Here is a 57,671-nt window from a genome sequence, read left to right as displayed (position 1 = left end):
TGGTGGTGATGCCCATTTCCCAGCGCTCTTGAGGATACATTTTCAACTGATCGGAAGGACGCACAACATCCGAGAATTTCTGACTCGGAGAGTTGAGCGAATCAATCACTAAGTCAGCTAAATCATTAATAAATCCGGCATGGGTATCGAGAGCAGGAACGCGGCGGAAATTGGTAATTCCGGCTTCTTCAGCGACTTCTCGATATTCAATATCGATTTCTTGTAAGGTTTCAATATGTTCGCTCACAAAGCTAATGGGAATCACCAGCACATCTTTAACTTGTTTTTCTCCCAACTCTTCTAGAGCATCTTCTGTATAAGGTTGTAACCATTCCACCGGGCCGACGCGGCTTTGATAGGCTAGGGTATGGGGATTGGGACGGTTAAGAGTTTTGACAATTAGGGATGTACAGGCTTCAATTTCTCTTTGATAGGGATCGCCTGCTTCTTCAACATAACTGACGGGAACGCCATGGGCGCTAAAAAACAGATGTACTCGATCGGGGTGTTCAAATTGGTCTAATTGTTGGGCAATTAAGTCTGCCATTGCTTGGAGATAGCCGGGGCGATCGTACCAGGAGGAAATGAGGCTATATTTAATGTTATCTCCTAGTACCCGGTCTTCTTGCCACAGTTTTTCTAGGACTCGGAAGCTTGAACCACTGGTGCTAATGGAAAACTGGGGATAGAGGGGCAGAATGACTAGATGATCGATTTTATCTTGTTTGATTTCGGCGATCGCATCTTCCGTAAACGGATACCAATAGCGCATTCCTACATATATTTTCGCTTCTTGTCCCTTTTGAGCTAAACTTGCTTCTAAGGCTTGTGCTTGTTCTTCCGTAATTCTACGTAATGGAGACCCGCCACCAATTTGCTTATAATTCTCTTGAGATTTCTTGTAGCGACTACTGGAAATAAACCAGGCTAGGGGTTTCTGTAACCAGGTCACCGGCAATCGGATAATTTCTGGATCGGAAAATAGATTAAATAAGAACGGGCGAACATCCTCTAGTTTTTCCGGCCCACCTAAGTTTAAGAGTAAAACCCCAACACGACCCATAATTTCTTTGGTTTCCTTGTAAGTAACGATCTTATCTTTGTTACTGATTTTAACATTAATAGTTCTCTCTTAACATACCTCTAGGAGAGAAACTTTAGCGATAGAGAGTTATTCAACCCGGTGGTGGGCAAAGACAGGACACAAGCCATCGGGACTAACGCGAAATTCAAACAGGGCCGAGGCTGGGTTCCAACAGCGATGTCCCCGATAATGGGCACAGTTGCCACAACAATCGAGATTGGCTGGCATTTTGGGCATCCCTTGGTCTAGCAATTCCCGTTGAGACAGGCCCCGAATCACTAACTCTTCTCCTTGCCAACGGGCTTCCAGAATGCCGGTGTCGCTGAAGTGTTGCCAACGGCGATCGCGGGTAATGGGTTCGGGTAACTCAATCTGAACCGTGGTCTCTAATTCCGTTAATTCTCCTTCATAATGGGTTTCGGGAGCGGCTGGTTGAATGAAGGTCTCACCGATAGGTAATTCTACTCGTTTATTCGCTTGAGGACAATGGAGATGATAGCGATTTTGCAGTTCTTCTAAACCGGCTAAATCTTCTAGATAAGAAGAACTGCCATGGAAAAAAATAATGTGTTGGGGACGAATATTATGAATGAGTTGGGTGGTTCCTAAACCATCACAATGTTGGGAAAACAGATAGGTTTCAAGTTTTACACCTTCAATCTTGTCTAAGCTTTCGATCAATTGGGCTGTATCTTCAGCATGTTCAGAGAGTAAGACTAACCAGCAATCGGGGTTAGGTTCAAGCCACTGCTGGAGATTCGATTGGCGATGGGAAACAACGATAGAGGGATATCGGGGCAGTTGACCTGAGTCGCGATCGGATGGAAGGCGACGCAATTGGGGGCGGACGCGCTCATCCCAAAATAAGGATTGATGTTGGGCAAAATTTTGCACATTGCTGGGCAGATGGGGCAAAATCTCTAGGTAGGCATCGCAGCCTCTAGCAATGGTTTCATCCACCCAAATATCGATATCTTGCCCCGTAAACTGATGGTGAGAGCGCAGCAGCATCAGCAATTCTTGACCAAGACCGAGAACGGGAACTGGTAGCAATACTGATTTTTTCTGCTTCAGGATAGTGTAAATTCGCGAAGCCAGATGGTTTTCTTGATGACGGCGGTTGGGATGACGAGCGGTTCCATAACTGGCTTCGATAATCAGCACATCCGGTTGCAGTCCCCGGACTTCTTCAATCCTCATTCGTTCCACAAGCCGGGAGTTGGAGGAAAAGTAATCTCCGGTGTAGAAGAGGGTGTAGCGGCGTTCTGGAGCGGTGTAGGTGAGGAGCAAGGAGGCGGCTCCAGGCAGATGACCGCAGGGATAGAGTTCGGCGCTTAGATGGGGTTTGAGCAGTTGGGGCGATCGCCACTCTAAAGCCTGACCAGTTTCCGCTTCTAGTCCATGTAGAGAGAGGAGTTGCCGGGTGACTTCACTGCCATAAATCGGCACATCGGGAAACTGAAGCGATAAACTGGGAAGCCCGCGACAATGGTCAGGATGGGCATGGGAACAGAATACGATATCCGGTGGCTCAATGGAACGAAGGGGGTCTATCTGATGTAAACCGCAGTCAAGCAGGATACGATAGGGGCCCATCCGCACCAGTAGACAGACTCCATCCCCAGATTGACCGGTACCGTAGGGAATGCATTCAAGGGTAACCAAGAGTTGACACGCCAGTAAGGTGGGCAAGAGAATGAGCGATAGTATTCAAATTATACAACTGTTGCCCGGCCCACCCTGCGGATAATTTAATGGGCAGAACCGTTACCGTGGTAGTTGTCGGAATCGTAGAACCCGTTCTTGGTGCCAAAAAATAAGGTGGTTACGGTAAAGATGACAGTAAGAATGACTAAAACCAATTTAATATCCATCGTCTTGTGATTATGATTTAAGGTTTTCAGTTGTGAATGATAGCGTATTAGGCCGAGGGGCGATCGCTAGGGTTGAGATGCGTTCTGCGTTAATCAGAGTTTGATTCCGGGTGTGGCTGGATTTGTTCCGCTTCTGGGCACTCTTCCGAGACCAGGAATTCACTATTGCCCTTGGGGAAATTAGAGAGCTTTTGGGTGACTGCACCAATGCTTTCTAGGCGAACCATTTCTTCCCAAGCACAGATCTCATCCTCTTCTTCTGTTTCATACCGAATCGTGACTAAATCTCCTTCGATTTCTAGAACGCGGGCGCGTTCTATCCAGCGTTGCTGGTCTCGCAAGAAAATCCAGATTTCACGACCCTCGGAGCAGAGTTGATAGATCTTGCGATGTAGCATAATTGGCTAGTGATATGTGGCTTTATAATTGGGCTTCTCAAATGTTATCGCTTATTCTAGCCATAGAACCATACAATTTGGGCAAATTTGCTAAATTGAGCAAATTTTTTTGGGTCTGAGCCAATCTTCTTCCCGGAATCTGGAGAGTTTGCTACCCTAGAGGATGCCCTATCTGCCCTTTAGTCTCATGTTGCTCCATCTCTCCACCTGGCCAGAAGTTGAAGAGTACCTTAAAACCTCTACAGGCTTAATTTTGCCCATTGGCTCGACGGAACAACACGGGCCAACGGGATTAATTGGTACAGATGCGATTTGTGCAGAGGCGATCGCCAAAGGAGTCGGTGAAAAAACTCATGCCCTAGTTGGCCCTACCATTAATGTTGGCATGGCTCTCCATCACACAGCTTTTCCCGGAACCATGAGCCTCCAACCCTCTACATTGATTTTGGTGATTAAGGACTATATCACCTATTTAGCCCAAGCGGGGTTTACGAAATTCTTCTTTATCAATGGTCATGGGGGCAATATGGCTCCCATGAAAGCGGCCTTTTCTGAGGTTTATACCCATCTAGCCCAATTAAATATCGACCCGGAAGGAAAAGTTACCTGCCATTTAGCCAACTGGTTTATGTGTCGCAGTGTCTATAAACGGGCCCAAGAGTTGTATGGCGATCAAGAAGGGTCTCACGCGACACCGAGCGAAGTAGCACTGACTCAATATGTTTATCCCGACTCTATTAAAACTGCGCCCCTGTCTCCAGAAGTCGGCAAAGGTCACCCCATCACTACCCCAGCAGAATTCCGTCGCCACTATCCTGATGGTCGCATGGGGTCAAATCCTGCGTTAGCGACTCCAGAACATGGCAAAGAGTTTTATGAGTTAGCGGTGGAAGAGCTGAGTGCAAGCTATGAGAAATTTGTCGGGAAGACAGCTCTTTCTCGGTAGATTTGTGGGTTCGTGCGGGTTTACTTGCAATAGTTGTCAGTCTACAAGATTTGGGTATAACCCGCCCCTACAGATCTCTGTCGCGTAAATAAATAGATTTGATATTAGGACATGATTTAATACTGAAACCTATCAACTATAACCTATTCCCTATTCCCTAGCGCGCAGCGCTATACCTCATTACCCATTACCGCGCGGACCGCTGTAGCGATCGAGTAGCTCTTGCCGAGACAACTTCATAATGGCTTCTGTTCTCTCTAAAGGCGATCGCTCCATCAAAGGATCGATAATTTGGGCTAGGCGATCGTCAATTTCCCCAAACTTCACTTGCAACATGCTCTCTACCATCATCCGCTCTACTCGTTGAGTAGTCGGTTCAGTAGCCTGTTGAGTAGCCTGTTCAACAGCTTGTTCAACAGCCTGTTGAGTAGCCGCTTCTACGTCCCTTTCTAATCGTTGTAAAAAAACGGTTGTTAGATCCATTATTAACTCCCGATCGCTGCGATCTAAATCTTGACGTTTTTCTAATAGTGTACTCCTGTCCATCAGGATCTTGAAGTTCCCTACCGATTGGGTTAAATCGGGTTATATCAAATCTATTTATTTACGCTACAGAGATCTGTAGAGGCGGGTTATACCCAAATCTTGTAGACTGACAACTATTGCAAGTAAACCCGCCCTCCTCCACGATGTCTCTGCTTATAGCTTATTTACTTCGAGAGATGGGTTCAATAGGATCAGTTTCGTTACCTTTCAATTACCCATAACCCATTACCCACCAACCTAAACTTGGTGAGTCAGTTGTGGTTTCGGCCCGGGAATAAAAATCGATAAAGCTTTAGGAATGACGCGGAAGTGAGCGGGGGTAGTAGTCGTAATTTCGCCATCCGTATTGATGGGGAGAGGATGGCGGGTGTAAACCTGCATTTCTGTACCATTGAGGGATAATATCCCCGGCAAAGTATGATAGCGACCTTGGCGAAGAGCAGGAAAAATAGCTAGAATTTGCCACCAATGTTCTAATCCTAAACTGTAGAGATCGAGGCGTTGATCGTCGATCGCCGCATCATGAGCGATCGCCATTCCTCCTCCATAATAGCGACCATTACCAATCGCAATTTGAATCGTTTTCACCTTATGGGACTCTTCCCCCGCTCGAATTTCAGCATCAAATAAACGAGATTGAGTCAACACCTTCAGAGCCGACATCGCATAGGCTAAAATTCCCCAACGTCCCTTAGATTGTTTACTGAGACCATCCGTAATCTTCACGCTTAATCCCAAACTAGCCACATTAAAAAAATACTTGCCATTTACCCAGCCTAAATCAATTTGATGCAGTTTTCCCGTAGCGATCGCCCGACAAGCCGCCGGAATTGACAATGGGATCTGTAACGTTCGCGCCAGATCGTTAGCCGTTCCCATCGGTAAAATACCTAAAGGTCGTTGGATCTCCACCAGAGCATCCACTGCCCCATTTAGGGTACCATCGCCTCCGCCAATAATCACCAAATCCATCTGGGGGCCATACTTGCGAATCACCTGAGGTAATTCTTGATAATTTGAAGGAGAAACTGCGAATAACTCAAATCCATGATGTTCCAAATAGGTCATTGCCTCCTCGCGAGAATGCCTCCCCCGTCGTGAATGAGTATTGACCAAAAACAGCGCTTGCCTAGTCATAAATTTCCCTTACAACCAGAATATAGTATTTTTAATTGATTCCTGTTCAAGTCCACCTCTGCCTAAATCTCTCTCCCACGGAAGAGGGACTTCTACTCCCTTTCTCCCACCGGAGAAGCGCCGCCCTGCTTGTCCTGAGCGTAGCCGAAGGGGGGCTAGTGGATGAAGACAACCCTTGATGACTCATGTAAAACTCGATTACCGCAGCATAATCACTATGATTCACCGCACGATTCGACCCATAGGAGTTTACGATCTCCGAGGATTAACCTCTTATCAGTCTAAGTTACTTTCCCTAGACTCCATACGCGGTTATCTTCTCCACATTGATGCCAAAAATGATAATACAACGATCCTCAACCCCAATGAACTCCCTGAAATCAAATATGCTAATGGTTTAGCCATTTGGGAGAACACCCTCTGGTTTACCCGCGATCATAGTGTCTATGCGTGTTCCCTAGACGATTTTCGTCCCCGCTTATTTGCCACTTTGCCCTTCCGCGCTGAAGGAATTGCCATTTGGGGAACAACCATTTATGTTTCCTGTAAGGAAGGCTGTTATATCCAAGTGTTTAACGATAAAGGGCGGATGATTACCCAGTTGCGTCCCCCAGGCGTTGGAGTAGAAAGTCTAACAATCCGCCATGAGGAGCTTTGGGTGGCAGACAAGGAAGAACAGACCGTTTATTGTATGGATCGGGCAACTGGCGAGATTCAATTTAGCTTCTTAACGCCCTTTGATAGTCCCACGGGACTGGTGTTTTATCAAGATCCAGCCACCTCAGAAGAATTACTCTATGTTTCCTATGCCAGTGAAAAACCCTTTATCCGCGATGACCCCAATTCCGATCCGCCCCTAGAATTAGCTTGGCGCGATCGCACCTTTATTCATCCCCTCTACTATTCCTATAATCCCGACGGCTATTATAGTCTCTCCAATGGTTATCTGATCGAGATGTCCTATGTCGAAGAACTCTCTCCCCTCGATGCCATTGAATTGAAGAATTTACAATGGCGAATTGCTCTGCCTTCAGAAACAGCGCGGCAAAAAGTACGCTCTATAGAAGCGATCGGTTTAGAGTTTACCGAAGAAATTCAAGAAGGGCAAAACGTTGCTGTTTTTAACTTTGACCACCTGAAACCTTACGAAAAACGAATTTTTGGTTGGAAAGCCTTAATCGAAGTTTACAGCATCAAATATAGCCTTGTACCTTTGGATGTAGAAAAAATCCCCACCTTAGAGCCAGACTTACAACAGCGCTACCTGATTGATGATGATAATCTAGCCATGGATACGGCGATCGTCCGGGAAGCCGCTCAACAAGCAGTCAGTGGAGAAACTAACTTTTTACGGCGCATGATTTCGTTGCGCAATTATGCTTACGATCGCCTCTCCTATCGACTAACCACCAAAATAGAAACCCCCGACATTGTTCTCTCCAGAGGGGCAGGATCTTGTGGTGAATATGTCGGCGTTTTACTCGCTCTCGCACGCTTAAATGGCATTGCCTGCCGTACCATTGGTCGCTATAAATGCCCCGCTAGTCCTGAATACAAAAACGTTCCCCTAGAGCCAGATTATAACCATGTTTGGTTAGAGTTTTATATTCCCAGTATCGGCTGGGTTCCCATGGAATCCAATCCCGATGATATGGAAGATGGTAATCACTTGTCCCGTTTTTTTATGGGGTTAGCCTGGTATCATATTGAAATCGGCAAAGGAATTCCCTTTGAGCGCATCCGCTTAGATGGAAAACCTGTAGACCGAGAACAGCTCTCTGTGGGAGATTTAGCGTTAAATCATGTCCGGTTTACGATTCTGGAAGAAATAGCGCCTCCTGAGTTTAGTAACCGGTAGTAGAACCCTTCAGTTATGAATCCTCTGGAACGGTTAGCACGAAAAAAACGGGGAGCGATCGCTCTATGGTATGAACGAATCATGGTCGCGATCGCCACCGTTAATTTAGCCTTGGTTGCCTTCGACCTCAGTTATATCCAACTGCGAAACTTTTGGTTGCAAGGAACCATTCAAGTTCCCTTCGTCGGATTTATCATTAAAGTCCCCATTCTCTCCGATTCAATCGATTCTTCTCCCGTTACGGCTTGGTACGATCCCATCAAAGGTATTCAAGGCAACCGCGATACCGAGAACTACTTGCGAGTGGTTCATGAGCTAGAAAAACAGGCTCAGAAAACCGGTTATAGCTCTCCCCTCTCTAAACAACTTTTAGCTCAATTGCGAGAATTGAGTGAAGAAATGATTAATCAAAATCCGTTCCAGGGAGCTGAGAAAAGCGGAACCTTGGAAAAAATCAAAAACCGAATGCGAGATCATATGGAGGAAGACTCTGCTAAGGATGCATTTAATCAGTTTTGGACAGCAGAAAATCTATTAGTTAGCTCAGAAGATCAAGTTGAGCTATTTAATGCTACAATCGCTCCATTAATGGCTAGCAACTATTATCGCTCCATTGATGAAACTGGAGGATATACGAATTTATTTGCTGCCCTCGATTTCCCCTTTGCTCTTCTATTCTTAGTCGAATTTTTGGCTCGCAGCCTATACATCAGTCAGAAACACGATACCATTACCTTGACCGATGCCATGCTCTGGAGATGGTATGATATCTTCCTGTTTGTACCCCTCTTTCGGTGGTTGCGCATTATTCCCGTTACCATCCGTCTCCATCAAGCTAAACTAATTAATTTAGAACCCATTCGTATCCAACTGAGTCGAGGATTTGTTGCCACCATTGCAGGTGAGCTGACTGAAGTCATTATTATTCGAGTGATTAATCAGTTGGAAAATGAAATTCGGAGTGGTTCCCTAGCGCGACAACTCTTTGAAGGAGCCAACCGTGAATATATCGATCTGAATGATATTAATGAAATTGAAGCCATTACCCATCGATTAACCGAAGTGGTAATCTGCCAAGTCTTACCCACACTGCAACCGCAAATCCAAGACATTATCAACCACAATATTGAGCAAGTGGCTGAAGCGACTCCCTTCTATCAAAACATCAAAAATATTCCCCCACTCGCCCAATTGCCTAGCCAATTTAGTCAACAGGTCTCCGAGCAACTTTCCCGCTTGATTGCTGAAGGCTCCCAAAATCTGTATCAAGCCATTAGAAATGATACGGTAGGCGCAGAATTAATGAGTCAATTGGCAGAAAGTTTTGGTAAATCTCTCAGTGCCGAATTGCAACAAAAACATACCACCCAAGAACTGGAGTCTCTAGTAACAGCCTTCTTGGAAGAATTTAAGATTAACTATGTGCAACGCCTAGCTGAAGAAGACATTGAGAAAATTTTAGAGGAAACCAAACGTCTGGAAAAAAGCAAGAAACGTTAAGCCGCTCTCCAAAATTTGCACAATCTTGAGCGAATCGATTGCCTATTCCCTATTCCCTAGCGTATAGCGCTATAATAGAGTTTGACCGTGCTTGATGGGGAAAGTACACTCTTTTCTCTGCAATCTAGAGTCAAGTGATTTCTTTGAACGTTCAGCTTGGTATTGAAGAAAGTCTATCTTTTCTCCTCAACCCCTGAACCCTAATCCCAGGGAGAGAAAAGAGATCCCTCACCATTAGGTGAGGCAACCTCCAGTCTATGGCTAAGGGCGATCGCCACAACGATCCCTCCCTAAACCAATCTCAGACGCTTGAGTGGGAACTAACCCGCTTTTTTTTATGGCAGTACATGGTGTATTATGGTTCATCCTTTAATCCCACAACTCCTAGAGTTAGCCGCCCCAGTCGCTCAAAAACTGGGGTTGGAAGTCGTTGGTGCTACCTTCCAAACCAACCAAAATCCACCGGTATTACGGGTTGATATTCGGAACCCGGATCAAGATACGGGTTTAGATGAGTGTGAACAAATGAGTCACTTCCTAGAAGCCGCTCTAGAGGACAGTCAACTGATTACCCAATCCTATGTCTTGGAAATCTCCAGTCCGGGTATTTCCAAACGCCTCATCACGGACCGCGACTTTATTGCCTTTAAGGGATTTCCGGCGATCGTTATGACCGATCCCCCCTATAAGGACAAATCTAAATGGGAAGGTACACTCAATAGTCGCGATGAAACCACAGTGTATCTGAACCAAAAAGGCCGCAATATTGCTATCCCTCGTGATGTCATTCGTTGGGTAGAGTTTTGCTGACGATGAACTCGCTCCCTAGAGGGTAATCTCAAATTTACACTTAGAACAAAGGAAAATAATTAACAATGTCAATGGTTGAATTGGCTAGACTCAAAGATTTAATCGAGAGTATCAGCAAAGAACGAAACTTACCCAAAAGTGCTGTTCAAGCAGCCCTGAGAGAAGCTCTGATGAAGGGGTATGAACGCTATCGTAGAGCCGCTCACCTGAAAAGCTTTGAAGAAGATTATTTTGATAATTTTGAGGTGGAACTCGATCTCGATGAAGAAGGGTTTCGGATTCTCTGCACTAAGGTGATCGTGGAAGAAGTAAGTAATTTCGACCATCAGATTTCCCTCAAAGAAGTGCAAGAAGTAGTGGATGAAGCCCAAATCGGTGAAACAGTTGTTTTGGATGTTACTCCCGATCAGGGTGACTTTGGTCGCATGGCCGCCATTCAAACCAAGCAGGTCTTGGCGCAAAAATTACGAGATCAGCAGCGTAAACTGATTCAAGAGGAATTTCAAGACCTTGAAGGAGAAGTATTACAGGCGCGGGTACTACGCTTTGAGCGCCAATCGGTGGTTCTAGCCGTTAGCAGTGGCTATGGACAGCCAGAAGTGGAGGCTGAGTTACCCAAACGGGAACAGTTGCCTAATGATAATTACCGAGCGAATGCCACATTTAAGGTTTATCTGAAAAAGGTGGGATCGGGTTCCCATCGCGGCCCCCAGTTGATGGTCTCCCGTGCCGATGCCGGGTTGGTCGTCTATTTGTTTGAAAATGAAGTGCCGGAAATTGAGGATGAGGTGGTACGGATTGTGGCCGTCGCGCGGGAAGCCAATCCCCCCTCTCGTTATGTGGGGCCGCGAACCAAGATTGCGGTGGATACTTTAGAACGGGATGTAGACCCAGTAGGCGCTTGTATTGGGGCGCGAGGATCGCGTATCCAGGTGGTGGTTAATGAACTGCGGGGCGAAAAAATTGATGTGATCCGTTGGTCTCCCGATCCAGCAACCTATATTGCTAATGCTCTAAGTCCAGCCCAGGTGGATGCGGTCTATTTAATTGACCCTGAAGTGCGACAAGCCCATGTATTAGTAGCCGAAGATCAGTTAAGTTTAGCGATTGGTAAGGAGGGACAAAATGTACGTTTAGCGGCTCGATTAACGGGCTGGAAAATTGATATTAAAGATGGAGCGCTCTATGATGCCACGGCTGAACATCAGAAGATAGCCGCGATTATTGAGGCTCGCCATGGAGCAGAGGAGATGGATGAGCCATTAGAGGCATCCTCAGAGGAAGAAGAGACAGTAGTCGCCCCAGAAGACTCGACTTTAGACTTCCAGGAAGAGCGCTCAGAAGACTCAGAATTAGTAGAATTAGAGGAGGACGATCCAATGACACAAGAATAGAGGAGAATAAGAAACCCTAGGGGTCAATAAGATGAGATGAGGGAGAGGGAATGGAGCCGAATCAACGGCGTTGTGTGAGTTGCCGAAAAGTCGATCGAAAAGAAGCCTTTTGGCGAATTGTCCGGGTTTATCCAGATAGTAAAATCCAATTGGATCGGGGAATGGGGCGATCGGCTTATTTATGTCCACAAGCGGACTGTTTAAAAGCAGCTCAAAAAAAGAATCGATTAGGGCGATCTCTCAGAGCTTCTGTTGCGCCATCGGTTTATGAAGCTCTATGGTCTCGCTTACAGGCAGTGGATAACCCCCCGTCATCTCTCCCCAAATCTGAGCCATAAAACCCGGTTTTTGAACTCATTGGGTAGCGAGATTTCTAAAAATCCTAACAATCCCTCCAGTTGGTTAACAATTTGTGCAAGATTAAATAAAGAAGTATTGATCGACCGAGTGGCGATCGATCCCTTCTGTCCCTGTAGTTGTCGTCGAAAGGCAGGCCACTATGTAAAAACCAGTAGATATCACAGACGAGGCAAGTGTGGATGAACAACGGCAAAGTCAGAATATACGAGCTATCCAAGGAATTGAATTTGGACAATCATTACGTTTTAAATCTTTGCGATCAATTGAATATCACCTACAAAAGTCATAGCAGCACCATATCCGAATCGGAAGCCGAGCGGATTCGCGCTTGGGCTGAAAAACATCCCCCCAGCGAAACACCAGCGGGAAAACCGACTCATCATCGCTCCAAATCCCAGGGGAGTGAAAAACCGATTAAGAAAAAACAGCAAATTTTAGAAATTCGGAGACATCCTTCTGAGGGAGACAAACCTAGTGGCTCGACACCAGAGGCACCCCGCAGTTCCTCAGAAGATGCTGTATCCCTGCAATCTCCTCCATCGCGACCTTCACCTTCACCTGTATCTGAAGTGTCTAAACCGACGACTCTACCCGTTGCCCCTGAGCAGAACGCTGAGGAACAGCCCGTTGCCTCCCGTCCCCCTGAACAACCCGCAGCCGAAAAGAGTGCTGAACCCTCTCCCCATTCACCCTCTAAGGACGTGACCCCGCCCCCATCCATGCCTGATGCAGATCAAAAAACTCAATTGATGGGCCCTCCGGTTCGCCCGTCCCAACCCACTAAGCCCTCAAAAGTTGAGGCAAAAACAGTTCCAGTAACGACGGAGGGAACGGTGAGCGCTCCCTCTGCGCCAGCCAAGCCAGCTAAACCGAATCGATCGCCGAAACCGCCTCGACTCAAACGCTCTGGAAATGAGGCGAAACCAGAGACTGGAGAGGTGAAAAAACCTCAAGGAACCAAACCGATTATCCTCAAAGACAGAGAGGCTGGGAAATCGGAAAAACCCAATGGTGGTAAAAAACGCCCCTCAGGATCGGGAGAAGCTACTGCCGTTAGTTCTAAACCGAGGAAGCCGGCGAAACCTGAGGCGATCGCCAATAGAGATAAGGACAAATTATCCGATCCTCTGCGTCCGCGTCCAGTACGACCGGGAGCATCTACGAAAGGCAAGACTGAGGAGATGGATGATGAGGATCTGGTAACTACTCCTCTAGATAACGCAGAACCAGAGGAAACACTGGAATTAGAATTAAGACGGCCCATGCCTCGACCCACCAAAAAGGTGAAAAAACGGTCAGAGGAAGAGGATGAGGATGACCGCCAAAAGGCCAATGCTAAAGCCGGTAAAGGGGTAACCAAAAAACGCCGTCCTCAGATTATTGAGGATGATTTGGATGACGATCTCGATGACGATCTCGATGATGATAACGCCACCGAAGTGAGTCTCTCTCTCGTGCGTCCAGCTAAACCGAAAGGATTATCGGCTCCTGCGGCTAAACCCACAGGAGTACCCGCCGCCAAGAAGCGATCGTCTAATCGGGATCACAGAGGACGACGGATGGCCAATAAAGGGCCAGAGAAAGTTGAGAAACCGGAAAAAATTACCCTCAAGGGTGAATTAATGGTGCGCGATTTGGCGGCCTTGCTGGTGGTTCCCGAAACTGAGGTGGTTAAACGCTTATTTACTAAGGGAATTGCGGCCACGGTGACTCAAACCTTAGATCTGGAAACGGCGATCTGGGTGACTGAAGATTTGGGCGTAGAAGTGGAAACGGTGGCTGCCCAATCAGAAGCGACAAAAACCCAGATGCTGGAAGAAGAGGACTTAGAACACCTCCATCGCCGTCCTCCAGTGGTGACGATTATGGGCCATGTGGATCATGGAAAAACGACGCTTCTGGATGCCATTCGCCAAACTAAGGTCGTTGATTCAGAAGCCGGTGGGATTACCCAACATATCGGGGCTTACCATGTGGATGTGGAGCACGATGACAATAGTCAGCAAATCGTATTTTTAGATACTCCTGGACATGAGGCGTTTACTGCCATGCGGGCTAGAGGAGCAAAAGTTACCGATATTGCCATTCTCGTGGTGGCGGCGGATGACGGGGTTCGTCCTCAAACCATTGAAGCCATTAGCCACGCCAAAGCCGCTCAGGTTCCGATTGTGGTTGCCATTAACAAGATTGATAAGGAAGGAGCTTCTCCCGATCGCGTCAAACAAGAGTTGATGGAACATGGCTTAGTTCCGGAAGAGTGGGGCGGAGATACGATTATGGTTCCCGTGAGCGCCATTCAGGGAGAAAACTTAGATGGCCTGTTGGAAATGTTGATCTTGGTCTCCGAGGTGGAAGAACTGTCCGCTAATCCCGATCGCCTAGCGAAAGGAACCATTATTGAAGCCCATTTGGATAAGGCCAGAGGCCCGGTAGCCACCTTGCTGGTCCAGAATGGAACCCTGCGAGTCGGCGATGCGGTAGTGGCTGGAGCAACCATGGGTAAAGTTCGAGCGATGATCGATGACCGAGGCGATCGGGTGGAAGAAGCACTTCCATCCTTTGCCGTCGAGGTCTTGGGTCTCAATGAACTGCCCTCAGCCGGAGATGAGTTTGAATGTATGGCGGATGAAAAAGAAGCGCGGGCGATCGCCAATTCCCGTGCAGATGCCCAACGGGAAACCCGCCTTCAACAAGCCCTCGCCTCCCGTCGAGTTACCCTCAGTTCTCTGAGCGCCCAAGTCAAAGAAGGCGAACTTAAGGAACTCAACCTACTCTTGAAAGCCGATGTTCAAGGGTCTGTAGAAGCCATTCTCGGCTCCTTGCAACAATTGCCTCAAAATGAAGTGCAACTGCGGATTCTCCTAGCTGCGGCAGGTGAAGTCACCGAAACTGACGTAGATCTCGCTGCTGCCTCCAATGCTGTGATTATTTCCTTCAATACTACCTTTGCCAGTGGCGCTCGTGCAGCCGCCGATCAAACCGGTGTCGATGTGCGCGAATACGACATTATCTATAAACTCCTAGATGATATTCAAGGGGCAATGGAAGGTCTGCTCGACCCGGAACTGGTGGAAGAAGATCTTGGCCAGGTCGAAGTCCGGGCTGTATTTACTATTGGTAAAGGAGCAGTGGCTGGATGTTATGTACTCTCGGGTAAAGCCATTCGTAACTGTAACTTGCGGGTGATGCGCGGCCAAAACCTAATTTATGAAGGCTTCCTAGATTCCCTGCGTCGGGAACGGGATGATGTCAAAGAGGTCAATTCTGGTTTTGAATGCGGAATTGGGGTTGATAAGTTCACCACTTGGGAAGTCGGTGATGTGATTGAAACCTATCGCATGGTGACCAAACGGCGGACGTTATCAAGTTAATGGAGGATAGGTAGGGGCGAAAAGTTTTTCGCCCCTACCTATACCGTTACCGTTATTGTAGACAGATTAGAGTGTCTCAGTGTTAATTGAATCAACTATAGTTACCCGTCTGTTTCTCATCAACAATCTGCATCGATTCAAGGATGCTCACTGTAATTACGAGCCAGCTCCATAAATGCATTGAGATAATCAACTTCGAGATCGGTGCGACGGACACCCAAGAAGATTTGCTTTTGGATACCCCTGGAACCTAGTCGCACTGCACGCACAGGATATTTTTCAGAGAATTCCTCGACCAGCCAGCGGGGTAAAGCTGCCACTCCGCGTCCGCAGGCAACCATTTGCAGCATTATGTCCGTACTCTCGACTACTTTCTGTTTTCTGACCGTCCTGCCCGCCGGAGCGAGGAAGCAGGTATAGATATCTAGGCGATCGCGAGAAACCGGATAGGTGAAAAGCACTTCCTCACCGAGCTGCCGGGGGATGACGTGATCCTTCTCGACCAGTGGATGATCCGAAGAGACCACCAGAACCTGCTCGTAGTCAAAGACTGGCTCAAAATGCAGTGACTTTTTTTGCAGTGGATCGGGTGTCACCAGCAAGTCGATCTCACGATCGAAGAGTGCCCCAATTCCCCCGAATTGAAACTTCTGTTTGACCTCAAAATCCACCAACGGCCAAGCACGCAAGTAGGGGGCGACGATCTTCTGTAGCCACTGATAGCAGGGGTAGCACTCCATACCAATTCGTAAGGTTCCCCGCTCGCCACGGGCGAACTGTCCTAATCGTTCTTCTGTTTGGACAAACTGGGGAATCAGGCGGTTAGCCGTGGCCAGCAAGTGGGTTCCCGCCGGAGTGAGGCGAAGGCTGCGTCCTTCCCGATACCAAAGCTTCACCCCTATCCGATCTTCCAGCTTACGCATACTGTGGCTCAGAGCCGATTGTGTCAGGTGTAGCGCATTGGCGGCGGCGGTCATCGTCCCATGCAGTTCAACCGCGCGGACGATCTCAAGGTGGCTGCGTTCGAGAAATGTCATCAGCTTTCCATGAATTTCACTCATTATTCCATGAGTAAATACCATTTTTATTCATCGGTCAAGGCTGATACCATAATTTTCATGCCCATGAGCAACCAGGAAAACAGCAAAAGAAATTTGCTCGAATACCCTCACATCGGAGACAAGTTCTATGAGTAACAGCCATAAGACCCCTATCAAAACACATTCGCTGGGATACCCTCGCATTGGAGCCAAGCGTGAATTGAAAAAGGCTACAGAAGCCTACTGGAAAGGCAACCTGCCTCTTTCTGAGCTGCTCGCTACGGGCAAGACCTTGCGCGAAACCAACTGGAAGAAGCAACAGGCTGCCGGAATCGATCTGATCCCGGTCAATGACTTCTCCTTTTATGACCAAGTGCTAGACATGAGTTGCCTGCTTGGTAATGTGCCGTCGCGCTTCCAATGGCAAGGTGGGCAGACGGATATCAACACCGTTTTCACCATCGCTCGTGGTACGGAAGGCGGCGCTTCTTTGGTTGAAGACGAGAAGGACTGCCAAATCAACAAAATTTCCACTTTCGCCAGCGAGATGACCAAGTGGTTCGATACGAATTACCACTTCATCGTGCCTGAGTTTCGGGCGGACACGAAGTTTTCCCTGAGCAGCACCAAAGTCTTCGATGAGTTCGCGGAAGCTAAGGAGCTGGGGATGAATGGGAAGCCGGTACTCATTGGCCCCGTAACTTACCTCTCCCTAGGCAAGGTACTCGATTCTAGCAACCCAGATTTCGATCCGTTGACTCTCCTCGATCGCCTTCTCTCCCTCTATGAAGAGATTATCAACAAGCTGGCGATCGCCGGAGCGCAATGGATACAGCTCGATGAGCCGATTGTTTCCACCGATCTTAGCGACGCACAGCGCCATGCTTTGAAAGCAGCATACGATCGCCTCTGCAAGGCCAAAGGTTCCGCTAAGTTACTCGTAACCACCTATTTCGGTGGTGTGAGAGATAATCTTGATGACTACCTCGCGTTGCCGGTTGATGCATTGCACTTTGATTTCGTTCGGGGTTCAGAGGACATCGACAGTGTTCTAGCCTCCTTCCCACAGAACAAAATTCTCTCCGCCGGAATCGTCGAAGGCCGTAATATCTGGAAGAACAATTACGATGCTTCACTAGAAGTTTTGAAGAAGGCCAAGGCCGCTGTTGGTGCGGATCGGCTTTGGGTCGCCCCTAGCTGCTCGCTTCTGCATTCGCCCGTTACCTTGCAAAACGAACGGAAGCTTGATGACGAGCTAAAAAGCTGGCTAGCCTTTGCCGACGAGAAACTCACGGAAGTCACCGAACTCCGGCAGCTTCTCGGTGAAGTCGGAAGTCAAGAAACGCTTGAAGCCAACCGTGCCGCCGCTGCTTCCCGGAAGTCCAGCAAGCGCATCCACAATGATGCCGTGCAAAAGCGCCTTGCTGCGGTTAAACCCAGCGATTTCGATCGCGCCTCGACCTTCGTCGAACGCCAACCCAAGCAACATGCCAAGCTGAATCTGCCGGAATTCCCGACCACAACCATCGGCTCATTCCCTCAAACAAAAGAAGTGCGTTATGCACGCGCTCAGTGGAAAAAAGGGAAGCTCAGTGATGCCGACTACGACCAGTTCCTGAAGGACGAAATCGCTAAATGCGTTGCTTTCCAGGATGAGATCGGAGTCGATATGCCTGTTCACGGCGAGTTCGAGCGCAATGACATGGTGGAATACTTTGGTGAAAATCTCGAAGGCTTTGCCTTTACCAGCATGGGCTGGGTACAAAGCTTTGGTACTCGCTACGTGAAGCCACCGATTATTTTTGGTGATGTCAACCGTCCCAACCCGATGACGGTCTACTGGTCTGAGTATGCTCAGTCGCTCACCGATCGCCCAATGAAGGGGATGCTCACCGGCCCAGTTACAATCCTTCAGTGGAGCTTCGTGCGCGACGACCAGCCCCGCTCTGTCACCACGCATCAGATCGCCCTAGCCATTCGCGATGAAGTGGTAGACCTCGAAGCCGCCGGAATTGCTGCCATCCAGATCGATGAACCGGCTTTTCGCGAAGGCTTGCCGTTACGCCACAGCGAGTGGGATAACTATCTCGACTGGGCGGTTAAGGCTTTTCACCTCAGTGCCTGTGGCGTGAAGGATGATACCCAGATCCACACTCACATGTGCTACTCCGAGTTCAACGACATCATCGAATCCATCGCCGCTATGGATGCCGATGTGATCACGATTGAGACCTCGCGCTCAAATATGGAGCTGCTCGATGCCTTCGTGGACTTCAAGTATCCTAATGAGATCGGTCCAGGTGTCTATGACATCCACTCGCCACGAGTACCCCCCACCAATGAGATGAGCAACCTCATGTCAAAAGCGGAAGCTGTGATCCCGCGTAAAAACCTCTGGGTCAACCCAGATTGTGGCCTCAAGACCCGTCAATGGTCAGAAGTGAAGCCTTCGCTCATCAACATGGTCGAGACTGCAGTAAAACTTCGCGCTACAGCCTCCAACTAGCTAGTTGAACTTAACCAGGGCGATGGGTTTAAACTTATCGCCCTGGTTTATGTTGAGACTTGAGCCTAAGCTTCAAAAGCCCAAGCCTCAAACAGACTGACTTTCAAAATAAAGATCTCTAATGAGTGAAACCAATGATAGACCGAATTGGCATGATTTTCTTTTCCTGCTGCGAGTAAGCGATCGGCTAAACTAGAGCTTGATGTGAAGGCAGAGAAGGAAGCGATCGTGAAGCAAATCATCTATTCTGGGGTCTTGATTTTGGGAACGATCGCCAGTATTGACAGTGCGATCGCACAAGTTCAAAATCCTTCAGAACCCTTTAAGACGTTTGCGGATTGGTGTCTGAATCAAGACGATTTAACCCCAGAAGCTCGTCATACCGTTCAAGTGTTATTAGAGCAAGCAGAAACCGAAGAGTGCGATCGGGCTACAGAAATCCTCGCTCAGAAAAACGAGATTAGCCTTAGTTTGAATGAGATTGAAGATATAACCCCCTTAGCTACCCTCCATAATCTGACAACCCTTAATCTTGGTTTGAATGAGATAGTAGATGTAACCCCCTTAGCCAATCTCCATAATCTGGAAGAGCTTAGGCTTAGTTTGAATGAGATTGTAGATGTAAGGCCCTTAGCCAATCTCCACAATCTGAGCTTGCTTTGGCTTAGTGAAAATGAGATTGAAGATGTAAGGCCCTTAACCAGTCTCCAGAATCTGACATGGCTTGAGCTTAATGGAAATGAGATTGAAGATATAACCCCCTTAGCCAATCTCCAAAATCTGACATCGCTTGGGCTTCGTGAAAATGAGATTGCAGATGTAACCCCCTTAGCCAATCTCCAGAATCTGACATCGCTTGGGCTTCGTGACAATGAGATTGAAGATATAACCCCCTTAGCTAACCTCCAGAATCTGAGATCGCTTGGGCTTAGTGGAAATGAGATTGCAGATGTAACCCCCTTAGCCAATCTCCAGAATCTGACATGGCTTAGGCTTAATGACAATGAGATTGAAGATGTAACCCCCTTAGCCAATCTCCAAAATCTGACATCGCTTGGGCTTAGTGGAAATGAGATTGAAGATGTAACCCCCTTAGCCAATCTCCAGAATCTGACATGGCTTAGGCTTAATGACAATGAGATAGTAGATGTAAACCCCTTAGCTAATCTCCAAAATCTCGAAGAGCTTTATCTGGGTGGAAACAATCTCAAAAGTCCCACTTGTCCAATTCAACCAGACACCGTTTGCATCTTCGAGTAGAACACCAATATCGCTGTAGTAATAAACGCAAAAGATAACTTTTCGGGTGTAGGGTTTGACAAGATGAATAATCTCCGGATCTCTTTACGATCGCTCACATCTTGGAAGTTGTCGATAATTATTCTCCAATCACAGAGTTTTTATTGTTGCTGGAGTCTTGCGATCAAGCAATATTCTTTTACTTGAAAAACCTACCCATTACACCCCCTCAATGCTACGAGCAAGTCCGTAAGACTTGGTAGGCATTCCAGCCAAGATTTTGCCCTTATCGAAGATTGCCGATGAACATCAACAGATCTGCATCGCTTACCCCAAATGACTCATAGGCCCAAGGTTCATCTCCCTTGGGTTTAACGATAGTTTAACCCGTTCCGCGTGCAGCCGCTTATTAGGCAAGCTACGAAGACCTAAATGCTAAACTAAAACCAAGCTCAATACATACTGCTTTCTCAATCTCTTCCCAGTAAGTCTCCTCTAGATCACCCTGTTTATTTTTAATTCTCTGGGCATCCACAGCTCTCATTTGACTTAAGTTGATGTGTCGATCCTTATCTAATCTATTCTTGGCAGTCGGTGTAATATTAACAACAAACGGATAAGTCCTTGCCCCAGGCAACAATGGAGCAACTATTGTCGTTGACCCATTTTGGTTGCCAATATCATTTTGCAAAATCAGACAAGGTCGCTTTTTATCCGTCTCATGACCAACAACAGGCTGTAGATCGACCCACCATATCTCCCCTCGCTTGTAGGTTAAGTGTCCGTTAGGCATTTAAACCATCGCCCACTGTAACATCCCATACGGAAATTTCTTGTTGCAACTCTGGGTCATTAGCCTGATCTTTGTAAGCATCTTCTAGCTCCTTCATAAAAATCCTCCTCTTTTCTTGCCAGAGAATATCATTTATAAAACTGCTACGATTGCTTGCTAAACGATCTACAAACTCTAGAATTTCGTCATCCAAGGTTATGCTGACTTTCTTACTCATGGCTGCAAATCGTATACGACGAATTGGTATGACTACACCATCATACTGGCTAATCCTACGCTAAATTGTCAAGATGATACTGTTTCGCCTACCACCTGAAGCTGCTGCCCAACAACTTCAAGAACAAAGCTTTCGGGCAGAGGTTGACGCGAGAGGCGATCGCATCCGTAATGAATTGCAGGCAGTGGGTGTTACCTTTAACCTAGATCTCAACTGGATTTACTTTCATACATAGAGATCTTTAAAACGAAGTCGGGTTTGCTGAATTCATAGATGAGAGTGAATTGTTAATTCATTCCAGAGGATAAGGGCGCGATCGCACTCAATCTCAGATCTTGATGATCGCCCTGCACTTGCTGAAAATTCCACTCATTCTTAAACAGCAACACCGGTCGATCCCAATTATCCTTGACTATCATCGTATTAAATAAGCGGCCAATCTTGTCCAAAATTTCCCAGCCATTGAGTACCCATCTAGCGACAGAATAAGGTAATAACTCCGTCCGAGTTTCCACCCCATATTCATTCAGCAGTCGAAATTGCACCACCTCAAATTGCAACTGTCCCACAGCAGCTAAAATCGGGTCGCGCTTAGATTCATCACTTGAATACATAATCTGTACAGCTCCCTCTTCCCGCAATTGGGTTACCCCTTTATGGAATTGCTTAAACTTGGAGGGATTGGGATTTCTTAAATAGGCAAATAATTCTGGCGAAAAACAGGGAATGCCTTCATATTCCAACTTTTTACCCGTATAAATCGTATCTCCGATCGCAAACACGCCAGGATTATTTAACCCAATTACATCCCCCGGATATGCTACCTCCACCGATCCTCGGTCTTGAGCAAACAGCTTTTGCGGGCGCGAGAGGCGCACCGTTTTCCCAGTACGAGCGTGACTAACAGTCATATCCTTTTCAAACTTACCCGTACAAACGCGCACAAATGCCACGCGATCGCGATGTTTCGGGTCCATATTCGCCTGTAACTTAAACACAAACCCCGTAAACTCTGGATACTCTGGGGACATCAAACCCTGAGTACTCTTGCGATCGCCCGGTTTGAGCGCATAATCTAAAAATGCATCTAAAAACAACTGAACGCCAAAATTAGTCATAGCGCTGCCAAAAAACACAGGGGTTAGCTCTCCCGCATGGATTTCGTCTAAGTCAAACTCTGACCCCAATCCATCCAACAATTCCAAATCTTCCTTAAGCTGATAATACAAATCCTGGTCTAACAACTCCTCAATGCGCGGATCGCCCAAGCGAATCATGGTATCCTTTGCCGCTTGTTTACCATGGGCATTGCGTTCAAACAAATGGATTTCCTGAGTACGACGATCGTACACCCCTTGGAAGCGATCGCCCGTACCAATCGGCCAATTAACCGGATACGTTTTTAACCCCAACTCCTGCTCAATTTCGTCCAACAATTCTAGAGGTTCGCGGGTGGGACGATCCATCTTATTAAAAAACGTAAAAATTGGAATTTTTCGCATTCGACAGACTTCAAACAACTTGCGGGTTTGTGGCTCCAAGCCTTTCGCCGCATCCTCCAGCATCACCGCATTATCCGCAGCCGCCAACGTGCGATAAGTATCCTCACTAAAATCCTGGTGTCCCGGAGTATCCAACAAATTAATCTGACAGTCCTGATACTCAAACTGCAACACCGTTGAGGTAATCGAAATTCCCCGTTGTTGCTCCATTGCCATCCAATCTGAAGTTGCTCGGCGCTGACTTGCCCTTGCCTTTACCGCCCCCGCTTCATGAATTGCCCCTCCATAGAGGAGTAATTTTTCCGTTAACGTGGTTTTACCCGCATCAGGGTGAGAAATAATTGCAAAATTACGCCGGCCATCAACCGCATTTTGTATTTCTGTAGATAGATCAGTAGACATTAGGGATATAGCGCTTCGCGCTGGTAATGGGTAAAATAATGGAGTCAAGGGGTAAGCACTGCCACCCTACTGGCTTGGCAACTTGATTAGTGGAACTAAGTGCATCATGTAATTCTGCTTGCCAATGGGTACACCAGCCATGCGAAGAATATCGTAAGCTGTCACCAGATGAAAGTAAAAGTTTGGCATGAGAAAGTCGTTCACATAGGCATCACCCGACAGCTCGATGTAACGACCCTCATTGAGATCGATGCGCGCCAACTCACTTAGCTTTTGATCTTCAACGTTAATGCCAGAAACAAGTCTCTGGGTATTTGCTATATGTTCGTATGCCTGTGCCAGAGAGATAACGTCTGGATCGAGATTATCCATCGGTTTGCCCTCACACCATAAGGCAAAGTTCCGGGGTTGATTGCAGGTGAAAGCAACTTGTGTGCTGAAGGGAAGCATATCCGTTGCAATCCGCTTGTGAAGAAACGACTCACTGCCACTAAAATGATCCGATGCTGACTTTAGGAGGTGTTCGAGAGTGGTTAGGCGACTTTGGAAGATCGTTTTGATCGAATCTATATTCTGACTAGGCATTTGGCGCTCCTTTAAGGCTGAATGAGTTGCGTTTCGTTGCTCAACCCAACTAAGAGATCCATCATAAGCCATCATCTAGAAGTTTTGAGGAATAAACCTTCTACCCTTCAAGGATAAATGATCGTCATATTGATGGCTCAGATCTCGCTTGCCCAGTTTCACCGGTTTAATCGGCAACTCTTCATAGGGAATCAAACTGAGGAAATGGGAAATACAATTGAGGCGGGCCCGTTTCTTGTCATCAGCCGGCACAATATACCAAGGAGCAAAATCGGTATCTGTTGCCCTTAACATTTTATCCCTAGCCTGGGAATAATCATACCAGCGTCGATAGGATTCTACATCCATGGTGCTTAATTTCCAGATTTTACGCGGATCGTCAATTCGGTCTTGAAATCGACGCTCTTGTTCTGCCCTGCTTGTATCCAACCAATACTTGATCAGTTGAATTCCGGCATCGACAATCATCTGTTCAAACGTTGGGGTATAGTGCAAGAAACGCTGATATTCCTTATCGGTGCAAAACCCCATCACTCGTTCAACTCCAGCGCGATTGTACCAACTGCGATCAAAAATGACGACTTCTCCGGCTGCGGGAAAATGTTGAATATAACGCTGTAGATATAATTGGGTTTTTTCCCGTTCTGAAGGAGTGGGTAAGGCAACGATGCGAAATACCCTAGGACTGACGCGATCGACTATGCGCTTAATAATACCGCCTTTTCCGGCTGCATCTCGACCTTCAAAGACAACAATAATCCTTAGCCCTTTGGCTTGTACCCAATATTGCAACTTGACCAATTCAGCATGAAGCTGAGTTAATTCAGATTCATATTTTTTCTTGGAGAGTTTACACGGTTTTTGTCCACTCGATTTCTTCTTTTTTCCCATGCATTTACTCATGGCAATCTACTTCCCTAGCCTATCATCCTGAACGAATTAATCAGTATCAGCAATGAGTCATACCTCATGAGTTGAGGCGAGTCTATCTCTGAGTCTGGAGTGTCTTCGTTTCCCGACATCTTCCTGTCTTCACCATATTCTCAACTCCCCATCATGCCAACTTCACAAAGTTTTGTAACAATAGAAGCAGTCCCTTATGTCAGAATTGATCTATGTTTCTATTTGGATTAGGCAAGAAAACCACCCTCCCCACTCCTGAAGAAGCCTTACCAGGGCGTAAAACCCCCATGCCTGTACCTGACACACACTTTGTTAACGGTAACCCCCTTCAACCTCCCTACCCAGAGGGATTAGAAATGGCGGTGTTTGGCCTAGGCTGTTTTTGGGGAGCAGAACGCTGTTTCTGGAAACAACCAGGAGTCTTTAGCACTGCTGTGGGTTATGCAGGTGGATATACCCCCAATCCCAACTACCATGAAGTGTGTACGGGTAAAACGGGTCATAACGAAGTCGTGCTAGTGGTTTTTGACCCTCAGCAAATTAGTTATGAAAGTCTCCTCAAAGTCTTCTGGGAAAGCCATGATCCTACCCAAGGAATGCGCCAAGGGAATGACGTGGGAACCCAATACCGTTCTGGGATTTATGTCTATTCTGAAGCTCAGAAAGAACGGGCTGAAAAATCCCGCCAAGTCTACCAAGAGGCGCTTAAGAAAGCTGGATATGACGAAATTACGACGGAAATTCTTGACGCGCCTGAGTTTTATTATGCTGAAGACTATCACCAACAGTATCTAGCCAAAAATCCTGGTGGCTATTGTGGGTTAGGAGGAACGAAGGTTTCTTGTCCAGGGGTAACGATGGGTGAGGGAATAGGGAATTAGGGAATAGGGCATGGGCAGGAGAAGGCTGCAATATGCATTCACATTCCACCAACGATATCCTGCCCACCCTATCGGTTATGTGAGACTAAAAACTCCTAGACATTTTGCCGGGCAGTGAGTCTAGGAGAAACGTTTTTCTATTCAGAGGGGTTAACGGGACTGACGGGGCTCGAACCCGCAACTTCCGCCGTGACAGGGCGGTGCTCTAACCAATTGAACTACAGTCCCTTAATCAAGCCAATATCTATAGTTACATGAATTTTTAGGTTTGTCAAGAGAATTGAGAATTTTTTTTGGGGAATGGAGAAGATTGGGAAGATTGGGCTGTCTCCCGATCTTCCCAATCTTCCTCATCCCTGTCAGGAGACGACTTCGATGTATTGGCTATCCATCAGAAATGCGCCCCCAGTAAAGCGAACGCCCCAATAGCCTCCGGGACGACAGTCGAGAATTGTGCCTTCTTCACCGAGTTGAATGACATCGGGAGGGCGAAGCATGGGCATGGGTTCGGCAGTTTTGACGTAGGGCGGAAGGGCAACCACGCGCACGCGATCGCCGACTTGAAAGGTTTTTGATTCACTCATGGGACTTGCCAAATGCGTTGATGATAGGCTTGAGGATCGGCATAGGGATCGACTGGGGGATGGTCGTGATCGTGATGATGATGGTGATGATGACTGTGATCGTGGGAATGATCGCCATCACCGATCGCAGCTAACCGGAATTTGCATAACTCACAGTTCATCTGCACTTGTCCCAACTGGGTTTCAATTTCGCGATCGCGCACCAGATGCATTAAATGAGGATCGATTCCCATCTCAGATAAGCACACATGGTTAATCTCTGGAAACTGTTCCTGTTGCTCGGCAGTGATATCGGCAATTTTCTTCACCAATACCCCAGTGAATAAGAAATAGGGTAACACGATAATTCGCTTCGGCTGATAGAGCCGAGCGCGACGAAACCCTTCTTCTAGGCGAGGATGGGTAATACCGATGAAACAGGTTTCGACGGTTTGATAACCGCTTCCTTCCCACACCATACGGGCTAACTTATAAACATCTCCATTGGCATCTGGATCGCTCGATCCGCGCCCCACAAAGAGGAGTACGGTGTCAGCGCGGGGATACTCTGGGGTATCCAGGGCAGTTAGGCGATCGCCCCATAACTCTAAAATACTGGGCGTAATCCCAAAATGCCGACCATAGTGAAATTTCACCTGCGGATACTCTAACCGGGCTGCATCCAAGGCATTGGTGACATCAAATTTATTATGGCGGGCAGCAAATAACAAAATCGGCAGCGCAGATACTTCCGTATATCCTTGCTCTACACAGCGTTTAACGCCTTCTAGAATGGTGGGTTCTGTTAACTCCAAAAAACAAGGAATTACCGGTCGAGAAGGGTCTAGAGCTTCATAGGCAGCCGCAAAATCGATAAATGCCTCTCGCCCCTGGCGATCGCGGCTCCCATGGCCAATCATCAACAACGGACGGTTGATGGGCAAGGGAGATAATTGAATTGAAGACGGTTTAAGTTGAAGTTGCATGATAGCTCGTAAGATACGATAACCCTCTGGCATAGTACGTTAATCCTATGGCAGAGGGCTATGCAGGGATGGGGGATAAGGTCGAGTTATTCTAGGTGTAGACGTTCCCTCGCGATCTAGAGGGAATCGCCCTCCTACAGGGTTAAAGATTCGGGATTATTTTCAATTAAATCGGCTAAATCTTTAAGGAATGCGGCTGCATCTGCACCGTAGATAATACGATGATCGCAGGTAATATTCACTGTCATTTGTCGGCGCACACCCATTAAACCATTATCCATGGCTACCACTTGGGGTTTAGAGGCACCAATGGCGAGAATTGAACCTTGACCCGGGGGTAAAATAGCGTCAAATTGATCCACACCAAACATCCCTAAATTGGAGAGGGTGAAGGTTCCGCTATTGTATTCTACTGGTTGTAACTGCTTGGAGCGAGAACGAGCAACCAAATCTTTCCAGGTGCGTGAGAGGGAATAAATATCGAGTTGATCGGCATTTTGTAGTACTGGAGTAATTAAGCCGCCATCATCCATGGCAACAGCGATCGCTACATTAATATTGGAGGGATATTGGATGCCTTCTTCGGTATAACCGGCATTAACGATGGGATGTTTAGCCAGAACCACAGCCACTGCTTTAGCTAGCAGAGCGGTCATGGTAACGCCCTTAGACTTAATCTGTTTATAGAGCCGATCCAGGTTATCAGTGGTAATGCTGTAAGCAACATGGAACGTGGGCACTGCTAAACTCGCCACCATGTTGCGGACAACAGCCTGTTGCAACGTATTGAAGCGTACCACCTGACCGGGGGTAACTGCGGGTTTCGGAGCTGGAGCTGGAGCAGCCACAGGTTTGGGAGCGGCAACAGGGGCAGGAGCAGCAATAGGCGCTACACTGGGGGCCACACCAGCCGCACTTTCCACATCTTGGGCTACGATGCGTCCATGGGGGCCACTTCCGACTAAAGTCGCTAAATCCACCTTTAAGTCTTTAGCCAATTTCCGGGCGCGAGGAGAAGCAATGGTACGGCCATTGCTGCGAGCCGTTGCGGCAACAGGAGCGGGTGCGGCAGGAACAGGAGCAGGTGCTGGCGCAGGTGCTGGGGTAGCAGCGGCAGGAGCGCTTTTGGCTTGTCGTTTAGCGGTCTCAATTTCGGCTTCGGTTTCGGCAATAAAGGCGATCGCTTCTCCTACCGGTGCAACCCCACCTGCATCTACAATAATAGTGGCAAGATAGCCTTCATAAAAGGATTCCACATCCATGTCTGCCTTATCGGACTCGACAATAACGACGGTTTCTCCTTTCTCAATTTTGTCCCCTAGGGACTTTTCCCAAGAAACAATTTTGCCTTCAGTCATGGTAGAACTGAGGGCAGGCATGAACACTTCATGAATCATGGCACTGTTATCCTTAAAATTTAATTGGGTAATAGGGAATAGGAAAAACCAGTGGCTCCCTATTTCCTTTTGCTTTTTGCCTTTTGCCTGACTTCTTCCAGAAGTCTATATTTAGGCTAAATCTGACCTCGAATTTCTTCGACCACCCCATCTCGGAGGACAATTTCCACCTGCATTTTCTGGATCAAGTTTTCTCCTGGGGTAATGGTAAAGAAGCTATCCATTTGACCTTGATCGACTTCCTTATCTAACTCTAGGGTTTGTACCTGATTCAGTTGGTTTAGAAGTTGATTTTTTTGTTGCAGCAACTCGTTTTTCTTCTGATTCAACTGGGCTTGAATCTGGGTAACCTGTTGGGGATTTTGGGTTTGCATATTGGTAATCATGCTCTGGCCCTGCATCTCTACCTGTTGAATTTGTGTATCCATTTGGTTGAGTTGATTTTGGAGTTGTTCTTGAACTTCTTCCTTCCATCGAGAAGTCACAATGACTTTAATCCGAACGGGTCGTTTGAGCAGCAGGTTTTGGGTATCCATGTTTAGCAAATTCACGCTGTGTAAGTCCAGTGCAATTGAGGGTCAAAACAGGCGATCCTGTTTCTGAAGATGATTAAGTGAACATCCCGTTAATCATATCGCGATACTGTTCTCTCACAATGGGACGTTTGATTTTCAAGGTTTGGGTCATCATGCCATTGTTAATGGAGAAGGGTTCAGTAATCAAACGGAAGGGGCCAATGCGGTCATCGGGGCGATACCCTGGGCGATTTTTGACTTCCCGGTTGAGTTCGGCTCGGAACAGCTCTTGAATGGCTTCATGATCGAAGTTGAGCTGCAAGGTGCTATCCTCAAGGGTTTGGGCAATTGCCTGATCGCCAGGATGATGGTGTTTGACCCAGGTCTCTAGGGCTTCGACATTGGGCACAATTAAGGCTCCGAGCGATCGCTGATCTTGCCCCACAAGCATCATTTGATCGATATACGGACTGCGGGTACAAGCATCTTCAATGGGTTGGGGTTCGATATTTTCCCCATTGGTTAAAACAATGGTATCTTTAGCTCTTCCGGTAATCACCAGTTGTCCCTCTGGGGTGAGGAAACCTAAATCTCCGGTGTCAAACCATCCGTTAGAGTCAATGGCCTTAGCCGTGGCTTGAATATTCCCATAATAGCCTTGCATAATTTGGGGGCCTCTAGCCACAATTAATCCCCGATCGCCTTGGGGCAGAGGTTGACGTGTGTTTGGATCGACAATTCGCACTTCAGTGCCGGGTAGGGGTGTACCGGACGATCCGCGTAAATTGCGATCGCACCGCCGAGCCGTGAGTACCGGAGCCGTTTCGGTTAAACCATAGCCGACTAAAATCTCAAAGTTAATCATTTCAAAGAACTTATCAATATGCTTGGCTAAGGAACCGCCTCCACTAATGACTTGTTTCATCTGTCCACCTGTGGCTTGGCGAACTTTTTGATAAATCAGGCGATCGCCTAAATAATGTAAAGGAGCCAGCAGCGCCGCCTTAATGGTAGCCGAGGTGCGTTCTGAAGCAGATGGGGTAAGATTCTCTAACTCTAGTTGTTCCTTAATCCGTTTGGCCGAAACATAGTCTTCAGAAAATCCGAGAAAGGTTTGGATTAATTTTTGCCGACTTTGGGGCTGTTCCCGAAATTCTTTCTGAATACCTTCATAAATAGATTCCCACAACCGAGGCACACCCACCATGTAATGGGGTTTATAGTTTTTTATCTCTTGTTTGAAGTTGCGGATATTGGTGTATCGCTGGGAACAACCTTGGGAGAGCAGATAGTACTCGATCGTGCGCTCGTACACATGCCAAGAGGGAAGAATGCTTAAAATGCGATCGCCCGGATCGGGAGCTACCACAACTGCCAAAGTACTGACTTGATAGAGCAAATTACTATGGGAGAGCATCGCGCCCTTGGGTTTTCCCGTAGTTCCAGACGTATAAATGAGCGTCGCTAACTGCCTGGGGTTATGTTCTACTGGTTGATAGGATTGTCCCTGGGCACGATCGCATAATTGCCCAAAATTAAGATATAGAGGAGCCTCACTAGAAGAAACGGGGAGGTCTTCATCACTGAGGAGGATAATCGCTTGTAGGGTAATCGAGTTTAAACCAGGAGCCAGTTTATCCAGGGTTTTGAGATTTTCCACAATCAGAAAACTGCATCCGCTATCTTGGAGGATATAGAGCAATTCGTCGATATCTGCTTGGGAACTTCGCACCGCATTAGCGGCTCCAGCCATCATAATCCCTTGGTCAACCACAAACCATCGAGGGCTATTATCGGCAAACAGGGCAATGCGATCGCCCGGATTAACCCCAATTTGTTGCAGAGCGATCGCCACCTGTTGCATTTGCTCGTACATCTGGCTATAGGTTAGGCTGACCTTCTGTTGGCTATGGATATCTTCGAGGGCGACAATATCGCCAAACTTTTGGGCGGCGATCGGCCAAATTTGGGCGATCGATCCTAGGTGACTATAATTCACGGCATGACTTAAATTCGCCTTTTCTAGCACTGACAGATTCGGATAATCAGATGCCACAAACCCATTACTCATCTTTTTTCTAATCCCACACTCAATTTGTTCCAGTTTATAAGACAGTGGAGAGTCGGCAGTCGGGAATCCGGAATAGGAAAAACCGCGCGATCAAAGGCTCAAACCCTGGGTAGGGGCTTGCCTATTTTTCGCCCCTACTGCCTACGCCCTGTCTATTGACAAAATATCTAGACTATGCATTAACCTATTTTCGTTTAATGTTGGTGAAAATCTGACAGGAGAGTTGGTCTAAAGACCCCGCAGTGGCATGATATTCATATTGCGCTTTTGGCGGTGGGACACACCGTTTCAGCCTGTGGAGCGAATGTCAGACTCGAAAGGCATTGTGCCCTAGAAAGCTGTTGCGAAAAACCCGCAAGGGACAGAAGCAGGAACCCAAATCGTGAGGTTTGGGAATCACCGTCCTTCCAGGGCGGTGAGGATGTCAAAATGAAGATCGACATAGAAGGTAACAATCCCAAGTCCAGTAGGTATTTTAACTACTCATTGGTCTTGGGTAGGCCAAAGTGTTGAAAATTCCAATAACAAAATGTCATAGTCTTTGAGGGAGAACCATGCTGAAACGATACATTGTGCTGATATTAGCCACTGTATTTCTGGCCCTGAACGTTGTTGTCGGGAGTGCGACGGCTGCCAATATTTCGGAAAAGAACCGCACTATTCCCGTTGATCAAGCAGGCGAGACCACAACAATTACTCAAGATGAGTATGTGTTAGGGAAGAGACTGTTTGTGGATACCTGTTCCCAGTGTCATGGAACAGGGATGACCAAAACCAACCCGAATGTGGGATTGGGTGTTGAGGCGATGGCTGGAGCAGAACCCCCCCGTGATAATCTAGCGGCTTTAGTTGACTATATGCAGAATCCCACCACCTATGATGGAGAGATTGAAATTTATGAACTCCATCCGAGTACCCGGAGTGCGGATATTTTCCCAGAAATGAGAAACCTTAGTGATGAGGATTTAAAAGCGATCGGCTCTTATATTCTGGTGGAAATGAATGTGCGTCCGAATCAGTGGGGAGCGGGTAAAAATACTCGTTAATTCTCAAAAGAGTCCCTCCGACTCCTGGGGATAGGAGTGGCACTTTTTCCAATTCAATAGCAGCAGTCTTGAGTACTGCTGCTCTTAATGTTGATTTATCTAAAGTTCATGATTAATTTCCCTCGATTCAAATTCGGTTTAAACGTTTTTTTGGCTGAGAGTGGGCGACAATGGAGGTGTTGGCTGCGTCCAGTGATGGCGATCGCCTTAACCATCGGTTTACTCTGGACTCTAGCCACCCCTTCAGCTTTCGCTTCAGATCGCTATGTAATCCGTTTCCTAAAAGCCTTAGAGCCGGTAGAAATTCCCTTAGATACGGCAGGTAATACGAAAACAGTGACCCCGGATCAGTTATCAGAAGGCAAAACTCTGTTTAACAAAAATTGTGAAAATTGTCATTTAGGGGGCACAACCCTGCTGAGTGACTATGAGTCTTTGTCTTTAGAGTCTCTGCACAATTCTACTCCTCCCTTGGATAACATCAATAATATGGTGGGTTATCTACGCGCTCCTTTAAAACAAAAAGGGGACTATCAAAAATATGCCTGCCGTGAAGTGAGTCCAGAGTGGATGTCTTCTGAAGAACTGGAAGATTTATCGGCTTTTCTGATTCGTGCCGCTCAAAAAGTGGAAGGTTGGGGAGCTGGAGAGTTTTAGATTAGGGAATAGGGAATGGGGAATGAGTTTGTACATATTCCTGTTTTAGGGTCAGAGTTAATTGAAGGTCTAGACGTGCGTCCAGGGGGCAAATATCTGGACGCGACGGTGGGAGGAGGAGGCCATAGCTTGCTGCTGTTTGCCCAATGTCGAGATATCTGGGTAACTGCCATTGACCAAGATACGCAGGCACTAGATGCGGCTAAACTGACGTTATCGGAGTATGGCGATCGCCTAACATTTTGGCATGGCAATTTTGTTGATTATCCGGGTAATGCTGAACAATTTGATGGCATTATCGCCGATTTAGGAGTTAGTTCTGCCCAATTTGATATCCCAGAACGGGGATTTAGTTTTCGCCATAGTGCCCCCTTGGATATGCGGATGAATCAACAGCAATCCCTGACGGCTGCGGATTTGATTAATCATGGGGATGAGAAGGAATTAGCCGATATCTTTTATCAATATGGTGAGGAGCGCTTGTCCCGGCGTATTGCTCGCTCTATTGTGGCCAAACGTCCCTTTAATACGACGACTGAGTTGGCCCAGGCGATCGCCTCCTGTTATCCTCCTCGCGCCCGTCATGGGCGGATTCATCCCGCTACACGAGTGTTTCAAGCCCTACGCATTGCAGTTAATCAAGAGTTAACCGTTTTGCCCCAGTTTCTGGATCTCGCTTCACACTGGTTAAAGCCTGGGGGAATCATTGGGGTGATTAGTTTTCATTCCCTAGAAGACCGATGCGTTAAACATTACTTTAAGGACTCCGCAGAACTTACCGTTTTGACCAAAAAACCGATAATTCCTCACGCAGAAGAAATCCAAAACAATCCCCGTGCGCGATCGGCAAAATTGAGATTGGCAAAACGTCTATAGTTCTACGTACGGGTAATGGGGAATGAGTTCATTATTGTGCCCTATACCCTCGATCGAGTCCCTTAAGCTGTTTCAACTTTCGATGTAATTCTTTATAAAACTTAGAATAGTTGTAAGTTTTTCTCTTGTAAGCATCTTAGTAAATGTTTATGATTGAATTTTCGCGGGGTAAAACCGAAAAAAACTGGAAATTATGGGGGATCGATCGAGATCCTCTGAAATGATAGGGTCAGAGGATCAATTACATATCTATCTCAAGAGAATCGGAACCGTTAGCAGCTCTTGAGCCACCAGTTATGGGATTTAACGGGAATATGGAAACTTTAAAAAATAATGTTTTAGTCTTAGGGCAAGAGTTAGACGATTTCAACCTCTTGCAATCGCTGCTCAATCATGTCCCTTGTCGAGTCGCGATCGCCAAATCACCCGAACAAGCAGTGACTCTATCGAGTCAAACCCTTCCGTCCTTAGTCATTCTATCAGGAAATTGCCATCAATGGTCGGCTGATTTTGTGAATCAATTACGAAAGCAAGCCCAAAAATGTGGTGTGACTATTATTGCCCTAACCGATTGTCATGCTCCCAGTTGGCTACATCAAGAATCCCATCTAGGGGTAGATGGATATTTGGTCAAACCGGTAGCTACAGATATTCTCATGTCAGTAGTAGAATCCGCTAGACTACGGCAGTTTTGTTGTTTTCAATAACAGCTAGAGGGGCGGTTTCTCACTAGATCTTTCCTTTAGCATTCCGCTTTTAATCGGTGATTCGGTTCACACTCCAGAAAACCGTATCTACCTTACAATGCGGTTTTCAAACGTTCAAGACTATACTAGATTCAATAGCCATTCTGAGATTGAGGCACTCAAACCCTTACAGCAGTTTCTGTTGTAGCTCTCTCCCTTCGACTGCGCTCAAGGCGAGGAGGGAAAGCCTTAGAAACGGGGGGTTTTAAGGTAAAAATGGGTTTCCCATGATCGATTCCTCCTTACCAGTTCGTCGTGCTATTACTTTGAGCATTTTGGAGATTGATTCTTGTATGTCTTACTATAGCTCCTATCTAATCCTGATCCCAGGAATACTCTTAATGTTCTGGGCGCAAAACCAAATCCGTAGCACCTATCAGCGTTATGCCCAAATTCCCTCTAGTATGGGAATGACTGGTGCAGAAGTGGCTCAAACCATTCTCTATCAAATGGGAATTACAGATATTAGTATTGAACCGGTTGCTGGAGAATTAACCGACCATTATGACCCTAATGCGAAAGCGGTACGCCTTTCTCAAGGGATCTATAATTCTTCTTCTTTAGCTGCTGCTGCGGTGGCTGCCCATGAATGTGGCCATGTGCTGCAAGATAAGAAGGGTTATAGTTTTATGAATCTGAGGGCGAATTTAGTGCCCGTGGCTAATTTAGGCTCTCAGTTTGGCCCGATGCTCGTGATTTTAGGGTTATTTTTGAGCAGTTTAGGTACAATTTCTAGCTTAGTCATTAATTTAGGAATCGGATTATTTGTGGGCGCGATCGCCTTTCATGTAGTTACTCTGCCAGTAGAATTTGATGCCTCTAGTCGCGCCCTGAAGTTAATTGATAATCTAGGAATTCTGCAAGGAGAAGAAAATCGAGGCGCTAAGGCGATTCTACAAGCGGCTGCTTGGACTTATGTGGCTACAGCATTATATTCAGTATTGCAACTAGCACAGTTGCTACTAATTAGCCGCAATCGCTAATCAGAATTTAGGAGAGTTGCATTCTATCAACTCTCCTAATTGAACTTTAATAAAGAAAAATCTAACCGAGTTGAGTCGTAATCTAGATAACATTTACAATCGCCCCCATAAGGTTAGTATACTTGAGTAAATACCTATAATTAAACTACTACTAAAAACTGGAGACCCACTCATGAGCGATTCTAAAGCTTCACCATCGCTTCCTCTTCGTCTGGTTCTGGTTGTTCCTTTCCTGATACAGATTTTTGCAGCAGTTGGACTAACCGGTTATTTTTCTTTAAAAAATGGAAAAAAAGCAGTGAATAATGTCGCCTCTCAACTGCGAACTGAAATCACTGGGCGCGTTCAGAGCTATCTCGACAACTATTTAGCTATTCCCCATCAAATTAATGCAGCCAATGCTCATGCCATTCAACAAGGATGGCTAGATTTGGAGGATAGTCAAGCTCTACATCGCCAATTCTTAAATCAAAGTTATGCCTTTGGTCAAAACTATCCCCTTTACATTTATCTAGGGAACCAATCCGGAGGATTAGTCGGGAGTGGTCGGTACAATCTCAATGAGAGCTTTTTTGGGGCATTTACCGAAAATCTGAAGCCCGGAAAATCAATGAAGTATACATTCGATGCCCAGGGAAACTTAAGTGATTTAGAGGGCATCTATGATTTTTATAATGCCACGGAGCGACCTTGGTATCAAAAAGCAGTTAAAGAAAATAGCCCAGTCTGGAGTGAGATCTATACCTACGCGGATAATATTTTAGGCGTTACGGCTGCTCAACCTATTTTTGATGCAGAGGATCAATTAATCGGGGTCGCTGGTGTGGATATTCCCTTAGATGTAATTAACCAGTTTTTAGCCTCGATTAAAGTAGGGCAATCCGGTCAAATTGTGATTATGGAAAGATCTGGCTATGTGATTGGATCTTCAACCCAGGAATCTCCTTATCTCAAAGATGAAATCACCCAAGAACCGAAGCGCTTAGAAGCGAGCGAAAGCTCAATGGTATCCATTCGCGAAGCCAGCCAATTTTTAGAAGCAAAGTTTTTACAACTGAGTCAAATCGATCAAACCCAACAATTAGAGTTTTGGATCGATCGAGAAAAGTATTTTTTACAAGTTACTCCATTAGGGAATGAGCAGGGATTAGATTGGTTGATTTTGGTGGTGATTCCTGAATCAGATTTTATGGCTGAAATTGATGCTAATACAGTGAGAACGATATGGCTGTGCTTAGCTGCATTAGGAGTTGCTATAACCCTGGGAATTTATACATCTCGTTGGATTCTTCAACCTATTTTAGCTCTTGTTCAATCTTCAGAATTAATGTCTCATGGCGATTTAAATCAACAGGTTAAAAATGGGAATATTACGGAACTACAAACCTTAGCAAATGCGTTTAATCGCATGGCGAGTCAACTGAAAGCCTATTTTACAGATTTGGAACAACGGGTACAAGAGCGCACAGCAGAATTGGCGGAAGCGAAAAAAGTGGCTGATAGTGCAAACCAAGCTAAAAGTGAATTTTTAGCTAATATGAGCCATGAGTTGCGTACTCCCTTAAATGGTATTCTCGGTTATGCTCAAATTATGGATCGTGCTCAGGATCTTAATAACCATCGTAAGGGGGTGACGATTATTCACCAAGCAGGGTCTCACTTATTGAACTTAATTAATGATATTTTAGATTTGGCTAAAATTGAAGCTAGGAAAATGAATTTGGTGAACAGTGATTTTCATTTTCCATCTTTTTTGATAGCTGTAGCAGAAATGGCAAAAGTAAAAGCAACCACCAAAGGGCTTGATCTCAAGATATTGATCGATGATTGCTTACCAGTCGGAGTAAAAGCAGATGAAAAGCGTCTACGACAAGTGTTATTGAATTTATTAAGCAATGCGATTAAATTTACCGATGGAGGTGCGGTGACGTTTAAGGTCGATGTGTGTGAGCGCGATCTAGAGTCTCATCAGGTTAGAATTTGCTTTGGGATTGAAGATACGGGTATTGGCATGACTCCTGAACAATTGGGGCAGATTTTTTTGCCGTTTGAACAAGTGGGATCTCAGTCTAAGAAGTCACAGGGAACGGGTTTGGGGTTAACTATTTGTCGGCAAATTGTGACGATGATGGGAAGTAACCTTGAAGTAGAAAGTGAATTTGGGCGGGGGAGTAAGTTTGGCTTTGAACTAGAGCTAGAGGTTTCTGAGGAATGGGTGAGCCGCGCTACGATTTTAGAACAAGGTAAAATTATCGGTTATCAAGGGGAACCGAAAAAAATTCTGGTGGTTGACGATCAAACCCTGAACCGAACCGTTGTTTATGAAATTTTAACTCCCTTAGGGTTTGTGATATCAGAGGCTAAAAATGGACGAGAAGGATTAGAAAAATTGGTGAAAGTAGCTCCTGATTTAGTGATGACGGATATTATGATGCCAGAGATGGATGGCTATGAATTTGCTAAAGGGATTCGTGAATCCTATTCACAAGATCTGCCGGTATTGGCGGTAAGTGCAAGTGTGTCTTTAGGAGATCAGAATTTGGCGATCGCGGCTGGATGTAATGAATTTCTAGATAAGCCGTTGGATATGGAAAAGTTGTTTACTGTTTTAAAGCGCTATCTCCACTTACAATGGATTTATGAAGAGAAGCCATCATCGCTTTCCTCTGATCCGTCTCCGATAATTGTGCCGAAGCCAGAATATTTACAACCCCTCTATAAAGCGCTGAAAATCGGAGATATTGATGCGATTGAGGAGACAGCTTATCGGCTAAAAGAGGAGGAAAGCGAATATGAAGCGTTTAGCGATCGCCTCTTGGAGTTAACGGCTGAGTTTGATGAGCGTGGTATTCTAGAGTTTCTGGAGAGCCAGTCTAAAGTCTAAAGTTCTTAAAGTGATGATTGTGGTATGTCCCTAAAATCGTTAAATCTAACCCCTGAGTTGTATGATTATCTACAAAAAGTTTCCCTGAGAGAACCAGAAATTTTAGCCCAACTGCGAGCAGAAACGGCTGCTAATCCTAGGGGAGGGATGCAAATTGCCCCAGAACAAGGTCAGTTTATGGCGTTTCTAGTGCGGTTGATGGGGGCGAAAAAAACCTTAGAGATTGGGGTATTTACGGGATATAGTAGCTTAGTTGTAGCCTTAGCATTGCCTCCAGAGGGTCGGATTGTGGCTTGTGATGTGGATGCAGAAGTAACGAATATAGCGCGTCGCTATTGGCAAAAGGCAGGAGTTAGCGATCGCATCGACTTACACCTTGCTCCCGCTCTAGACACCCTAGATCAACTCATAGAGAACGGAGAAGAACATACGTTTGATTTTGCCTTTATTGATGCCGATAAACGCAACTACATCAATTATTACGAAAAAGCCTTAACTTTGGTGCGTCCAGGAGGAATGATTGTTATTGATAATGTGTTATGGTCTGGAAAAGTCGCCGATCCGCAAGTGAATGATCCGCGTACCGAATCCCTTCGAGCGTTTAATCAAACTCTACAGAAAGATGAGCGCATCGAGTTAAGTTTAGTCCCTATTGGCGATGGCTTAACTTTAGCCTGGAAACGCTAAATTTATAGTGTGAGCATCTTGCTCGCTTTGAACCTCTCGCGAGCGAGATGCTCGCACTCACTGAATCCCTTATGTACTAAAGTTTAGAGAACAGAAAAGAGGCAACTATGCCCTCAATTCCACCTACACATACCCCTACCAACCTTGGGAGGTGTCCTTGTGGCCCTTTGGTATTAAAAGTGTAGCCATTAGGATACCTCAACCATCTGTTCTCTTTTATCCAACCGATACGATTGCCAAATTTCTTCCACATATTGTCATCATATACTCCTAATTTTCCTCCTAAGTCCAGCCAAATTTGCTTTTGCACACTGAAGCCAAATTTACCCTTGCTATACTTTACCCACAACTGGTCTATCCCTCGTAATTCATCGCGAGGAAATTTTCGTAAATCATTACTATCTAAATAACCTTTATTTTCATCATCGCCTAGCTGCAACATTAAACGAGTCGTTTCCTCATCTGCTTTTTGCCATTCTCCATTGCGGAGATAACGTTGCAAATCTTGAAACAATAAATTACTAACATTCGCTTCTAGCTCTTGTAACTCTTTTTCTATTTCCGGATTAATTTTACGAGGTGTTTCTTTGATGCAATCATAAGCCAAAGCTACGGCATCTGCTGTTCCTATATTAATTAAAGCTTTCAAAAATTGATTGGGATTCACTTGTGCAGCATACAATAATATAGTTTCTCTCCACCAAGACGCTTGCCAATTTTGGATTAACAACTCCTCTTGCTTAGTGCGAATAATTTCTCTCGCTGCTAAATAACCCTGAAAACTTAAATGAGCAAACTGATAATCATCATCTCGTTTTACCAATAGTTCACTTACTTCAACTATTTGTTGAATCAATATCATCACATCCACTGAACAATCAAATCTGGCCACTGGATCTTTGATGCAATTATATAATGAATAGTAATCAATTTCTGGCTTGTTTTTTTGCACCATATATAAAGCCAATTCTTGTAAAATATGCTCCGCTTCATCCGCAGGTAACAGCAAAGACAGATTTCTAGCTAAAGGGCGATTGACTAATTGTAAGTTGATCACTTGTCGATATAAATCACTGCGCCTTTTGGGTAATTGTTCACTGGGATAAGTTCGATGAACATTGACAATTAAATTTAACAAGAGGGGAATTTTAGCTAAGTCATCTAGTTCCGGACGGCTCTTTAACTGTTCTAATAAATTATCCGCTTTTGTTCTTGCTTCAGCTTTTACTTTTGGAGTATCTCTTCCTCCTCTCGCATATCTCTCTTGATGCCAATACCAATTCTGAACAAATCTCTCTTGCTGATGGCGATTAAATGGCTGAATAAATAATTCACCCTTGAGTTTATATTTATAAGCAAATGATTTATAACCGGATGGACGGGAGGTGACAATAAAATAAGCCTCTGGATACTGTTTCATTTCTTTCCCAAGCCATTTACTGATAATTATCCTCCAAATTTCATTTACTTCATCAAAACCATCAATCATTACCAACATATTACCATTCTCTAGATGTTTTTTCGCCCAATTATGTGGCAACCTCAATTGATCATAACCTGGAAGATTAGGGATATGATGATTTCCAATTAGTTCAGGCAACGTTAAGTGTTTTTCGTTAACAATAAGTGATTGCCATTGACGCAGTAATAATAAAACAGGTAATACTTTAGGCGCTCGATATCTTCCTTCTTTCTTCTGAGTATAAATATAAGTAATGTGGCGCAGTAGTGTCGTTTTTCCATATCCTCCCCAGGAAATAATTGCTAACCGGCGATAGGCTTTGATTTTATTAGCTTTTCTTAAAATATCCCAAATATCCAAACTTTTTTTTTGAATTATTTCAAGTTTCTTTCGATCCCACTTCATTCCCGGAAAAAGAGGTAAAGATTCTCCTGCTAAATTCTGAATAAAAGAATTACTTAAACCCAATGGAACAAAGACTTCATTTAATAATAGAGTATAAGTACCTAATGCCGGATTAAAACCTTCCATTTCAAAGTCTGGCCACATATTCCCTTGCAACGTTAAGTATTTGTCTTCAACTCCCGCCAACTGCCATTGAATTGCAGAAGTAATTCTTTGATTTGTCTGGTCTATCCAGGCAATTAAACCTTTCGCGTCTTCTGTTCCTCTCTCTTCGTAGATCTCGGCTAGGGTTCTCAAAAAACTATCAGAATAAGCAGCCCAAACGACAGTAACCGCATTCACTGGCAATAGTAGCACTGCCATAAACCACTCTTGTTGAAACAGGAAGGCAATAAATGCGCCGCCACTCCCCCCTAATGGCATCCACCGCACAAACGTCAACAGCGGTTCGCGAATCCATTGGCGAGCGGATGCGTTATCAATTGTTACTGATTCCGATCGCTGTTCTTCTTGTTGCTCTTCTCGCGTTTCCTCTGTCATAGCTCAACCTCAGAAACTCACCCCTATTATATTTAGTATTATATCTAGCTCTCCCTATTCCCCATTCCCTAATGAATCAAGCGAAATAGTTGCTCCTGATATTCAATTTCTCCGACCACGCGACGCATGGGTTGGGGCCAAACCCGGAGTAGGGTGGGAGTCGCTAAGACCTGATCTTGTTCGGCGAGATCGGGATGTTTGAGAATATCAATCACTTTTAGGGTGTAGGGTTGAGAAAGACTTTGTTCTAAAAACAAATGAACTTTGTGTAACAGTCGCTCTGTTGTGTTGTGATTTCCAGAGACAAATAAGCGAAAAATATAGCCATGGGGATTAAATTCTTCTAGGGATAAGTCCGGTTGCATCTCTTCTATAGAGCGATGTTGGACTCGCACCACCCAATCATGATCTTCCCAGAGTTGGGGAAATTGCTCGTAATAGGAGGCGATCGCGATCGGATCGCACAGCTCAGTATCACAAGATACTCGTTTCCACTCAACCTCTAAGCCAAATAGGGCATTTAACAGCGGTGCATAATCAAACACCAGGGGATAAGCTTCAGCCACACAATGGATTTGCTGAGTGTAGGGATCAATCCATCGATCTAGGGTTGCCGTATAACAGGGGACTAAAAAATGGGGGGGGGCACAGAGATCCAAAAGGGTTTGTAATTTAGCACACAGATCAATATGCCATCGATTCCGTTTACTTGGATCGATACAGTAAACAATATCCCCCCCAGGAGTGAACAGGGCGATCGCTTTGAATGACTCAGAACCCATCATTCCCTTGGTCTAAATTAAATCCGACCTCGGAGGAATTGAGCCATTTCATTTGGCGTTGGCGATTTCTCTAGGGCTGTTTCTTCCGTGATCCGACCTTCTTGATAGAGATTATACAGAGCCTTATTCATCGTCGTCATCCCTTCAAACTCTGACCGAAGCATGATTTGGGTAATGGCCTCCAAGTCATTTTTGATCACATACTCCTTCACCGCATCCGTAGCAATCATGATGTCATGGAATGCTGCCCGCTTACCATCCGTTGTTTTACATAGACCTTGGGCAACAATACAGACTAAAGATTCCGCCAAGGACACTCGCAGAGCGGGCTGTTCTGCCGGGGGAAACATCCCCATGATCCGCTCAATTGTTTTTACCGCACTATTGGTGTGCAGGGTTCCCATAACCAAGTGACCGGTAGAGGCAGCTTTGAGAGCAATTCCCATCGTTTCCTTATCCCGAATCTCTCCCACTAGCATCAAATCGGGGTCTTCCCGCAGAGCCGCTTTCAGGGCATTTTTAAATTCGCGGGTATGGCGGCCAACTTCCCGGTGTTTCACCAAAGCTTTTTGACTCACATGGACAAATTCCACCGGGTCTTCAATCGTAATAATATGGTGGGCCATGTTCCGATTGATATAGTCAATCATCGCCGCCATGGTGGTCGATTTCCCGGAACCCGTGGGCCCTGTCACCAGAATCAGCCCCTTGTGATAGTGACAGATATCCTTGAACACTTCTGGAGATTTCAACTGTTCCATCGTCAAAATATTCGATGGAATCAGGCGCAACACCATCGCTGGCCCGGCTAAGGAATCAAAGACATTAATCCGAATTCGCACAAAGCCAAAATCAAACGCACCGTCAAAATCGAGGTGGTCTTGGAATTGACGAATTTCTTCATCCGTCATACATTCTCGCAACCAGCTCATGAAGGTATTCAGGTCAGTTTTGGGATATTCCAAACTGGTAATATCACCCCGTTTCCGAAAACGGGGAATCTCATTGACCCCTACGTGGATATCGGAGACCCCTTCTTCATCGGCTCGTTTAACAATTTCTTGGAGGGTGGGATTACCGGGACTCGGCCCTGCTTTGGCCGCTGACCGCTTGGCGGCTTTGGGCGCTGCTCCTGGAGGGGGAGCTGCCTTCGCCTTCGCCTTCGCTGCCTGCGGATTCATGGGCATGGTTCTGGCCGGCATTTGTTGGGTGGCTCCATCCGCACTAGCGGCTGCACGCGGAGGAGGTGCTGGGGGACGAGGGGGAGGAGAGGGGGGTTTTTTCTGGGGAGATTGGGTCATAGCTAAGTCCTGTACAATACATCAGTATAGAAAAAGCATCAAGCTTCGGGCATCGGCGATCGATGCATCAAAAGGTTAAGCTGTAAGATGGCATCCAAGAGGTTCTGGACCGAAGAACGGTTGGACTTATTGTACTCTTTATTTTCAGGTTTACTGTCTCCTGGATTAGCTCAAGAGAGAGCAGGCAATTTGTATTGTACTTATTGTACTCCCCTTTTTCTGTTTTATTTGTATAAAGTATGTCTAAAGTTTGGCGAATTGGGATTATTATGGGCACTCGCCCAGAGGCGATTAAGTTAGCGCCTGCGATCGCACAGTTTAGAGCGGCTCCAGAGTTTGAAACTGAAGTGATTTTAACGGGTCAACATCAAGAGATGGTCGCCCAAGTGATGGAGTTATTTGGGCTAACGGCTGACCATAATTTGCAGATTATGCAGCCGAAACAGACACTTACGGATATTACGTGTCGCAGTTTGCAGGGTTTAGAAGCTCTGTTTATGGAGTTGGGGTTAGATTTGGTCATTGTACAGGGAGATACGACCACGGCATTTTCAGCGACGTTAGCGGCATTTTACCAGAAAATCCCAGTTGCCCATGTGGAGGCTGGATTACGGACGGATCAGCTTTGGAATCCCTATCCAGAAGAGGCGAATCGACGCTTGATTTCCCAGTTGGCCCATTTACATTTTGCCCCGACGGAGTTGGCAGTGGAGAATTTACAGCGCTCTGGAGTGGTGGGAGAGATTCATCAAACGGGAAATACAGTGATTGATGCGCTCTTGAAGGTGGCTGAATCTCAGAGTGGGTGTGAGATTGGGGGGTTAGACTGGTCTAAATATCGGGTGTTATTGGCGACGGTACATCGGCGGGAAAATTGGGGCAGTCCGTTAGAGGCGATCGCCGAAGGATTCCGACAAATCTTAGCCCAATTCCCCGATACTGCCCTGGTTTTGCCCTTACACCGCAATCCCACAGTCCGCGAACCCTTACAGCGAATCCTCGGCAACCACGATCGCATCTTTTTAACGGAACCCTTAGATTATGCCCAGTTAGTGGGGGCGATCGCCGCTTGTCATTTTGTGTTAACCGACTCTGGAGGACTTCAGGAAGAAGCCCCCTCGTTAGGCAAACCGGTATTGGTGCTGCGGGAGACCACAGAGCGTCCAGAGGCGATCGCCGCTGGCACTGCTCGCTTAGTCGGTACAGAGTCTCGCTCTATCTTGAATGCTGCCTCTGAACTGCTCTCTCAAACCGACCTCTATCAGCGCATGGCAACCGCTATTAACCCCTTTGGAGATGGTCACGCTTCCGAACGCATCTTAGAACAAGTCAGAAGATTCCTGAACGCTTAGAAAACGGGATTTTGCTGTAACAACTCTCTCACCGCCTCCTGTGTCAAGGGTTTCGCAAACAGATACCCTTGTCCATAATCACACCCCAATTCCGTCAACTTCTGTTGCTGTTCCACTGTTTCCACCCCCTCAGCCACCACATGCATCGACAAACTATGGCCCAAATTCACAATCGATTTCACCAACTCCCAATCTTTTTCCACCTCAGAATTTAAGGGAATAAACGACTGATCGATTTTCAGGGTATCAATAGGAAACAACTGGAGGCGACTTAAACTCGAATGTCCCGTGCCAAAATCATCAATACAAAGATTGACCCCTAACTCTTGCAGTTGGCATAATTGCTTCACCACAGAGTCCAAATTTTCCATCATTAACCCTTCCGTAATTTCCACTTGGAAATAATTGGGGGGTAATTGATGTCGCTGCAAAGATTGCATAATAATATCGACCAAGCCCGCTTGAGAAAACTGGCGACCGGCCACATTCACATTCACATAGAAGGGATCGAATAACAAGCCATCGATTTCCCACTGCTTAATTTGTCTACAAGCCTCATCAATCACCCATTCTCCTATGGTCACAATCAAACCCGTTACTTCCGCTAAAGGAATAAACCGACCCGGACTAACCACTTGATTTTCCTGGGTTTTCCACCGAATTAACGATTCAAATCCACTAATTTTTCCGGTATGTAAAGAAATAATCGGTTGATAGTACAGACAAAACTCCTGTCGTTCGATCGCCCGACGCAAATCCATTTCTAACTGAAACTGACATTCATCGACCGATCGCATGGTACTATCAAACAATTGATGATGATTTTTACCCTTGCGTTTGGCATGATGAATCGCCGTATCTGCATCTTTGAGTAAACGTTCGGCATTCTCATAAACCAATCCGGTAGATGCATGATGGGATAAAACAATGCCTATACTAGCACTGAGAAACACTTCATGACCTTGCACCCAAAACGGCTCATGGGCGAGTGCTTCTTCCATACAATCTGCTAATTCCATAATTTCCTCATAATTCTGGATTTCTGGAATCAGAACGGCAAAATCATCCCCATTCAATCGAGATACAATTCCGCAATTAGCCACATAGGTTTCTAATCGTCTCGCCACGCTAATTAAGAGTTGATCTCCTACAAAGTGACCTAAACTATCATTAATGATCTTAAAGCGATTGAGATCGATCATTAAAACCGTAAAAAAATGTCCTGTTTGTCCCCGTACTTGAGTTAAACACTCTTCAATTTTACCCACTAATGCTGAACGATTACACAGGCCAGTTAATGGGTCATGAAATGCATGGTACTCTAGTATATCTTGGGCTTTCTTGCGCTCCGTAATATCTTCAATTGTACCTTCAAAGTATAGTAAATGACCTTTGTTACTTCGCACGGCATGACAATTTTCCGAAATCCAGATTTGGCTCCCGTCAATACGATAAACTTGAGATTCAAATCCTAAGACTTCTCCCTTTTCCTCAATGAGGTTAATCAAGCGATCGCGCTGTTGTGAATCCACATACACTTGTTGTTGAATACTCTCAATAATTTGTATAAGATTTTCCGGTGAGGCATACCCTAAAATCTTGGCAAATGCAGGATTAACATTAATAAAGGCACCATCTAGAGTGGATTGAAAAATACCTTCAATGGCATTTTCAAAGATACTATGATATTTCTTCTCCGCTTTAATCAAGGCTTCTTCAGTTGCTTTAAATTCGGTAATATCAGTCCCTGTCCCCATTAACTGAATAGCTTGATTTTGCTCATTTCTTTGCACACTGCCGCGCAACAGAAACCAACGAATAGTCCCATTTTTATGGATGAGTCTTTGCGTAATTTCGTAGTGTTTAATTTCTCCATTAATAACTCGATGAATTTGTTGAACTAAGGTTCTTTTATCTTCGCTATAAATTCGTTTTGACCAGTCTTTTAACTCCGGCTGCTCATCTTCAGTCTGATACCCTAATAACTGTTGCAAACTAGCATCTAATTTAAAGGTGTTTTCGATAAAATCCCATTCCCAAATGCCCACTCTACCTGCTTGAGTTGCCAATTCATAGCGTTTTTGACTTTTTTGCAGAGCTTCTAAAATACTGTGACGCTCAGTAATATCTAAACTCACGGATTGAGTGCCAACAATATCCCCATGGGCATTGTGTATGGGCGTTTTAATGACATGAAAATAATGGGGGCGATCGCTAGGGGGAAAGCCTTGAGAATCAATCCGATCTAACACCTTTCCTGTCTCTTGAACCCATTGATCTTCACTCATAAATTTTTGGGCTAACTCTGGAGGATAAACTTGGTCTAAGCGTTTATTAATAATCTCTGTTTCTTCATGACCTAGGGTTCTTAAAAAGGCTTGATTAACAAAGGTTAACTTTCCTTCGCAATCGACCCGATAGATAATTTGGGGTAAAATATCAGCTAAAGATTGATAGTAAACATGGCTTTCCCGGAGTAGCTCTTGAAGCAGGATATTATAGCTCGTGAGTCTATCTAAACTTTTGTCTAAGGAATTTTGGGTATTTTGAAGCTTGCCGATCAATGATTTATTTTGATCCTGGGTATGACCGATGAAAAGGGCAAGACTAAACATGAGGAACCCCGATAAACCCAATTCCAAAGGGGTATGGGGGAAAAAAAGGCGATCGCCAGGAATAAAATGATTATAGATAAGAACGAGATTCGCTACTATAGCACTCCCTAACCCTACTTTCAATCCTCCCCAGTAGGAGAGGAGCATCAGAGGTAGTAGAATGCTAATTAAAGGATAAATCTGCTGTAAGCTGTTGACACCCTCTAAAGGTGCAAACACTAACCCAAACAAAAGTAGGCAACTCCATAAACCTAAGGCTGTTAGAGCTACCCTAATCTGATGGGGGTTGTATGGGTATGGTTTCACCTGAACCTCCTAGCTGAATTCAAAAAGCTGGAGTGAGTAGAAGATTAACTGCTTAAGTTGGATTGCCCATTTTCCAGGTGAAACTAGAGACTAGATTCGTGAGAATATGGGCTAAAATCGGAACCAGTAAGTTACCGGTGGCTAAAGCACTATATCCTAGGGCTAGTCCGACTAGGGTCGCCCAAATGACATACGGCCATTGATTGCTACCACTCAAGTGTAAAACACCAAAACAGAGACTTGATAAGATCAAACCAGTAAAGTTCAATCCTAGGGCAGGGAGCATCACCCCTCGAAAGAGAAATTCTTCGCTTAAACCCGGCAGTAAGCCTAACCAGAGAATATCAGGATAGGTTAAGGGTTTGAGAACAAGACCGAGGTAAACATCGGCACTTTGGCGATAGGCTGGCCATACACTATAAACTAGGGCACTAGCAGCAGTAATCCCTAGACCAAGCAAGATACCGATCGCCAGTTTACCCAGTTCCCATTGAGCGCGAAGATGCACGATCGAACCGATCGCCAACCACAGTTTAGCGATAATCAGTAGAATAACGGCCGTCACTCCCATGGCAATCAGGATTTGCGATCGGGTCATGGGTTCCAAGTCTGGATTATGTTGGTCACTCACAGGCGTTTAGGTGAAGAAAGGTCAATTTTGGGGTCGCTTATCCCTTCCCCTATAAAGGCAATAGGTTCGACCCAAGAGATTCTAGGCTTACCCCAGACCGATGGGCGACTAAGACTCCAAGGGCTTCTAAATAAGAGTTTACTCGCACCGCTGGGATTTTGAGTAGTTCTGGAGGCGATCGCATCTCGGTTGTATTCTCACTCACGGCAATGATGCAAGTCGAGGTTTGACTTAACTTTAAGATAGCACTCCCCCCACAGGCTGTTGCGGGAATCACCACTGCATCGACTTGATCGGCCCAAATATCGGTCGGTTGGGGGGAATAGGGAGCCAACGGAGTCAGGAGTTGGGGGGCATGACTGAGTCCGACTAAAACACAGGGCAAAAAAGTATATCCAAGTTCCTCAGCCGCAGAACGGGGCGAGAGCTGAGGGTTGAGGGGAAGGGGTTGCAGGGCAGGAGCATGGGCACAGGGGATGCCCAAGGTGCGAACCACCAGATGGGAGATAATGGCTTCTAGGCCAGCAATGGCGTCTACACCTTTCCCTTGGCGATAATCGTGTAAGGCTTCACTGTCGGTATCGTCGGGAAACCTGGCAATGACGGCGATCGCTTCTGCTCCCTGTTCCTCTTTCAGTTTTTCCGCCGCTCTGAGTAAGCTATCCGGGTTGCCGAGGGTTCCCCAACTGGCATGACTTTCTCCCTGGGTTAACTGCACTTCTAAGGGGCGATCGGTAATGATATATCCAGTAATGTTTAATCCCAAGGTTGCCCGTGCTGCATCCGCTACTTGTAGATGACGAGTGCGCAACTCTGGCTCGATCGCCCGATCTAACAGTAAGCCAATGCGGTTACTGTTTACGGGGCGCAGTCCCCAGTCTTGGGCGGCAAACCGGTCTAGGGCATAGCCTTCCACATACAAGCCATTGGGGATATTCCAATAGAGAGATGCGCCATTCAGGACATTGGGATGGGAAATGAGGCGATCGCTGATGGAGGCGATCGCTTTAGCTACAGGTAGGGCATCTCCTGCATAGCCCCCGATGGCTGCACCAATGCCCGTCGGGATAATTAAAACAACCGTATAGGGACGATGATTCACGCCTCTTGGATCACCACCGCTTCTACCGTCGCCTTTTGCTGCTCTTCATCCACGGCAGTCACTGCCCAACGCAAAGGTTCCCCCCGCTTTTCGAGTTCTGCTTCAATGTCTTGATGCAGTTGGTTGGGCGTAGCTTGTAAATCAATTTCGGCTGTAATAAAGTGAGTCGTCATATCTTTATGGCGCTTCGCGCTGGTAATGGATCATTGGTGTTGAGACTTTACTATTTCACAAATTGGAGGTCATAGACTTCATCCTCTTTCTCTGTCACCAATTTAATATCCGATTGAGGGTAAGCGGAACACAACAGAGCATATCCTTTCTCGCGCAACGCAGGACTCAACCCCATCGCATCATTCTCATCTCGATAGCGCACGCTTCCTTCTGTCACTAATACAGCACAGGTTTCACAGACTCCTGCTAAACAAGACTGAGGTAATTCAGGTAATTTCCCTTCTTGAGAATAATCATTCGCTACCTCTAGAATTTTGCGATCTTCAGGAACTTCAATCGTATAGCTTGTTCCTTGGTGATTAATTTCAACAGTAAAGGTTTTCGTCATAGGAATTGCAGTAGAGAAAAACACAAGTGCGCTCCTTTCCAGAGCATCCTTGATTTTATCATCACTCAAGTCCCTTGTGGCGTTAATTTTCTTAATTCTCTGTTGCCTATTGCCTAATTTCTCGGTGAGATAGACCGCAACGCCGTCTTGCCTCAGCTTTTGACCTGGGGTTACCAGGTGGGTACTGAAGTCCCCGCATTCGTTTCCGAGTACTGGCTCGGTTTACTGCTGCTAGGATCTTGGTTCAGTTCCCTTATTAAGTCAAGCATAGATCATAAAACGTTATTGGCAGTCACCAACGCCGCAGCCTATCTTGAGAGCTATTGTAAGCCAATTTTCAGGGGGCGGCTAGGGGAGATTAGAGATTCTTATCCTGGATACCAAATCGATTCAATTTTTTCGGCGATCGCTACCAACGCCTCCCGTTCTGTGCTATCGGTACAGACGGTAACATGACCTAACTTGCGTCCCGGTCTCACTTCAGGTTTGCCATACCAATGGACATGACTCCCCGGAATTTGGGCTAATACCTCCCGTTTTTCTACATAGTCACTCTCTGAATCTTCATAGCCCAATAAGTTCACCATCACTGCTCCGGCAGACTTCAAACTCGGATCGCCCACGGGTAAATCTGCCACCGATCGCAAATGTTGGGCAAATTGGGACGTTTGGCAAGCATCTAAGCTAAAATGCCCCGAATTATGGGTACGAGGAGCAATTTCATTCACTAATACCTGGCGATCTGTTGTCAAGAAAAACTCAATACCAAAAATTCCAATCACGTCTAACTCATTGAGCAATGTATGGGCAATTTCTTCAACTTTTTGTCGCACCTTTTCTTCGACTTGAGCCGGCACTAACACCCAGTGGCACACCTGATTCCTTTGTTTCGTTTCCACCACTGGATACACAACAATTTCCCCAGAGGAAAATCGAGCTGCCATCACTGCTAATTCTCGTTCAAAAGGTACAAATTCCTCTAATAAAACGGGGATATCAGCAAAGGTTTTTGCCGCTTGATGGAACTGATCCCAATCTTTTAAAATTAAAGTTCCCTGACCATCATAACCCTGTCTTCTGGTTTTCAAAACCAAAGGAAAACGTAGATTTTCCGGAATCTGATGCCAATCTAAATTCTGAAACCAGGGAACCGGAAGCCCTAATTCTCGAAGAAAAGAGCGCTGATCGTACTTATCTAATAAGGGTTGGAGAGCTGACAAACTAGGACGAAAACAGACCCCTGACTTTTCTAGAGGAAAGAGAGCATCTAAATCAATAAACTCATTTTCAAACGTGATTGCCTCACAGCGCTGTGCTAACTGCTCTGTAGCGCCCGCATCAGCGATCGCCCCGAAAATAACATCTGAAGCTCTAGAGACGGCTGGATCGCTCGATTTAGGGGTTTGTACAATCAATTCAATCCCCAATGCTTGGGCTTCTAAAGCCATCATCCAGGCTAATTGTCCACCTCCGATCGCCCCCACACGAGTTTTCTGTCCCACTTTCATCTCTCTCTATCCGTTATTAGCCAGCCCATCATTATAGCGCTTTGTGCTTCAGTTTTTTTTCGATTGCCTATTCCCTATTCCCTAATTGCACCCATTATGCATGGTATTTTAGTACAAGTTACGGTTACAGTGTTTTGGCCTATTGCGGACATAAATCCGCTGCCCGTCAAATACAAGGTTACATCCCCAAAGCCATGTACCATAACCCGATTCCCTATTTCCTATTCCCTAGCGTGAAGCACTCCACCTTGAGCTTATGTCCTCCCTAATCAAACCCCGTGATGTCCAAGTTGTTTACCTCGATCGCCAAACTACCCTATTGCGATCGCGCACTTGGGATCGTTTAAAATTTGAAGTCGAATATTCCCTACAAAAGGGAACAACGGCAAACTCATTCCTGATTCAAAGCGATAAGATAGCCCTGATCGATCCTCCTGGAGAATCCTTTACCGAGAACTATATCAAAGCACTTCAAGAGCGACTCGATCTGGCCTCCATTGATTATGCGATCGTTCAGCATTTCAATCCCAATCGAGGTGCAACATTAAAAGCACTCCTCAAACTTGCTCCTAAACTCACCTTAGTTTGCTCAAAAGCGGCTAAGTTAGCCCTGGATAAACTGTGGCAAGACGAGGATTTAGAGGTCAAGGTGCAACTGGTGAACCGATCGGATCTAGACCTAGATCTAGGACAAGGCCATCACCTTCAGTTTATCCCTACCCCTACCCCACGATGGCCCGATGGCATCTGCACCTATGACCCTGTATCACAAATCTTGTTTACCGATAAGTTTTTCGGTGCTCATGTCTGCGGAGATCAAGTGTTGGATGAAGGCTGGAAACTTTATAGTGAAGACCGACGCTATTATTATGACTGTATCCATGCCGCCCAACCTCGACAGGTGCTGACCGCCCTAGACCGGATCAAAGATAAACCCACTCGGTTTTATGCTCCTGGCCATGGCCCCTTGGTACGCTATGGAAAACAGGAGTTAACACAGCTCTATCGCAGTTGGAGCGAGAAGCAAAGCGGACAGGAGCTATCCGTAGCCCTAATCTATGCATCGGCTTATGGGAATACAGGAACATTAGCTCAGGCGATCGCCCGTGGAATTACGAAATCGAGTGTCGCGGTTGAGTTGATTGATTGTGAACTGGCCGATCCGGCTGAAATTCAGGCCCAGGTAGAAAAGTGTGATGGCTTTATTTTAGGTTCTCCAACTTTAGCGGGCCATCCCCCCACCCAAGTCCAAACCGCTTTGGGAATCGTCTTATCAACTGCGGCGAAAACGAAATTAGCGGGTGTATTTGGCTCCTTTGGTTGGAGTGGAGAGGCGATCGATATTTTAGAGAGTAAGTTACTCGATGCTGGATATAAGTTTGGCTTTGAGCCAATCCGGGTCAAGTTTGCTCCTACGGATGCTATTTTGCAGCAATGTAAGGAAGCTGGGATTGATTTTGCTCAACAGTTGAAGAGGGATCTCAAACGACGCACTCCCAGGCAATCTGTCAATGTATCAAGTAGCGATCGCACGGCTCAAGCAGTCGGCCGGGTTGTTGGATCGCTGTGCGTGGTTTCGGCCCATCGAGGAGAGTTACATAGTGGAATGCTCGCCAGTTGGGTGTCTCAAGCGACATTTAATCCGCCAGGGTTAACCGTTGCAGTGGCCAAAGATCGGGCGATGGAGTCTTTAACCCATTCGGGCGATCGCTTTGTGCTGAATATCTTGCCTGAAAATAGTCCCTTAACTCGCCAATTTACACGCAAGTTTGCCCCTGGAGAAGACCGGTTTGTGGGCTTGGAAACGGAAACGGCATCAAATGGCGCTAAGATTCTCAAAGATGCTCTCGCTTATCTCGAATGTACGGTTGGCGATCGCATGGAATGCGGTGACCATTGGATGGTTTACGCCACCGTTCAGAGCGGTCAAGTCTTTGATAAAACTGGGGTAACCGCCGTTCACCATCGCAAAACTGGCAGTTATTATTAATTCCCGGTAGGAGTGGGTTGGAAATCCACTCCTACTAGCGGTAAGTTACAGCGCTTGGCTTTGTGGTAGGGGGATGGGGAGATAAGGGGAGCAAATAACAGATTGGGTGGAGCGTTTCGCTGTTCTCGCGATCGTTAAAAACAGTCGTTAATGTATCTGATATAGCAGAGAAAAGTGCTTTATATTTCCTCCGTTGTTGTACTTTAGCGCTATTAGGGTAGATCGGAGCGCTAAAGTACAACAGCAACAGGAGGTTTCTAATGCACTACATTAACTATCATGAGTCGCGATCGCCTCTCCTTGTCGCTTTATCGGCCTTGTGAGTCCGGGTTAATCGGTGCGATATACTCTCTATTGGCACGAACATAACAAATGTAAGTGTCTAAACGCTCACCAGTATTCCGAGTTTGGATATCAAGAAAACTGGCAGAAACCCTAAGCCAGGGATTACCATCGATCAACCTCATCGCATTGTCTTGGTTACTGCTAAAAACAGCATCTACCACTGAACCATACCTAAGAGTCACGACAACAGAAAACTGGTTATCACGACAATTTAAACCCTTTGGATCGGGATCGACTACCAACCATTGTTTCTGTTGATAAGTTCCTCGATTGCCAAGTACACGAGATGATTGAAAGTCACCATTATTGTCGAAAACTGGTACATCAGCCACTTGAGCCTCAGCAACAGTCGTCCCTGAACCGAAAAAGATAGGGAATGAGAGAAGGGAGAGAATTAGGGTTCGCCACACTATATTTGTACTCCTTACGACAGTACCCCAAGTATTATTATCACTCACACCTTATGCTTCATGATCGTGGGTCAACAGATTGGGAATGTGGGTCAGGGGTGATGATTGATAATGGCGGGTCGAGGCAATTTCGAGTGCAGGTTACCCCCCTTAGTCATCGGTTTAATCAAGCCGTTTTTCTAGATATTGACCAATCATTTGTTCTTCTCCTGCACGGGAGATAATGGTTTGTCTCGTGCGATACTGCTGACCCACCAGTTTAATTTCTTCTTCAAATACCGACTGGTTGTATTCAGTGCGTAAGCACAAGGTGTGGGGATTAGGGAGATAATAGTCTGCTGTAACGGGTTTAGAGGTGGCAAAACCGTGATCGCGATATAACAAGTTTCCTAAAACCCCAATCACTGTTTCTCCCTTAGACTGCTTTTTCCCTGTAACAGACTCTTGAGCGTCCCAACTCACCACAGAACCGAATGACAGTAGGGTCTCATCTTCCAACTGATGTAACCTAGCCAAATGCCGTAGGGGTTCACTTCCTTGGGGTAAATAGGTAATTTCAATAATACTGGAAATTTCTTGGGGGTCTCCATCCGGTAGCGTATAGTAGCGTCGCTGGGAAGACCAACGCCCTACTGTTTCTCGGAAAAACCGCTCAGTGTCTCGTTCCTGGGTTGTTTGTAGGGCAGTTGGGGCTAAGTTTACTTGGGATATCACTACGGTTGCTCCTTACGCGAGAGTCGGTTGACGCAATTTCAACCCATATTTGGGGACTTGTGTCAATAGCTTTAACTTTTCTTAATGTTAGCGTTGAGTTAGCGATCGCGCAACCTACCCCCATTCTTAGGAGACAAGTTGCTCTTAGCCCCTTGCTTCTCAGGGATCGATGAGTTGTAGATAGATCGTAGTGTATCAATTTTATTCAAATCGACTACAAGCATCATAGTCATAAAAGCGATCGCTATCTAAATCTGTCCATTCTCGCCATTGATCGTCTTCCTGATAATGGTTTACCATGGCTTCGGCTTGCTCTTGTAAGATCCGATTTCGCTCGGCTAAGGGTAATCTTAAAACGCTTTTGCGGTCAACATTAGTATTCATATCACTTGGCGTATAATCTCGGCAGGTTAACCTATATCTACTCTCACTTTATCCTAGGGCAAATCCTGTATCGGGTCGCTTGACGGGAGCATGAAAGCTGAGAACAATATCATCATGAGGAATACCGCGATCCAGAAACTGTTGGGCAATACGCAGATCTGTGCCATCATGTTGCACCCAAACTTTGCCATCTTCGCTCACATCGACATGAAAATAGCAACCATAGGTACGCCTCTCTCCTTGCCATCCATTGAAATAAAGTAAGTAGTGGCCGCGCTCGTCATCTAAAATAATTTGGTTTTTAATCGGATGATCTGGGCGATCGCCTAACTGCCCAATTTCTACAGCGATTTCACGGACAATTGCTTTATATTCTGCTACCTTATCCATTGTTCAATGACTCCTTCTTCAACTCGATAAGTAATTAATTTGACTTGATGATGAGCGATCAATCCTTGAATAAAGTCTTCTTTAAAAAAATCATAATAGATATCAGATGGAACGGCTAAAAATAATTCCCGGTCTGGCATGACCTTTTCTAGAGCGTATTGGTAAAAGTTAAATTGTCCCAAAGCTTCATAAAAGTCATGTAATGTAGATAGTCCCACAAAACTTTTCACTTCTACAGCAATTTTTTCATGATCTCGTTCAGCCGCAATCAGTCGTTGAGCGCCTAGATCGACTTGAACCTTACGGCTACCAGCACTCACAAATAGGGGATCATCTGTAATAGACCATCCCTCATTAACTAGAGCTGTCTTTACGAGCTGATGATACTTATCCTTAGCCATACTTGCCACCGATTAATTTTAAGTACGTCATGGTTAGGGGAGAGAGCGTCCATGGAGGAGTTTCTACGGTTTCTATCCACAGTCGGCGTTGTAGAGATTGGAGGGTATTGAGGAGAATTGTAGCCGGTTGCGATCGCGCTTTCAACAGTTCTCCCAAGCCAACGGGTGCAGAAAATTGCGCCATGTCTTGCAGTAGCTGTTGTTCTAAATCCGATAAGCGGTTAAAGCGGCGCTGATATTGGTCTTGGATAGCATCAATTAAGAGGATATCTTGTTCTAGAAATTGGTGTACGCTACCTTGAAACAGGTCTCGAATGAGTTGGGATACCCCAGTTAACCAGAGGGGATGATGGTGGTAGCGAAGACTCAGTTTTTCCCAGTCTTCTTCATCTAGGAGTTGATGATAGCGGAAAATGTCGGTTGCCTCTTTGCCGAGTCCGTTTAAGCGCAAGATTTGGCTAGTTGTCTGCTCTTTCGGTTGTTCATCGCTGATGAGAATGATGCAACTTTGATGGGGGACTTGTTCTAAAAGCCGAAAAAATGTGCGATAATTCTCTAGATTGGGTAAATAGTGCCCAGCCGATTGGTGTGGTGCAAAAAGAGTTTGCAGATCGTCGAGAATGATGAGGTGGCGATCGCGCTTCAGTGCCTTCAAGAGTTCTTTATGTTGTGCTTCCAGTTCATGGGGAGTCTCTTCAGAGTCTGTGAGAACCTGCAACAGATGCCTGAGAGTCGCCGTTAAGGGGGAGAGAACTGGAGACTGTAATAGAGGATGCGATCGAACTGATTTTGGATGCGATCGATCAATTTCAGCGCCAGAGATGTTTTACCAATTCCCGGAAGTCCCAGCAGCAAGATTAAGCGAGAGCAACTCACCCAACTTTCCAGCCTTTCCAGTTCCTCCTTTCGTCCATAAAAACAAGAAATTTCCGGCGCAAGTCCTAAATCAATGTGCGGTGCTTTCCGTTTCTCCTCTGAAGACTTTGCCACAGGAGAACCCTTACCGCATACCTTAATATCTCCAATATGAACAATATCATGACCAAAATGTGAAATATTCGCATAGTGAAGCCTTTCTATCGTCGATCTCAGATTAGACTTTTTTATATTTTCCCCAAACGCATCCGACATTATTTTCCACAATTGAGACGCACTATCTCGAACATGCCCCTCTGTAATACTCCGATCTTGAGCAATTTTTGCATACTTCTGCCCCTGAAACGCTTCCCGTAAAATCGCCCGTTGCAAATCGTCTAAATGTTCTCCCGTATGAGTAAATACAAGCTCTTCCGCCCACTCCACAATATTATTGATACTCATAACAGCACAGTTAAGCTTTCCTTATAAAAATCCGACACCTTCTGATTATATCCAACATTCCCCGATCGAGAAAAGCATTTTTTGACTTGGATCGAGATATAGATCCCGACATTATCCAATAGTCGATCTAAAATTTCTACGGAATAATGGCAAGAGTTTAATTTATACTGCAATAAATTTATCATGAAGCATTTGTGGAAAATTGCCACAGATTCTATTATCTCTGGCTTGATTCTGTCCTCACTGACTTGGGTATCGAACTCAGCCCAAGCAGCAACTCTTAATTTTAGCAATAAAATTATATCTCCAAAACTGGTATAGCAAAGAAAGGGAGAGTTAGGACAATATCTTAAAAGCTTCTATGATGGCATCATAAAGGGATTCACACTGGTTC

The 57,671-nt window shown here is 45.8% G+C and carries 53 protein-coding genes, 1 tRNA gene and 1 other RNA gene (1 of these 55 running past the window's edge); 20 read left to right on the top strand and 35 right to left on the bottom strand.

Annotated features, from left to right (window positions below):
- The 3 genes from hemH to J7529_RS05520 all read right to left on the bottom strand — a co-directional run.
- A protein-coding gene (gene hemH / locus J7529_RS05530; RefSeq protein WP_318728160.1) for a ferrochelatase crosses the window boundary here: on the bottom strand, positions 1 to 1,063 show its 5' portion. The gene continues 104 nt to the left of window position 1, outside the view; the window shows 1,063 of its 1,167 coding nt (coding positions 1-1,063); it begins with the start codon at positions 1,061 to 1,063; its stop codon lies off the left edge, out of view.
- Between the two features lie 108 nt (positions 1,064 to 1,171).
- Positions 1,172 to 2,776, bottom strand: a complete 1,605-nt coding sequence (locus J7529_RS05525; protein WP_318728159.1) for an MBL fold metallo-hydrolase — start codon at positions 2,774 to 2,776, stop codon at positions 1,172 to 1,174.
- Positions 2,777 to 3,047: 271 nt separating this feature from the next.
- Positions 3,048 to 3,356 carry a DUF6679 family protein gene (locus J7529_RS05520; protein WP_271937384.1) on the bottom strand — a complete coding sequence of 103 codons (309 nt, stop codon included), beginning with the start codon at positions 3,354 to 3,356 and terminating at the stop codon, positions 3,048 to 3,050.
- A 187-nt stretch (positions 3,357 to 3,543) separates the two neighbouring features.
- Between J7529_RS05520 and J7529_RS05515 the strand changes: the two genes are divergently transcribed.
- Positions 3,544 to 4,302 carry a creatininase family protein gene (locus J7529_RS05515; RefSeq protein WP_413038816.1) on the top strand — a complete coding sequence of 253 codons (759 nt, stop codon included), beginning with the start codon at positions 3,544 to 3,546 and terminating at the stop codon, positions 4,300 to 4,302.
- A 180-nt stretch (positions 4,303 to 4,482) separates the two neighbouring features.
- On the opposite strand, the gene J7529_RS05510 is transcribed toward J7529_RS05515, so the two are convergent.
- Both J7529_RS05510 and J7529_RS05505 read right to left on the bottom strand, forming a co-directional pair.
- Complete coding sequence (locus tag J7529_RS05510) at positions 4,483 to 4,848, bottom strand: hypothetical protein (protein WP_318728157.1); 366 nt, start codon at positions 4,846 to 4,848, stop codon at positions 4,483 to 4,485.
- Between the two features lie 237 nt (positions 4,849 to 5,085).
- The gene (locus J7529_RS05505; protein ID WP_318728156.1) at positions 5,086 to 5,985 is read right to left on the bottom strand and encodes a lipid kinase; all 900 of its coding nucleotides are present in this window, start codon (positions 5,983 to 5,985) and stop codon (positions 5,086 to 5,088) included.
- Positions 5,986 to 6,202: 217 nt separating this feature from the next.
- On the opposite strand from J7529_RS05505, the gene J7529_RS05500 reads away from it, so the two are divergent.
- The 6 genes from J7529_RS05500 (at position 6,203) to infB (ending at position 15,278) form a co-directional block, all read left to right on the top strand.
- Positions 6,203 to 7,843: a transglutaminase domain-containing protein gene (locus J7529_RS05500; RefSeq protein WP_318728155.1), complete on the top strand. Its 1,641-nt coding sequence runs from the start codon at positions 6,203 to 6,205 to the stop codon at positions 7,841 to 7,843.
- Between the two features lie 15 nt (positions 7,844 to 7,858).
- Positions 7,859 to 9,343 (top strand): hypothetical protein, encoded by a 1,485-nt coding sequence (locus J7529_RS05495; protein ID WP_318728154.1) that lies wholly within the window; start codon positions 7,859 to 7,861, stop codon positions 9,341 to 9,343.
- Between the two features lie 357 nt (positions 9,344 to 9,700).
- Complete coding sequence (gene rimP, locus J7529_RS05490; RefSeq protein WP_318728153.1) at positions 9,701 to 10,153, top strand: ribosome maturation factor RimP; 453 nt, start codon at positions 9,701 to 9,703, stop codon at positions 10,151 to 10,153.
- Between the two features lie 65 nt (positions 10,154 to 10,218).
- A complete protein-coding gene (nusA, locus tag J7529_RS05485) occupies positions 10,219 to 11,547 on the top strand; it encodes a transcription termination factor NusA (RefSeq protein ID WP_318728152.1) in 1,329 nt (442 codons plus the stop codon).
- Positions 11,548 to 11,597: 50 nt separating this feature from the next.
- On the top strand, positions 11,598 to 11,885 hold the full coding sequence (locus J7529_RS05480) for a YlxR family protein (protein ID WP_318728151.1): 288 nt from the start codon (positions 11,598 to 11,600) through the stop codon (positions 11,883 to 11,885).
- A gap of 201 nt (positions 11,886 to 12,086) precedes the next feature.
- Positions 12,087 to 15,278: a translation initiation factor IF-2 gene (gene infB / locus J7529_RS05475; protein WP_318728150.1), complete on the top strand. Its 3,192-nt coding sequence runs from the start codon at positions 12,087 to 12,089 to the stop codon at positions 15,276 to 15,278.
- 137 nt (positions 15,279 to 15,415) lie between these two features.
- On the opposite strand, the gene J7529_RS05470 is transcribed toward infB, so the two are convergent.
- Positions 15,416 to 16,339 carry a LysR family transcriptional regulator gene (locus tag J7529_RS05470; protein ID WP_318728149.1) on the bottom strand — a complete coding sequence of 308 codons (924 nt, stop codon included), beginning with the start codon at positions 16,337 to 16,339 and terminating at the stop codon, positions 15,416 to 15,418.
- Positions 16,340 to 16,466: 127 nt separating this feature from the next.
- Here J7529_RS05470 and metE point away from each other — a divergent pair, with 127 nt between their 5' ends.
- Positions 16,467 to 18,824: a 5-methyltetrahydropteroyltriglutamate--homocysteine S-methyltransferase gene (metE, locus tag J7529_RS05465; protein WP_318728148.1), complete on the top strand. Its 2,358-nt coding sequence runs from the start codon at positions 16,467 to 16,469 to the stop codon at positions 18,822 to 18,824.
- A 65-nt stretch (positions 18,825 to 18,889) separates the two neighbouring features.
- Here metE and J7529_RS05460 read toward each other — a convergent pair whose 3' ends face one another.
- The gene (locus J7529_RS05460; RefSeq protein WP_318728147.1) at positions 18,890 to 19,066 is read right to left on the bottom strand and encodes a hypothetical protein; all 177 of its coding nucleotides are present in this window, start codon (positions 19,064 to 19,066) and stop codon (positions 18,890 to 18,892) included.
- Between J7529_RS05460 and J7529_RS05455 the strand changes: the two genes are divergently transcribed.
- Positions 19,053 to 20,084, top strand: a complete 1,032-nt coding sequence (locus J7529_RS05455; protein ID WP_318728146.1) for a leucine-rich repeat domain-containing protein — start codon at positions 19,053 to 19,055, stop codon at positions 20,082 to 20,084. The genes J7529_RS05460 and J7529_RS05455 overlap by 14 nt on opposite strands.
- A 397-nt stretch (positions 20,085 to 20,481) precedes the next feature.
- Here the strand turns inward: J7529_RS05455 and J7529_RS05450 are convergent, their stop codons facing one another.
- On the bottom strand, positions 20,482 to 20,856 hold the full coding sequence (locus J7529_RS05450) for a type II toxin-antitoxin system PemK/MazF family toxin (protein ID WP_318728145.1): 375 nt from the start codon (positions 20,854 to 20,856) through the stop codon (positions 20,482 to 20,484).
- Complete coding sequence (locus J7529_RS05445) at positions 20,849 to 21,073, bottom strand: hypothetical protein (protein WP_278003137.1); 225 nt, start codon at positions 21,071 to 21,073, stop codon at positions 20,849 to 20,851. Before J7529_RS05445 ends, J7529_RS05450 begins: the two co-directional genes overlap by 8 nt.
- Before the next feature lie 73 nt (positions 21,074 to 21,146).
- On the opposite strand from J7529_RS05445, the gene J7529_RS05440 reads away from it, so the two are divergent.
- Positions 21,147 to 21,308 carry a hypothetical protein gene (locus tag J7529_RS05440; protein WP_318728144.1) on the top strand — a complete coding sequence of 54 codons (162 nt, stop codon included), beginning with the start codon at positions 21,147 to 21,149 and terminating at the stop codon, positions 21,306 to 21,308.
- 52 nt (positions 21,309 to 21,360) lie between these two features.
- Here the strand turns inward: J7529_RS05440 and prfC are convergent, their stop codons facing one another.
- The 3 genes from prfC to ppk2 all read right to left on the bottom strand — a co-directional run bounded on the left by prfC (position 21,361) and on the right by ppk2 (position 24,465).
- Positions 21,361 to 22,977: a peptide chain release factor 3 gene (gene prfC, locus J7529_RS05435; protein ID WP_318728143.1), complete on the bottom strand. Its 1,617-nt coding sequence runs from the start codon at positions 22,975 to 22,977 to the stop codon at positions 21,361 to 21,363.
- Positions 22,978 to 23,043: 66 nt separating this feature from the next.
- Positions 23,044 to 23,562 carry a DUF1993 domain-containing protein gene (locus tag J7529_RS05430; protein WP_278003138.1) on the bottom strand — a complete coding sequence of 173 codons (519 nt, stop codon included), beginning with the start codon at positions 23,560 to 23,562 and terminating at the stop codon, positions 23,044 to 23,046.
- 75 nt (positions 23,563 to 23,637) lie between these two features.
- The gene (ppk2, locus tag J7529_RS05425; protein ID WP_318728142.1) at positions 23,638 to 24,465 is read right to left on the bottom strand and encodes a polyphosphate kinase 2; all 828 of its coding nucleotides are present in this window, start codon (positions 24,463 to 24,465) and stop codon (positions 23,638 to 23,640) included.
- Between the two features lie 212 nt (positions 24,466 to 24,677).
- Between ppk2 and msrA the strand changes: the two genes are divergently transcribed.
- The gene (gene msrA / locus J7529_RS05420) at positions 24,678 to 25,346 is read left to right on the top strand and encodes a peptide-methionine (S)-S-oxide reductase MsrA (RefSeq protein WP_271941913.1); all 669 of its coding nucleotides are present in this window, start codon (positions 24,678 to 24,680) and stop codon (positions 25,344 to 25,346) included.
- Positions 25,347 to 25,500: 154 nt separating this feature from the next.
- Here the strand turns inward: msrA and J7529_RS05415 are convergent.
- The 6 genes from J7529_RS05415 to J7529_RS05390 form a co-directional block, all read right to left on the bottom strand.
- Positions 25,501 to 25,574 (bottom strand) — tRNA-Asp (locus tag J7529_RS05415).
- Between the two features lie 131 nt (positions 25,575 to 25,705).
- Positions 25,706 to 25,930, bottom strand: coding sequence for a regulatory protein SipA (gene sipA, locus J7529_RS05410; RefSeq protein ID WP_271941916.1), 225 nt, complete (start codon positions 25,928 to 25,930; stop codon positions 25,706 to 25,708).
- Positions 25,927 to 26,895 carry a sirohydrochlorin chelatase gene (locus J7529_RS05405; protein ID WP_413038815.1) on the bottom strand — a complete coding sequence of 323 codons (969 nt, stop codon included), beginning with the start codon at positions 26,893 to 26,895 and terminating at the stop codon, positions 25,927 to 25,929. The genes sipA and J7529_RS05405 overlap by 4 nt, the downstream gene beginning before the upstream one ends.
- Before the next feature lie 134 nt (positions 26,896 to 27,029).
- Positions 27,030 to 28,292, bottom strand: a complete 1,263-nt coding sequence (locus J7529_RS05400) for a dihydrolipoamide acetyltransferase family protein (RefSeq protein ID WP_318728140.1) — start codon at positions 28,290 to 28,292, stop codon at positions 27,030 to 27,032.
- 116 nt (positions 28,293 to 28,408) lie between these two features.
- Positions 28,409 to 28,828 carry a YlqD family protein gene (locus tag J7529_RS05395; protein ID WP_271941925.1) on the bottom strand — a complete coding sequence of 140 codons (420 nt, stop codon included), beginning with the start codon at positions 28,826 to 28,828 and terminating at the stop codon, positions 28,409 to 28,411.
- A gap of 73 nt (positions 28,829 to 28,901) precedes the next feature.
- On the bottom strand, positions 28,902 to 30,878 hold the full coding sequence (locus J7529_RS05390) for an AMP-dependent synthetase/ligase (RefSeq protein ID WP_318728139.1): 1,977 nt from the start codon (positions 30,876 to 30,878) through the stop codon (positions 28,902 to 28,904).
- A gap of 554 nt (positions 30,879 to 31,432) precedes the next feature.
- Between J7529_RS05390 and psbV the strand changes: the two genes are divergently transcribed.
- The 7 genes from psbV (at position 31,433) to J7529_RS05355 (ending at position 38,757) form a co-directional block, all read left to right on the top strand.
- Positions 31,433 to 31,924, top strand: coding sequence for a photosystem II cytochrome c-550 (gene psbV, locus J7529_RS05385; RefSeq protein ID WP_271941932.1), 492 nt, complete (start codon positions 31,433 to 31,435; stop codon positions 31,922 to 31,924).
- A gap of 108 nt (positions 31,925 to 32,032) precedes the next feature.
- Positions 32,033 to 32,581, top strand: coding sequence for a photosystem II cytochrome PsbV2 (psbV2, locus tag J7529_RS05380; RefSeq protein WP_271941935.1), 549 nt, complete (start codon positions 32,033 to 32,035; stop codon positions 32,579 to 32,581).
- 15 nt (positions 32,582 to 32,596) lie between these two features.
- A complete protein-coding gene (rsmH, locus tag J7529_RS05375) occupies positions 32,597 to 33,457 on the top strand; it encodes a 16S rRNA (cytosine(1402)-N(4))-methyltransferase RsmH (RefSeq protein WP_318728138.1) in 861 nt (286 codons plus the stop codon).
- 314 nt (positions 33,458 to 33,771) lie between these two features.
- Entirely contained in the window at positions 33,772 to 34,164 is a 393-nt protein-coding gene (locus J7529_RS05370) for a response regulator (protein WP_318728137.1), read from the top strand.
- Positions 34,165 to 34,496: 332 nt separating this feature from the next.
- Positions 34,497 to 35,186, top strand: coding sequence for a zinc metallopeptidase (locus tag J7529_RS05365; RefSeq protein ID WP_413038814.1), 690 nt, complete (start codon positions 34,497 to 34,499; stop codon positions 35,184 to 35,186).
- A gap of 172 nt (positions 35,187 to 35,358) precedes the next feature.
- Positions 35,359 to 38,070: a hybrid sensor histidine kinase/response regulator gene (locus J7529_RS05360; protein WP_318728135.1), complete on the top strand. Its 2,712-nt coding sequence runs from the start codon at positions 35,359 to 35,361 to the stop codon at positions 38,068 to 38,070.
- A 24-nt stretch (positions 38,071 to 38,094) separates the two neighbouring features.
- Entirely contained in the window at positions 38,095 to 38,757 is a 663-nt protein-coding gene (locus J7529_RS05355) for a class I SAM-dependent methyltransferase (protein WP_318728134.1), read from the top strand.
- A gap of 76 nt (positions 38,758 to 38,833) precedes the next feature.
- Here J7529_RS05355 and J7529_RS05350 read toward each other — a convergent pair whose 3' ends face one another.
- The 3 genes from J7529_RS05350 to J7529_RS05340 all read right to left on the bottom strand — a co-directional run bounded on the left by J7529_RS05350 (position 38,834) and on the right by J7529_RS05340 (position 43,247).
- Positions 38,834 to 41,164, bottom strand: a complete 2,331-nt coding sequence (locus tag J7529_RS05350; RefSeq protein WP_318728133.1) for a GUN4 domain-containing protein — start codon at positions 41,162 to 41,164, stop codon at positions 38,834 to 38,836.
- Positions 41,165 to 41,232: 68 nt separating this feature from the next.
- Positions 41,233 to 41,949: a circadian clock KaiB family protein gene (locus J7529_RS05345; RefSeq protein ID WP_271941956.1), complete on the bottom strand. Its 717-nt coding sequence runs from the start codon at positions 41,947 to 41,949 to the stop codon at positions 41,233 to 41,235.
- 14 nt (positions 41,950 to 41,963) lie between these two features.
- The gene (locus tag J7529_RS05340; protein ID WP_318728132.1) at positions 41,964 to 43,247 is read right to left on the bottom strand and encodes a type IV pilus twitching motility protein PilT; all 1,284 of its coding nucleotides are present in this window, start codon (positions 43,245 to 43,247) and stop codon (positions 41,964 to 41,966) included.
- Between the two features lie 239 nt (positions 43,248 to 43,486).
- Here J7529_RS05340 and wecB point away from each other — a divergent pair, with 239 nt between their 5' ends.
- Complete coding sequence (gene wecB, locus J7529_RS05335) at positions 43,487 to 44,599, top strand: non-hydrolyzing UDP-N-acetylglucosamine 2-epimerase (protein ID WP_318728131.1); 1,113 nt, start codon at positions 43,487 to 43,489, stop codon at positions 44,597 to 44,599.
- On the opposite strand, the gene J7529_RS05330 is transcribed toward wecB, so the two are convergent.
- The 7 genes from J7529_RS05330 to J7529_RS05300 all read right to left on the bottom strand — a co-directional run bounded on the left by J7529_RS05330 (position 44,596) and on the right by J7529_RS05300 (position 51,317).
- Positions 44,596 to 47,520, bottom strand: a complete 2,925-nt coding sequence (locus tag J7529_RS05330; RefSeq protein WP_318728130.1) for an EAL domain-containing protein — start codon at positions 47,518 to 47,520, stop codon at positions 44,596 to 44,598. The genes wecB and J7529_RS05330 overlap by 4 nt on opposite strands.
- Positions 47,521 to 47,572: 52 nt before the next feature.
- Entirely contained in the window at positions 47,573 to 48,151 is a 579-nt protein-coding gene (locus J7529_RS05325; RefSeq protein ID WP_271941967.1) for a CPBP family intramembrane glutamic endopeptidase, read from the bottom strand.
- Between the two features lie 49 nt (positions 48,152 to 48,200).
- Positions 48,201 to 49,253 carry a DUF3326 domain-containing protein gene (locus J7529_RS05320; RefSeq protein ID WP_318728129.1) on the bottom strand — a complete coding sequence of 351 codons (1,053 nt, stop codon included), beginning with the start codon at positions 49,251 to 49,253 and terminating at the stop codon, positions 48,201 to 48,203.
- Positions 49,250 to 49,426, bottom strand: coding sequence for a hypothetical protein (locus J7529_RS05315; protein ID WP_271941973.1), 177 nt, complete (start codon positions 49,424 to 49,426; stop codon positions 49,250 to 49,252). The genes J7529_RS05320 and J7529_RS05315 overlap by 4 nt, the downstream gene beginning before the upstream one ends.
- 50 nt (positions 49,427 to 49,476) lie before the next feature.
- Positions 49,477 to 49,815 carry a 2Fe-2S iron-sulfur cluster-binding protein gene (locus J7529_RS05310; protein WP_318728128.1) on the bottom strand — a complete coding sequence of 113 codons (339 nt, stop codon included), beginning with the start codon at positions 49,813 to 49,815 and terminating at the stop codon, positions 49,477 to 49,479.
- Between the two features lie 127 nt (positions 49,816 to 49,942).
- Positions 49,943 to 50,128, bottom strand: a non-coding RNA gene (gene ssrS / locus J7529_RS05305) — 6S RNA.
- Between the two features lie 55 nt (positions 50,129 to 50,183).
- The gene (locus J7529_RS05300; protein WP_318728127.1) at positions 50,184 to 51,317 is read right to left on the bottom strand and encodes a 5-(carboxyamino)imidazole ribonucleotide synthase; all 1,134 of its coding nucleotides are present in this window, start codon (positions 51,315 to 51,317) and stop codon (positions 50,184 to 50,186) included.
- A 262-nt stretch (positions 51,318 to 51,579) separates the two neighbouring features.
- On the opposite strand from J7529_RS05300, the gene J7529_RS05295 reads away from it, so the two are divergent.
- Positions 51,580 to 53,313: a diflavin flavoprotein gene (locus tag J7529_RS05295; RefSeq protein ID WP_271941980.1), complete on the top strand. Its 1,734-nt coding sequence runs from the start codon at positions 51,580 to 51,582 to the stop codon at positions 53,311 to 53,313.
- Between the two features lie 308 nt (positions 53,314 to 53,621).
- On the opposite strand, the gene J7529_RS05290 is transcribed toward J7529_RS05295, so the two are convergent.
- The 7 genes from J7529_RS05290 to J7529_RS05260 form a co-directional block, all read right to left on the bottom strand.
- The gene (locus J7529_RS05290; protein ID WP_271941982.1) at positions 53,622 to 54,068 is read right to left on the bottom strand and encodes a hypothetical protein; all 447 of its coding nucleotides are present in this window, start codon (positions 54,066 to 54,068) and stop codon (positions 53,622 to 53,624) included.
- A gap of 162 nt (positions 54,069 to 54,230) precedes the next feature.
- Positions 54,231 to 54,782: a phycobiliprotein lyase gene (locus tag J7529_RS05285; RefSeq protein WP_318728126.1), complete on the bottom strand. Its 552-nt coding sequence runs from the start codon at positions 54,780 to 54,782 to the stop codon at positions 54,231 to 54,233.
- A gap of 201 nt (positions 54,783 to 54,983) precedes the next feature.
- Positions 54,984 to 55,166 (bottom strand): hypothetical protein, encoded by a 183-nt coding sequence (locus tag J7529_RS05280; protein WP_318728125.1) that lies wholly within the window; start codon positions 55,164 to 55,166, stop codon positions 54,984 to 54,986.
- Between the two features lie 48 nt (positions 55,167 to 55,214).
- The gene (locus J7529_RS05275) at positions 55,215 to 55,556 is read right to left on the bottom strand and encodes a XisI protein (protein WP_318728124.1); all 342 of its coding nucleotides are present in this window, start codon (positions 55,554 to 55,556) and stop codon (positions 55,215 to 55,217) included.
- The gene (locus J7529_RS05270) at positions 55,544 to 55,957 is read right to left on the bottom strand and encodes an element excision factor XisH family protein (protein ID WP_318728123.1); all 414 of its coding nucleotides are present in this window, start codon (positions 55,955 to 55,957) and stop codon (positions 55,544 to 55,546) included. The genes J7529_RS05275 and J7529_RS05270 overlap by 13 nt, the downstream gene beginning before the upstream one ends.
- Positions 55,950 to 56,675 carry a hypothetical protein gene (locus J7529_RS05265; protein ID WP_318728122.1) on the bottom strand — a complete coding sequence of 242 codons (726 nt, stop codon included), beginning with the start codon at positions 56,673 to 56,675 and terminating at the stop codon, positions 55,950 to 55,952. The genes J7529_RS05270 and J7529_RS05265 overlap by 8 nt, the downstream gene beginning before the upstream one ends.
- Before the next feature lie 20 nt (positions 56,676 to 56,695).
- Entirely contained in the window at positions 56,696 to 57,277 is a 582-nt protein-coding gene (locus J7529_RS05260) for a hypothetical protein (RefSeq protein WP_318728121.1), read from the bottom strand.
- Positions 57,278 to 57,671: the final 394 nt, after the last annotated feature.

The sequence above is a fragment of the Roseofilum sp. Guam genome (assembly GCF_017746735.1).
In the GTDB taxonomy this organism is placed as follows: domain Bacteria; phylum Cyanobacteriota; class Cyanobacteriia; order Cyanobacteriales; family Desertifilaceae; genus Roseofilum; species Roseofilum reptotaenium.
Note: the sequence above shows the minus strand (reverse complement) of the source record. Positions and strands in the feature narration are given on the sequence as shown.

Bases quoted from the DNA above. Each gene is read 5' to 3' on its own strand.
- J7529_RS05520 (WP_271937384.1), bottom strand. From the start codon at position 3,356: ATGCTACATCGCAAGATCTATCAACTCTGCTCCGAGGGTCGTGAAATC.
- J7529_RS05515 (WP_413038816.1), top strand. From the start codon at position 3,544: ATGTTGCTCCATCTCTCCACCTGGCCAGAAGTTGAAGAGTACCTTAAA.
- J7529_RS05510 (WP_318728157.1), bottom strand. From the start codon at position 4,848: ATGGACAGGAGTACACTATTAGAAAAACGTCAAGATTTAGATCGCAGC.
- J7529_RS05505 (WP_318728156.1), bottom strand. From the start codon at position 5,985: ATGACTAGGCAAGCGCTGTTTTTGGTCAATACTCATTCACGACGGGGG.
- J7529_RS05500 (WP_318728155.1), top strand. From the start codon at position 6,203: ATGATTCACCGCACGATTCGACCCATAGGAGTTTACGATCTCCGAGGA.
- J7529_RS05495 (WP_318728154.1), top strand. From the start codon at position 7,859: ATGAATCCTCTGGAACGGTTAGCACGAAAAAAACGGGGAGCGATCGCT.
- rimP (WP_318728153.1), top strand. From the start codon at position 9,701: ATGGTTCATCCTTTAATCCCACAACTCCTAGAGTTAGCCGCCCCAGTC.
- nusA (WP_318728152.1), top strand. From the start codon at position 10,219: ATGTCAATGGTTGAATTGGCTAGACTCAAAGATTTAATCGAGAGTATC.
- J7529_RS05480 (WP_318728151.1), top strand. From the start codon at position 11,598: ATGGAGCCGAATCAACGGCGTTGTGTGAGTTGCCGAAAAGTCGATCGA.
- infB (WP_318728150.1), top strand. From the start codon at position 12,087: ATGAACAACGGCAAAGTCAGAATATACGAGCTATCCAAGGAATTGAAT.
- J7529_RS05470 (WP_318728149.1), bottom strand. From the start codon at position 16,339: ATGAGTGAAATTCATGGAAAGCTGATGACATTTCTCGAACGCAGCCAC.
- metE (WP_318728148.1), top strand. From the start codon at position 16,467: ATGAGTAACAGCCATAAGACCCCTATCAAAACACATTCGCTGGGATAC.
- J7529_RS05460 (WP_318728147.1), bottom strand. From the start codon at position 19,066: ATGATTTGCTTCACGATCGCTTCCTTCTCTGCCTTCACATCAAGCTCT.
- J7529_RS05450 (WP_318728145.1), bottom strand. From the start codon at position 20,856: ATGCCTAACGGACACTTAACCTACAAGCGAGGGGAGATATGGTGGGTC.
- J7529_RS05445 (WP_278003137.1), bottom strand. From the start codon at position 21,073: ATGAGTAAGAAAGTCAGCATAACCTTGGATGACGAAATTCTAGAGTTT.
- J7529_RS05440 (WP_318728144.1), top strand. From the start codon at position 21,147: ATGATACTGTTTCGCCTACCACCTGAAGCTGCTGCCCAACAACTTCAA.
- prfC (WP_318728143.1), bottom strand. From the start codon at position 22,977: ATGTCTACTGATCTATCTACAGAAATACAAAATGCGGTTGATGGCCGG.
- J7529_RS05430 (WP_278003138.1), bottom strand. From the start codon at position 23,562: ATGCCTAGTCAGAATATAGATTCGATCAAAACGATCTTCCAAAGTCGC.
- ppk2 (WP_318728142.1), bottom strand. From the start codon at position 24,465: ATGAGTAAATGCATGGGAAAAAAGAAGAAATCGAGTGGACAAAAACCG.
- msrA (WP_271941913.1), top strand. From the start codon at position 24,678: ATGTTTCTATTTGGATTAGGCAAGAAAACCACCCTCCCCACTCCTGAA.
- sipA (WP_271941916.1), bottom strand. From the start codon at position 25,930: ATGAGTGAATCAAAAACCTTTCAAGTCGGCGATCGCGTGCGCGTGGTT.
- J7529_RS05405 (WP_413038815.1), bottom strand. From the start codon at position 26,895: ATGCAACTTCAACTTAAACCGTCTTCAATTCAATTATCTCCCTTGCCC.
- J7529_RS05400 (WP_318728140.1), bottom strand. From the start codon at position 28,292: ATGATTCATGAAGTGTTCATGCCTGCCCTCAGTTCTACCATGACTGAA.
- J7529_RS05395 (WP_271941925.1), bottom strand. From the start codon at position 28,828: ATGGATACCCAAAACCTGCTGCTCAAACGACCCGTTCGGATTAAAGTC.
- J7529_RS05390 (WP_318728139.1), bottom strand. From the start codon at position 30,878: ATGAGTAATGGGTTTGTGGCATCTGATTATCCGAATCTGTCAGTGCTA.
- psbV (WP_271941932.1), top strand. From the start codon at position 31,433: ATGCTGAAACGATACATTGTGCTGATATTAGCCACTGTATTTCTGGCC.
- psbV2 (WP_271941935.1), top strand. From the start codon at position 32,033: ATGATTAATTTCCCTCGATTCAAATTCGGTTTAAACGTTTTTTTGGCT.
- rsmH (WP_318728138.1), top strand. From the start codon at position 32,597: ATGGGGAATGAGTTTGTACATATTCCTGTTTTAGGGTCAGAGTTAATT.
- J7529_RS05370 (WP_318728137.1), top strand. From the start codon at position 33,772: ATGGAAACTTTAAAAAATAATGTTTTAGTCTTAGGGCAAGAGTTAGAC.
- J7529_RS05365 (WP_413038814.1), top strand. From the start codon at position 34,497: ATGTCTTACTATAGCTCCTATCTAATCCTGATCCCAGGAATACTCTTA.
- J7529_RS05360 (WP_318728135.1), top strand. From the start codon at position 35,359: ATGAGCGATTCTAAAGCTTCACCATCGCTTCCTCTTCGTCTGGTTCTG.
- J7529_RS05355 (WP_318728134.1), top strand. From the start codon at position 38,095: ATGTCCCTAAAATCGTTAAATCTAACCCCTGAGTTGTATGATTATCTA.
- J7529_RS05350 (WP_318728133.1), bottom strand. From the start codon at position 41,164: ATGACAGAGGAAACGCGAGAAGAGCAACAAGAAGAACAGCGATCGGAA.
- J7529_RS05345 (WP_271941956.1), bottom strand. From the start codon at position 41,949: ATGATGGGTTCTGAGTCATTCAAAGCGATCGCCCTGTTCACTCCTGGG.
- J7529_RS05340 (WP_318728132.1), bottom strand. From the start codon at position 43,247: ATGACCCAATCTCCCCAGAAAAAACCCCCCTCTCCTCCCCCTCGTCCC.
- wecB (WP_318728131.1), top strand. From the start codon at position 43,487: ATGTCTAAAGTTTGGCGAATTGGGATTATTATGGGCACTCGCCCAGAG.
- J7529_RS05315 (WP_271941973.1), bottom strand. From the start codon at position 49,426: ATGACGACTCACTTTATTACAGCCGAAATTGATTTACAAGCTACGCCC.
- J7529_RS05310 (WP_318728128.1), bottom strand. From the start codon at position 49,815: ATGACGAAAACCTTTACTGTTGAAATTAATCACCAAGGAACAAGCTAT.
- J7529_RS05295 (WP_271941980.1), top strand. From the start codon at position 51,580: ATGTCCTCCCTAATCAAACCCCGTGATGTCCAAGTTGTTTACCTCGAT.
- J7529_RS05280 (WP_318728125.1), bottom strand. From the start codon at position 55,166: ATGAATACTAATGTTGACCGCAAAAGCGTTTTAAGATTACCCTTAGCC.
- J7529_RS05275 (WP_318728124.1), bottom strand. From the start codon at position 55,556: ATGGATAAGGTAGCAGAATATAAAGCAATTGTCCGTGAAATCGCTGTA.
- J7529_RS05270 (WP_318728123.1), bottom strand. From the start codon at position 55,957: ATGGCTAAGGATAAGTATCATCAGCTCGTAAAGACAGCTCTAGTTAAT.
- J7529_RS05260 (WP_318728121.1), bottom strand. From the start codon at position 57,277: ATGAGTATCAATAATATTGTGGAGTGGGCGGAAGAGCTTGTATTTACT.